Annotated in this window: 45 protein-coding genes; 18 read left to right on the top strand and 27 right to left on the bottom strand. The window is 71.4% G+C overall.

Going from position 1 to position 56,134, the window contains the following annotated elements:
- On the bottom strand, positions 1-1,803 hold a 1,803-nt coding region (locus JGS39_RS03060), incomplete at its 3' end, for a nitrate- and nitrite sensing domain-containing protein (RefSeq protein ID WP_219567103.1).
- A 364-nt stretch (positions 1,804-2,167) separates the two neighbouring features.
- Between JGS39_RS03060 and JGS39_RS03055 the strand changes: the two genes are divergently transcribed.
- On the top strand, positions 2,168-2,953 hold the full coding sequence (locus JGS39_RS03055) for a protein phosphatase 2C domain-containing protein (RefSeq protein ID WP_219567102.1): 786 nt from the start codon (positions 2,168-2,170) through the stop codon (positions 2,951-2,953).
- A 207-nt stretch (positions 2,954-3,160) separates the two neighbouring features.
- Here JGS39_RS03055 and JGS39_RS03050 read toward each other — a convergent pair whose 3' ends face one another.
- Complete coding sequence (locus JGS39_RS03050; RefSeq protein ID WP_236063326.1) at positions 3,161-3,658, bottom strand: MarR family winged helix-turn-helix transcriptional regulator; 498 nt, start codon at positions 3,656-3,658, stop codon at positions 3,161-3,163.
- Between the two features lie 224 nt (positions 3,659-3,882).
- Between JGS39_RS03050 and JGS39_RS03045 the strand changes: the two genes are divergently transcribed.
- A complete protein-coding gene (locus JGS39_RS03045; protein ID WP_219567101.1) occupies positions 3,883-4,728 on the top strand; it encodes a lysozyme in 846 nt (281 codons plus the stop codon).
- 279 nt (positions 4,729-5,007) lie between these two features.
- Entirely contained in the window at positions 5,008-5,688 is a 681-nt protein-coding gene (locus JGS39_RS03040; protein ID WP_219567109.1) for a polysaccharide deacetylase family protein, read from the top strand.
- 102 nt (positions 5,689-5,790) lie between these two features.
- On the opposite strand, the gene lon is transcribed toward JGS39_RS03040, so the two are convergent.
- Positions 5,791-8,211: an endopeptidase La gene (lon, locus tag JGS39_RS03035; RefSeq protein WP_219567100.1), complete on the bottom strand. Its 2,421-nt coding sequence runs from the start codon at positions 8,209-8,211 to the stop codon at positions 5,791-5,793.
- Positions 8,212-8,428: 217 nt separating this feature from the next.
- Here lon and JGS39_RS03030 point away from each other — a divergent pair, with 217 nt between their 5' ends.
- From JGS39_RS03030 to JGS39_RS03005, 6 genes are all read left to right on the top strand, one after another.
- Entirely contained in the window at positions 8,429-9,028 is a 600-nt protein-coding gene (locus JGS39_RS03030; protein ID WP_219567099.1) for an isochorismatase family protein, read from the top strand.
- A 95-nt stretch (positions 9,029-9,123) separates the two neighbouring features.
- Entirely contained in the window at positions 9,124-9,942 is an 819-nt protein-coding gene (locus JGS39_RS03025) for a nucleotidyltransferase (protein ID WP_219567108.1), read from the top strand.
- A 158-nt stretch (positions 9,943-10,100) separates the two neighbouring features.
- Positions 10,101-10,793 (top strand): spermidine synthase family protein, encoded by a 693-nt coding sequence (locus JGS39_RS03020; RefSeq protein WP_219567098.1) that lies wholly within the window; start codon positions 10,101-10,103, stop codon positions 10,791-10,793.
- 235 nt (positions 10,794-11,028) lie between these two features.
- Positions 11,029-11,766, top strand: coding sequence for a response regulator transcription factor (locus tag JGS39_RS03015; protein ID WP_148020697.1), 738 nt, complete (start codon positions 11,029-11,031; stop codon positions 11,764-11,766).
- On the top strand, positions 11,763-12,839 hold the full coding sequence (locus JGS39_RS03010; RefSeq protein WP_219567097.1) for a HAMP domain-containing sensor histidine kinase: 1,077 nt from the start codon (positions 11,763-11,765) through the stop codon (positions 12,837-12,839). The genes JGS39_RS03015 and JGS39_RS03010 overlap by 4 nt, the downstream gene beginning before the upstream one ends.
- Before the next feature lie 257 nt (positions 12,840-13,096).
- Complete coding sequence (locus tag JGS39_RS03005; protein WP_219567096.1) at positions 13,097-16,909, top strand: multifunctional oxoglutarate decarboxylase/oxoglutarate dehydrogenase thiamine pyrophosphate-binding subunit/dihydrolipoyllysine-residue succinyltransferase subunit; 3,813 nt, start codon at positions 13,097-13,099, stop codon at positions 16,907-16,909.
- 87 nt (positions 16,910-16,996) lie between these two features.
- Here the strand turns inward: JGS39_RS03005 and fxsT (JGS39_RS03000) are convergent, their stop codons facing one another.
- The 13 genes from fxsT (JGS39_RS03000) to JGS39_RS02940 all read right to left on the bottom strand — a co-directional run bounded on the left by fxsT (JGS39_RS03000) (position 16,997) and on the right by JGS39_RS02940 (position 38,698).
- Complete coding sequence (gene fxsT / locus JGS39_RS03000) at positions 16,997-20,422, bottom strand: FxSxx-COOH system tetratricopeptide repeat protein (RefSeq protein WP_219567095.1); 3,426 nt, start codon at positions 20,420-20,422, stop codon at positions 16,997-16,999.
- Positions 20,419-21,693 (bottom strand): CHAT domain-containing protein, encoded by a 1,275-nt coding sequence (locus JGS39_RS02995; RefSeq protein WP_219567094.1) that lies wholly within the window; start codon positions 21,691-21,693, stop codon positions 20,419-20,421. Before JGS39_RS02995 ends, fxsT (JGS39_RS03000) begins: the two co-directional genes overlap by 4 nt.
- Positions 21,686-23,596, bottom strand: coding sequence for a vWA domain-containing protein (locus JGS39_RS02990; RefSeq protein WP_219567093.1), 1,911 nt, complete (start codon positions 23,594-23,596; stop codon positions 21,686-21,688). Before JGS39_RS02990 ends, JGS39_RS02995 begins: the two co-directional genes overlap by 8 nt.
- Positions 23,597-23,603: 7 nt before the next feature.
- On the bottom strand, positions 23,604-24,521 hold the full coding sequence (locus JGS39_RS02985) for an AAA family ATPase (protein ID WP_219567092.1): 918 nt from the start codon (positions 24,519-24,521) through the stop codon (positions 23,604-23,606).
- Positions 24,522-24,547: 26 nt separating this feature from the next.
- Positions 24,548-24,961: a CU044_2847 family protein gene (locus JGS39_RS02980; protein WP_236063328.1), complete on the bottom strand. Its 414-nt coding sequence runs from the start codon at positions 24,959-24,961 to the stop codon at positions 24,548-24,550.
- Positions 24,962-25,030: 69 nt separating this feature from the next.
- Positions 25,031-28,024 (bottom strand): FxSxx-COOH system tetratricopeptide repeat protein, encoded by a 2,994-nt coding sequence (gene fxsT / locus JGS39_RS02975; RefSeq protein ID WP_219567091.1) that lies wholly within the window; start codon positions 28,022-28,024, stop codon positions 25,031-25,033.
- A gap of 81 nt (positions 28,025-28,105) precedes the next feature.
- Positions 28,106-29,497: an aKG-HExxH-type peptide beta-hydroxylase gene (locus tag JGS39_RS02970; protein ID WP_219567090.1), complete on the bottom strand. Its 1,392-nt coding sequence runs from the start codon at positions 29,495-29,497 to the stop codon at positions 28,106-28,108.
- The gene (locus tag JGS39_RS02965) at positions 29,494-30,651 is read right to left on the bottom strand and encodes an FxsB family cyclophane-forming radical SAM/SPASM peptide maturase (RefSeq protein WP_219567106.1); all 1,158 of its coding nucleotides are present in this window, start codon (positions 30,649-30,651) and stop codon (positions 29,494-29,496) included. The genes JGS39_RS02970 and JGS39_RS02965 overlap by 4 nt, the downstream gene beginning before the upstream one ends.
- A gap of 241 nt (positions 30,652-30,892) precedes the next feature.
- Positions 30,893-31,093 (bottom strand): FxSxx-COOH cyclophane-containing RiPP peptide, encoded by a 201-nt coding sequence (gene fxsA, locus JGS39_RS02960; RefSeq protein WP_219567089.1) that lies wholly within the window; start codon positions 31,091-31,093, stop codon positions 30,893-30,895.
- A gap of 155 nt (positions 31,094-31,248) precedes the next feature.
- Positions 31,249-34,776 carry an SAV_2336 N-terminal domain-related protein gene (locus tag JGS39_RS02955; protein ID WP_236065685.1) on the bottom strand — a complete coding sequence of 1,176 codons (3,528 nt, stop codon included), beginning with the start codon at positions 34,774-34,776 and terminating at the stop codon, positions 31,249-31,251.
- 160 nt (positions 34,777-34,936) lie between these two features.
- On the bottom strand, positions 34,937-35,950 hold the full coding sequence (locus JGS39_RS02950; protein ID WP_219567088.1) for an AAA family ATPase: 1,014 nt from the start codon (positions 35,948-35,950) through the stop codon (positions 34,937-34,939).
- A 127-nt stretch (positions 35,951-36,077) separates the two neighbouring features.
- Positions 36,078-38,162 carry a VMAP-C domain-containing protein gene (locus JGS39_RS02945; RefSeq protein ID WP_219567087.1) on the bottom strand — a complete coding sequence of 695 codons (2,085 nt, stop codon included), beginning with the start codon at positions 38,160-38,162 and terminating at the stop codon, positions 36,078-36,080.
- Positions 38,159-38,698: a CU044_2847 family protein gene (locus JGS39_RS02940; RefSeq protein WP_219567086.1), complete on the bottom strand. Its 540-nt coding sequence runs from the start codon at positions 38,696-38,698 to the stop codon at positions 38,159-38,161. Before JGS39_RS02940 ends, JGS39_RS02945 begins: the two co-directional genes overlap by 4 nt.
- A 1,403-nt stretch (positions 38,699-40,101) precedes the next feature.
- Between JGS39_RS02940 and JGS39_RS02935 the strand changes: the two genes are divergently transcribed.
- Entirely contained in the window at positions 40,102-40,287 is a 186-nt protein-coding gene (locus tag JGS39_RS02935) for a DUF6104 family protein (protein WP_046907272.1), read from the top strand.
- 147 nt (positions 40,288-40,434) lie between these two features.
- Here the strand turns inward: JGS39_RS02935 and JGS39_RS02930 are convergent, their stop codons facing one another.
- Positions 40,435-41,268, bottom strand: a complete 834-nt coding sequence (locus tag JGS39_RS02930; protein ID WP_219567085.1) for a hypothetical protein — start codon at positions 41,266-41,268, stop codon at positions 40,435-40,437.
- Positions 41,269-41,433: 165 nt separating this feature from the next.
- Here JGS39_RS02930 and JGS39_RS02925 point away from each other — a divergent pair, with 165 nt between their 5' ends.
- Together JGS39_RS02925 and JGS39_RS02920 are read left to right on the top strand one after the other, a co-directional pair.
- Positions 41,434-42,291, top strand: a complete 858-nt coding sequence (locus tag JGS39_RS02925; RefSeq protein WP_219567084.1) for a DUF4097 family beta strand repeat-containing protein — start codon at positions 41,434-41,436, stop codon at positions 42,289-42,291.
- Between the two features lies 1 nt (position 42,292).
- A complete protein-coding gene (locus tag JGS39_RS02920; protein WP_219567083.1) occupies positions 42,293-43,291 on the top strand; it encodes a PadR family transcriptional regulator in 999 nt (332 codons plus the stop codon).
- A gap of 117 nt (positions 43,292-43,408) precedes the next feature.
- On the opposite strand, the gene JGS39_RS02915 is transcribed toward JGS39_RS02920, so the two are convergent.
- From JGS39_RS02915 to JGS39_RS02900, 4 genes are all read right to left on the bottom strand, one after another.
- Positions 43,409-43,984 carry a Clp protease N-terminal domain-containing protein gene (locus JGS39_RS02915; protein ID WP_219567082.1) on the bottom strand — a complete coding sequence of 192 codons (576 nt, stop codon included), beginning with the start codon at positions 43,982-43,984 and terminating at the stop codon, positions 43,409-43,411.
- Complete coding sequence (locus JGS39_RS02910; protein WP_219567081.1) at positions 43,984-44,193, bottom strand: sigma factor-like helix-turn-helix DNA-binding protein; 210 nt, start codon at positions 44,191-44,193, stop codon at positions 43,984-43,986. The genes JGS39_RS02915 and JGS39_RS02910 overlap by 1 nt, the downstream gene beginning before the upstream one ends.
- 38 nt (positions 44,194-44,231) lie before the next feature.
- Entirely contained in the window at positions 44,232-45,197 is a 966-nt protein-coding gene (locus JGS39_RS02905; protein WP_219567080.1) for a zinc-binding dehydrogenase, read from the bottom strand.
- A 174-nt stretch (positions 45,198-45,371) separates the two neighbouring features.
- Positions 45,372-46,595, bottom strand: coding sequence for an NAD(P)-dependent malic enzyme (locus tag JGS39_RS02900; RefSeq protein ID WP_219567079.1), 1,224 nt, complete (start codon positions 46,593-46,595; stop codon positions 45,372-45,374).
- A 522-nt stretch (positions 46,596-47,117) separates the two neighbouring features.
- Here JGS39_RS02900 and JGS39_RS02895 point away from each other — a divergent pair.
- The 3 genes from JGS39_RS02895 to JGS39_RS02885 are packed head-to-tail and all read left to right on the top strand — an operon-like array spanning position 47,118 to position 49,826.
- Positions 47,118-48,089 carry an ABC transporter substrate-binding protein gene (locus JGS39_RS02895; protein ID WP_219567078.1) on the top strand — a complete coding sequence of 324 codons (972 nt, stop codon included), beginning with the start codon at positions 47,118-47,120 and terminating at the stop codon, positions 48,087-48,089.
- A gap of 28 nt (positions 48,090-48,117) precedes the next feature.
- Positions 48,118-49,068, top strand: a complete 951-nt coding sequence (locus tag JGS39_RS02890; protein ID WP_219567077.1) for an amino acid ABC transporter permease — start codon at positions 48,118-48,120, stop codon at positions 49,066-49,068.
- Complete coding sequence (locus tag JGS39_RS02885; protein ID WP_306071637.1) at positions 49,065-49,826, top strand: amino acid ABC transporter ATP-binding protein; 762 nt, start codon at positions 49,065-49,067, stop codon at positions 49,824-49,826. Before JGS39_RS02890 ends, JGS39_RS02885 begins: the two co-directional genes overlap by 4 nt.
- 73 nt (positions 49,827-49,899) lie before the next feature.
- On the opposite strand, the gene JGS39_RS02880 is transcribed toward JGS39_RS02885, so the two are convergent.
- The 3 genes from JGS39_RS02880 to JGS39_RS02870 all read right to left on the bottom strand — a co-directional run bounded on the left by JGS39_RS02880 (position 49,900) and on the right by JGS39_RS02870 (position 52,065).
- Positions 49,900-50,655 carry a hypothetical protein gene (locus JGS39_RS02880; protein ID WP_219567076.1) on the bottom strand — a complete coding sequence of 252 codons (756 nt, stop codon included), beginning with the start codon at positions 50,653-50,655 and terminating at the stop codon, positions 49,900-49,902.
- Positions 50,652-51,140: a SigE family RNA polymerase sigma factor gene (locus tag JGS39_RS02875; RefSeq protein ID WP_219567075.1), complete on the bottom strand. Its 489-nt coding sequence runs from the start codon at positions 51,138-51,140 to the stop codon at positions 50,652-50,654. The genes JGS39_RS02880 and JGS39_RS02875 overlap by 4 nt, the downstream gene beginning before the upstream one ends.
- Positions 51,141-51,288: 148 nt before the next feature.
- On the bottom strand, positions 51,289-52,065 hold the full coding sequence (locus JGS39_RS02870; RefSeq protein ID WP_219567074.1) for a class I SAM-dependent methyltransferase: 777 nt from the start codon (positions 52,063-52,065) through the stop codon (positions 51,289-51,291).
- Positions 52,066-52,140: 75 nt separating this feature from the next.
- Here JGS39_RS02870 and JGS39_RS02865 point away from each other — a divergent pair, with 75 nt between their 5' ends.
- Complete coding sequence (locus JGS39_RS02865) at positions 52,141-52,770, top strand: CGNR zinc finger domain-containing protein (protein WP_219567073.1); 630 nt, start codon at positions 52,141-52,143, stop codon at positions 52,768-52,770.
- On the opposite strand, the gene sodX is transcribed toward JGS39_RS02865, so the two are convergent.
- Positions 52,674-53,189 carry a nickel-type superoxide dismutase maturation protease gene (sodX, locus tag JGS39_RS02860; protein ID WP_371930305.1) on the bottom strand — a complete coding sequence of 172 codons (516 nt, stop codon included), beginning with the start codon at positions 53,187-53,189 and terminating at the stop codon, positions 52,674-52,676. The genes JGS39_RS02865 and sodX overlap by 97 nt on opposite strands.
- Positions 53,190-53,312: 123 nt before the next feature.
- On the opposite strand from sodX, the gene sodN reads away from it, so the two are divergent.
- Complete coding sequence (gene sodN / locus JGS39_RS02855; protein WP_219567071.1) at positions 53,313-53,708, top strand: superoxide dismutase, Ni; 396 nt, start codon at positions 53,313-53,315, stop codon at positions 53,706-53,708.
- Between the two features lie 7 nt (positions 53,709-53,715).
- Here sodN and JGS39_RS02850 read toward each other — a convergent pair whose 3' ends face one another.
- Together JGS39_RS02850 and JGS39_RS02845 are read right to left on the bottom strand one after the other, a co-directional pair.
- Positions 53,716-54,870: a tyrosine-type recombinase/integrase gene (locus tag JGS39_RS02850; protein WP_219567070.1), complete on the bottom strand. Its 1,155-nt coding sequence runs from the start codon at positions 54,868-54,870 to the stop codon at positions 53,716-53,718.
- A 24-nt stretch (positions 54,871-54,894) separates the two neighbouring features.
- A complete protein-coding gene (locus JGS39_RS02845; RefSeq protein ID WP_219567069.1) occupies positions 54,895-55,395 on the bottom strand; it encodes a helix-turn-helix transcriptional regulator in 501 nt (166 codons plus the stop codon).
- Between the two features lie 120 nt (positions 55,396-55,515).
- Here JGS39_RS02845 and JGS39_RS02840 point away from each other — a divergent pair, with 120 nt between their 5' ends.
- Entirely contained in the window at positions 55,516-55,710 is a 195-nt protein-coding gene (locus JGS39_RS02840; protein ID WP_030628141.1) for a helix-turn-helix transcriptional regulator, read from the top strand.
- Positions 55,711-56,134: the final 424 nt, after the last annotated feature.

The following is a 56,134-nucleotide window of genomic DNA, read 5'->3' as shown; positions in this document are numbered from 1 at the left end:
GGAGAACGACGTGGCGTTCTCCAGGAGTTCGGCGACCAGGTGGCTGAGGTCGTCGGCGGCGAACCCGGCGATCTGGGCGTGCGGCGGCAGGGACTGGATGGTGACCCGCTCGTACCGCTCGATCTCGCTGACCGCGGCGCGCAGCACGTCGACCAGCGGGATCGGCCCGGGGTGGCCGTGGCCGTGCTCGGCGCCCGCGAGAACCAGCATGTTCTCGCTGTGACGGCGCATGACGGTGGCCATGTGGTCGAGCTTGAACAGCGTGCCGAGCCGCTCCGGGTCCTGTTCGCGCTCCTCCAGGGACTCGATGACTCCGAGCTGGCGCTCGACGAGGCCGAGCGTGCGCAGCGACAGGTTGACGAAGGTGTGGTGGACGGTGTTCTTCAGCTTCTCCAGCTGCGCCGTCAGATCCGCCGTGTGGACCTGGAGTTCGGCGCGCTGGAGGGTGAGTGCCTCACGGCCGGCGATCAGTCCGCCGCGCTCGGCCTCCAGCTTCTCGAACCGTCCGTTGAACTCGTGGAGCAGTCCGTGCAGCCGGCCGTGCAGCGCGTTGATGGAACGGACGACCTGGGCGAACTCGTCGTTGCGGCCGGTGTAGCGGACCGGTTCGGCCGTCTCGGGCTCCGCGGCCAGGCGGCCCGCGCCGATCCGCAGGACGGCGAGCGGCTGGGTGAGGGTGCGGGCCACAGCGGTGGAGACGCCGACGGCGATGAGCAGACAGCCGCCGAGGAGCGCGATCCGCAGTTCGAGCGCCGTGACGTCGTCGTCGCGCAGTTCCCCGAGCCGCTGCACCTGGGCGGTGCCGAGGGCGGACTCGACGCCGCGCATCCGGTCGATCCGGGCGGAAAGGGCAGCCTGAAGCTTCTTGCTGCTGACCTTCTGGTCGGACTCGGAGAGCTCGGGGCGGTCGGTGAGCCCGGCGAGGTACTTCTCCGCGCTGTTGACCTCGGGACCGGTGACCGTGGTGGACAGCTTGTCCCGGGCGGTGGTGCCGGCGGCCTGGTCGAAGTCGGCGAGGGCGGAGAGTTCGCCGACCCTGGACTGCTGGGCGGCGCCGCTCAGCTCGTCGCGGGTGCGGTCCTCCTTGGTCTCGCCCTCGTCCTGGGTCTGGACGGGCAGGCCGGTGAAGGGGTCGATCTGCGGTTCGGCCGGCTCCTTGCGGGGGACGGCGAGCGCGGCGAGCAGCAGCCCGCGGGTGGCGGAGGCCTGTTCGGTGGCCCGGCCGAGCGCGAGGGGGGCGCGGACCGCTTCGGCGGCGCGCGGAGAGGTGCTGTCCGCGAGTTCCTCGGCGAGGTCGTGGAGCTTGGCGATGACCTCGGTGTACGCCCGGTGGGCCTCCAGCGCCGTGCCCTTGCCGCTGATGGCGTCGCGGCGCAGAGAGGGGATGGTGGAGAGGTCGCGGCGCAGGACGGCGGAGGCCGCGTCCCGGATCTCGTCCACCTGCTGGTCGACGCGGGCGCTTCGGCTGCCCGCTGAACCGCTCGTGGCGCCGGGCTTGCCCTCCCGGCCGGCGGCGATGAAGGTGGTGACCTCGTCGCGCTCGTCGGCGAGTGAGTGCGCGAGCGCGATGGCCTGCTGGTTCAGCTCCGCGAGGGTGACCAGGCGCTGTGATTCCGTCAGGTCGGAGGAGGCGCTCAGGGCCGCGGGCGCTCCCGCGGCTATGACGGTGATCCCGACGACGGCGACGCCCGCGACGAGCCGGCTTCGCACGCGCACGGTGCGCCCGCTCTCGGCCGGCGCCGACGACGCCACCTCGGAACCACTGTGCTTGCTGCCCTTGCTCCGAGGCCGCTTCTTCTGCACCGGTGCTCGCAATCTCGACTCGTCCGCCCTTGAAGCAGAGGTGACGCTCGGTCACGTGAACGAGCGCCCCGACCCCTGGTACGGCTTCTGACCATTCCAGTGCTTTTGAGAGGGGGGCGCGCATCAACCGCTCCGCCACTCGAACGAGTGAACCGCACTCCGGAGTTGGCGAACAAGTCTCCCCCCGGGGCCCTCACGGCACACCCGGGCGCCCGGCTGGATCTTCGGGGCAGGCTTTGGCAGGATGCCCGCCCGCACACTTCCCGGAGTGATTCCTTCCGCTCCACCCGCCCTTCTGACCTGCTGGTACGGGCCAATCCCCGGTCGGTGCAGGCCCCGTGAAGGCATCGTGCAGACTGGCCGCATGCGCATCGAACTCGCCACCGCCGCCGGCCTCGCCGGGCGCCCGAACGAGGACTGGGCGGCCACGGTCCTGCCCGCCTCCGGCCAGGGTGGAGGGCTCGTCCTGCTCGACGGGGTGACTCCGCCGCGGGGTGACGACGGTTGTGCGCACTCGGTCCCGTGGTTCACGGCGCGACTCGGTGGCGCTCTGGTCGAACTGTCGGGTTCGCGGCGAGATCTGCCCCTGCGGGAGATCCTCGCGGAGTCCATCCGGCGCACCGCCGACACGCACCGTTCCCTGTGTGACCTTTCTCACGTACGGACGCCACAGGCAACGGTCGTGATGGTGCGTTGGGACGAGGCGGAGATCGAACACCTGGTGCTGTCCGACTCGGTGCTGCTGTTCGAGTCGCCGGGCGGCACCGTCCGCGCCGTGCTGGACGACCGGCTCGACCGGCTGCCGCCGGGGTCCCTGGCCTCCGAGGTCATCGCCGACGCACAGGTACGGAACAAGGAGGGCGGCTTCTTCACCGCCGCGGCCGACCCGGCCGTCGCGGACCGCGCGGTCACCGGCCGTACGCCGCGCGCCGGGGTGCGGGCGGTCGCCGCGATGACGGACGGGGCGAGCCGCTGGACGGAGATGTTCGGCGAGGGCGACTGGGCGGACTGCCTGGGGGTGCTCCACAAGGAGGGCCCCCAGGGGCTGATCGACCGGGTCCGGGCCCTGGAGAAGGCGGACACGGACCGTACGTACCTGCGGCGGAGCAAGCAGCACGACGACGCGACGGCGGTCTACGCGCAACTGTGAACCGCCCTGCGCGCAGGGCGGCAGGTGATGCGTCCCACGCGCGGCGGGTGTCGTACCGCGCGCAGGAGGTGAACCGCCCTGCGCACGGCGGGTGAAGCGTCCCACGCACAGGAGGCGAACCGTCCCACGCACAGGAGGTGAACCGTCCCGCGCACGGCAGGTGCCGTCCTGCGCGCAGGTGAAGCGTCCCGCGCGGGGCGGTCCGGTTCAGCTCTCGGCGCGGGCGTTCAGCTGGTGCAGCAGCCGGGCCAGCTCCGCGACCTCGGTGCGGTCCCAGTCGGCGAGCTTGCGCACATAGCGGTCGCGGCGCGCGTCCCGGACACTGCGGAAGCGGGCGAGGCCCTCGTCCGTGAGGTGGACGAGGAAGGCCCGCCCGTCGGCCGGGTCGGGCTCGCGGGCCACCAGGCCGAGGTCTTCCAGGGCGCGCAGTTGACGGCTCATGGTGGCTTTGCCGACGCCGAAGTAGGAAGCGAGGTCGGTGGCCCGCTGACGGCCGGCCGATTCCAGGCGTACGAAGAGCCCGTAGGCCGCCGCCTCCAGTTCGGGGTGCACCTCGCGCGCCATTTCACCGGAATTGGCCCGGGCGCGGCGCAGGAAGACCGCCAACTCCAGCTCCAGGGCGAGAAATTCGTGGTCCACACCATTTCCTGCGGTTGCGCCGGGTTCACTCCCGCGTTCGCTCCCGTGCACGTCAACACCCCTCATGAGCTTTCCCGCCACTGAAAGTTTCTTTCACCGCTGGTCATCGCCGCAGCTCCACCAGTATTTCGCAGGAGTAGACCAACGGCACCGCCCAGGCCCTCTTCCGCCACCCGGGTCTACGTGCGTAGCGTCATGCATGGCATGTTCACACCATGGCATGCCGCAAGGGGTGCGTCCGTCGTGCCCCGGGTCAGCAGATCCCCCCACTGAGGCCTCGGAGGCACGCAATGCCCGTGCACAGATCCGGCTCCACGACAGTCCGTCGCTCGCGCTTCGCCGCGGCGGGAACTCTGCTCGCAGCTCTCTCCCTCCTCGTCGCCCTGCCCGGCGCCGCCGGTGCGGCTCCCACCGCCGGGGACCCCACCGCACCCGCCCGGGGCACGGCCACGATGGGCATGGGCGTCGTCGCCCACGACGGCCAGGGCGGCCTGCCCACCACCCGCGCGGTCCAGACCGAAGGCGTGGACGTGAGCGGCCACCAGAACGCCGTGGCCTGGTCGACGCTCTGGAACAGCGGGGTCAAGTGGGCCTACGTCAAGGCCTCCGAGGGCACGTACTACACGAACGAGGACTTCGCCCAGCAGTACAACGGCTCGTACAACGTCGGGATGATCCGCGGCTCGTACCACTTCGCCACCCCGGACACGACGAGCGGCGCCACCCAGGCCAACTACTTCGTGGACCACGGCGGCGGCTGGTCCAAGGACGGCAAGACGCTGCCCGGCGTGCTCGACATCGAGTGGAACCCGTACGGCGCGCAGTGCTACGGCAAGACCGCGGCCGGGATGGTCTCCTGGATCCGTGACTTCGTGAACACGTACAAGGCGCGCACCGGACGCGACGCGGTCATCTACACGGCGACCAGCTGGTGGCAGTCCTGCACGGGCAACAACGCGAGCTTCGGCGCCACCAACCCGCTCTGGGTGGCCCGTTACAACACCACGGTCGGCACCCTCCCGGCCGGCTGGGGCTTCTACACGATCTGGCAGTACACGTCGTCCGGCCCGACGGTGGGCGACCACAACCACTTCAACGGCGCCCTCGACCGCGTACAGGCGCTGGCCAACGGCTAGCCGCCCCGCACTTCATCTCCACGGAGCCCGGTGACGCACCCTGTCACCGGGCTCCGCCTCGTTTCATCACTCCGACCAGCGACAATGCGCCTCGAACGGGCCCCGGCACCCCCTATACACAGTATGTATACGCGCTATGTATAGTCCTTGCAGTGCGCACATAAGTGCGACGTATGCATGAGGGAGTGACCTGCCTTGCCCAGTAGGACGAAGTCGATCGGCACGGGGTTGGCCGTCGCTCTTGTGACGGCGCTCACGCTGACGCTGAGCGGCTGTTCGATGGAGACCACGGCCCCCGGATCCGCCCGCGGCGACGCCGGCTCGGACGCGAAGGGCTCGTTCGGCCCGGTCGACTGCCGCAAGGCGAAGTGCATAGCCCTGACCTTCGACGCGGGCCCGGCCGAGGCCACCCCCCACCTGCTGGACATCCTGAAGAAGGAGAAGGTCCACGCGACGTTCTTCCTGCTGGGCAAGAACCATGTGAAGAAGCACCCCGAAATCGTCCGCCGGATCGCGGCCGAGGGCCACGAGGTCGCCAACCACACCTGGTCGCACGAGATCCTGACGGACAAGAAGCCCGCGGAGATACGCGCCGAGCTGAAGAAGACGCAGGACGCGATAGAGGCCATCACCGGCAAGAAGCCCCGGCTGATGCGTCCGCCGCAGGGCCGCACCGACGACACGGTCTCCGGGATCAGCAAGGACCTCGGGCTCTCCCAGATCCTGTGGAACGCCACCGCCAAGGACTACTCGACGACGGACTCCGCGCTCATCAAGAAGCGGATCCTCGACCAGGCGACCAAGGACGGCATCATCCTGCTGCACGACATCTACAAGGGCTCGGTGCCCGCGGTGCCCGGCATCATCGAGGAACTGAAGAAGCGCGGCTACACCTTCGTCACCGTCCCGGAACTGATGGCACCGGCCGAGCCGGTCCCGGGCACCATCTACCGCCCCTGAGCCACCGCCGCTCACGCGGAACGGCCCGCCTCCCCGCGAGGGGGAGAACGGGCCGCCCGTCCCGGCCGTGTCCGTGGTGCCACGTCCGTCACGCCGTGACACTCACGCCGCGGCCGGAATCCTCCGCTCCGCCGGGGCCGAGGCCGGGGCGAGGGCGATCTCCAGGACCTGGCGGACGTCCGTGACCGGGTGGACCTCCAGCTTGTCGAGCACCTCGGCGGGCACGTCGTCCAGGTCGGCCTCGTTGCGCTGCGGGATCACCACCGTGGTGATGCCCGCGCGGTGGGCGGCGAGCAGCTTCTGCTTCAGGCCGCCGATGGGCAGGACGCGTCCGGTCAGCGACACCTCACCGGTCATCGCCACATCCGTACGGACCAGCCGCCCGGAGAGCAGCGAGGCCAGCGCGGTCGTCAGGGTGATGCCCGCGCTCGGGCCGTCCTTGGGGACCGCGCCCGCCGGGAAGTGGATGTGCACGCCCCGGTCCTTGAGGTCGGCGACCGGCAGTTCCAGCTCCGCGCCGTGCGAGCGCAGGAAGCTCAGCGCGATCTGCGCGGACTCCTTCATGACGTCGCCGAGCTGACCGGTGAGGGTCAGGCCGGACGCCCCGGTCTCCGGGTCGGCGAGCGACGCCTCCACGAAGAGCACGTCACCCCCGGCTCCGGTCACCGCGAGCCCGGTGGCCACGCCCGGCACCGCGGTACGGCGCCCGGCCGGGTCCTGGGCGGACTCGGGGACGTGGTGCGGCCGGCCGATGAGCCCGCGCAGGTCCTCGTCGGTCACCGTGAACGGCAGTTCCCGGTCGCCGAGCTCGTGCTGGGCCGCGACCTTGCGCAGCAGCCGGGCGACGGCCCGCTCCAGGTTCCGGACCCCGGCCTCCCTCGTGTACTCGCCGGCCAGCTTCCGCAGCGCCGACTCGTCGAGAGCGACCTCGTCCTCCTCCAGACCGGCCCGCTCCAGCTGGCGCGGGAGCAGGTGGTCGCGGGCGATGACGACCTTCTCGTCCTCCGTGTAGCCGTCGAGCCTGACCAGTTCCATCCGGTCGAGCAGTGCCTCCGGGATGGCTTCGAGCACATTGGCCGTGGCCAGGAAGACGACATCGCTGAGGTCGAGCTCGACCTCCAGGTAGTGGTCGCGGAAGGTGTGGTTCTGGGCCGGGTCGAGCACTTCGAGGAGGGCCGCGGCGGGGTCGCCGCGGAAGTCGGAGCCGACCTTGTCGATCTCGTCGAGGAGGACGACCGGGTTCATCGAGCCGGCCTCCTTGATGGCCCGGACGATGCGGCCGGGCAGCGCGCCGACATACGTACGCCGGTGGCCCCGGATCTCCGCCTCGTCCCGGACACCGCCGAGGGCGACCCGGACGAACTTGCGCCCCATGGCGTGCGCCACGGACTCGCCGAGCGAGGTCTTTCCGACCCCGGGCGGCCCGACCAGGGCCAGCACCGCGCCGCCGCGCCGGCCTCCGACCACACCCAGTCCGCGGTCGGCACGCCGCTTGCGCACCGCGAGGTACTCGGTGATGCGCTCCTTCACGTCCTGGAGGCCCGCGTGTTCGGCGTCGAGGATCTCCCGGGCACCCTTGATGTCGTAGGCGTCCTCGGTCCGCTCGGTCCACGGGAGTTCGAGGACGGTGTCGAGCCAGGTCCTGATCCAGGGGCCCTCGGGGCTCTGGTCGGAGGCGCGTTCCAGCTTGTCGACCTCCTTGAGCGCGGCCTCGCGGACGTGCTCGGGAAGGTCGGCGGCCTCGACGCGTGCCCGGTAGTCGTCGGACTCGTCCTCCGGATCGCCGTTGAGCTCGGAGAGCTCCTTGCGTACGGCGTCGAGCTGGCGCCGCAGCAGGAACTCGCGCTGCTGCTTGTCGACGCCCTCCTGGACGTCCTTGGCGATGGACTCGGCGACGTCCTGCTCGGCGAGGTGTTCGCCGAGCCACTGGATGGCGAGCTTCAGACGGGCGACCGGGTCGGCGGTCTCCAGGAGCTGCACCTTCTGGGCGGTGGTCAGGAAGGGGGAGTAGCCGGAGTTGTCGGCGAGCGCGGAGACGTCCTCGATCTGCTGGACGCGGTCCACGACCTGCCAGGCGCCGCGCGTCTTCAGCCAGCTGGTGGCGAGGGCCTTGTACTCCTTGACCAGTTCGGCGACGGCTCCGGGAAGGGGTTCGGGGACGGTGCCGTCGACCCGGGTCCCCTCCACCCAGAGCGCGGCACCGGGCCCGCTGGTCCCGGCCCCGATCCGTACGCGTCCACGACCGCGGATGAGGGCACCCGGGTCGCCGTCCGAGAGCCGTCCGACCTGCTCGACGGTGCCGATGACACCGATCCCGGTGTAGTTCCCGTCGATGCGCGGAACGAGCAGCACCTCGGGCTTGCCGCCGCCCTCGCGGGCTGCGGCCTGCGCGGCCTCCACCGCGGCCCGGACCTCGCTGTCGGACAGGTCGAGAGGCACCACCATTCCGGGCAGCACGACCTCGTCGTCGAGCGGCAGCACAGGCAGCGTGAGCGGTGTGACCGCATTGGACTCAGTAGCCATGATCTCCCCTTCGGCAGTCAAGTTGAGTTATGCAGACTCAATGCTTCTGAGCCGCTCAATGTTCCCGGGGGTGCGTTCGCTGTGAGCGATCACGTACGACTGCCGCCTCATGCCCTGGTCCAACGCCGGGCCCGGGCGCCTTAGTCCCTCCGCCCGCGGACCCGGGACCGCGCGAAATCCCGTGGAACGCGAAGTCGCCGCCGGACACGATGACCCCATGACCGATATCGCGCCTCCCTGCCAGGCCCTGCTCGTCGTGGACGTCCAGAAAGCCGGAGTGACCGGAGGCCGGGCCGTGCCCGGCGCGGCCGGGCTGCTGGAGCGGACGGCGGACCTGATCGCCCGCGCACGCCGGAGCGGTGCGCTCGTCGTGCACTTGCAGAACGACGGCGCCCCGGGCTCGGGCGACGAGCCGCACACCCCCGGCTGGGCGCTCCACCTGCCGGTCGAGACGGGTCCCACGGAGTTCGTGATCCGCAAGACGCGGGACGACGGCTTCGCGGAGACGTCGCTGGGCTCCGTCCTGAGCGCGGCGGGCGTCGGGGCCGTCACCGTCTGCGGCCTGATGTCGGAGATCTGCGTCCAGGCGACGGCCCGCACGGCGCTGGCCCTGGGCTACCGGGTCGTCCTCCCCCACGACGCGCACGCCACGCAGGACATCCCGGCCGCCCCAGGAATCAGCGAGTCGGTCCCGGCCGCCGTGGTCTCCCGGGTCGCGGCCTGGGCGATCAGCGCGGACGCCGATGTCACGGCGCGGGCCGCGGAGGTGACCTTCGCGGCACCGGGGCCGCTGCCGCGGGGCAGCAAGTCCTCATGAACAGCGATCGACGGCTCAACGAGGACGGCATGAGCGGCGATCGAGGACTCGACGAGGACGGCATGAGCGGCGATCGGGGGCTCTACGTGGAGGGCATGAGCGGTGATCGAGGGCTCAACGAGGACGGCACGATCGCGCGGGAGGGCTCACTGGACCGGGTGCGGCCCGCGTTCGCGCCGGTCGTGTCCGCGGCCCGTTCCCGGATCGCCGAGGTCTTCGGTCCCGCCCGGCTGGACAGCGCCTACATCTACGGCAGCATCCCGCGCGGCACGGCCGCGCCCGGGGTCTCCGACCTGGACCTGCTGCTCGCCCTGCGCGACGAGCCGACCGGGGCGGACCGCGCGGACGCCGATGCCGTCGAGACCGCCCTGGACGCGGCGTTCGACGAGATCGACGGTGTCGGCATCCTGCTCTCCGGCACGGCCACTCTGCTCAGCGCACTCGAACGCCATGACGGGGGCTTCTTCGTCGCCTGCCTGTGCACCCCACTGCTCGGCGACGACCTCGCCGCCCGGCTGCCGCGCTACCGCCCGACCTCGCTGCTCGCCCGCGAGACCAACGGCGACCTGTGCCTGGCGCTCCCCCGCTGGCGCGAGCGGGCCGCCGCGGCGACCACGGACACCGCGCGACGCACCCTGAGCCGGGGGGTCGCACGCCGGATCGTGCGTACGGGCTTCACCCTGGTCATGCCGCAGTGGGGCGGCTGGACCAGTGACCTGGCCGAGTCCGCCGAGCTCTTCGCCCACTACCACCCGCACCTCCCCGAACGGACCGAGCAGATGCGGCTGGCCGCGCGCACCGGCCGCACCCCGAGCGCCGACCCGGCCGTCCTGTCCCTGCTCGTCGACGATCTCGCTCCCTGGCTGGCGGCCGAGCACATCGCGGTGCACGGCGAGAAGGCGCCACGCCCCTGACCGGGTCCGCCAGCGACGCTCACGAGCGGGAGCGATTCCGCGGTGGGCCGCGAACGCGGCTGATCCCGCACCCCGTTCGGGTAAACCGCCGGCCCGGCCGCTGCGGCACGCGACAGGATGGCGGGAACAGCGACCGCCAGCCACCGGAGACCATCGCCATGTCCCTCACCTTCGGCCCCGACGCCCTCGCCCCCGTCACCCTGGACCGCCGCGAGGGACCGTACGGGGAGGTCGTCCTGCGCAGGCGCGGCGACGACTTCGAGATCATCGCCAACGGGTGCTTCCTGATGGACACCTCGGACGGGCGCTCCGAGCGGCTGCTGATCGACGCCGCGCTCGACGCGCTGCCCGCCGGCCGCCCCGGCCCCGCGGTGCTCATCGGCGGGCTCGGCGTCGGGTTCTCGCTCGCCCGGGCCGCCGCCGAGCCGCGGTGGGGGCGGATCGCGGTGGCCGAGCGGGAGCAGGCCATCGTCGACTGGCACCGGGACGGGCCGCTGGCCGGGATCTCGGGGGCGGCGCTGGCCGATCCGCGGACCGTGGTCCTGACCACGGACCTCGTCGCCCACCTCCGTACGACTACGGACCGTTACGACGCACTGTGTCTGGACATCGACAACGGGCCGGACTGGACCGTCACCGACGACAACGGAAATCTGTACTCCCCCGCCGGGCTCGCCGACTGCCACGCGCGGCTCACGCCGGGCGGCGTGCTCGCGGTGTGGTCCGCACAGCCGTCCAAGGAGTTCGAACAAGCCTTGCGGAATGCCGGATTCCGTGGGGTACGGACGGAAGAGGTAGGCGTTGCCCGAGGTGTGCCCGACGTGGTCCATCTCGCAATTCGAGCAGCCTGATAACCCCCCGCCGGGTATGCGGGACCCCGGGACGCCCGGGGGCCAAGCGCCACAAGCGCGACACTCCGCCTCCGCTGCGCCCCCGACCCGCCCCTGCGGGCTTGCACCCTGCGTAGCCGGGAGCCCTCTGCTGCCTTTACGCTGCTGACCGATAGCGGGATCACCCACGAAATTCACGAGCGAAGACCGTACGTCCGGGGGAATGGCCTCCGTGAGAACGGGCAGGGGCGGGGCGATGGAACAGACACACACCACCCACACAGGTGTCGCGGCCACCCCGGGCGCGCAGCGCCGCGTGCTGGTGGTCGAGGACGACGCCACGATCGTCGATGCCATTGCCGCCCGGCTTCGGGCCGAGGGCTTCCTGGTGCAGACCGCACTCGACGGCCCCGCGGCCGTGGACGCGGCCGAGGCCTGGCAGCCGGACCTGATGGTGCTCGACATCATGCTTCCCGGCTTCGACGGCCTGGAGGTCTGCCGGCGTGTGCAGGCCCAGCGCCCGGTGCCGGTACTGATGCTGACCGCCCGCGACGACGAGACCGACATGCTCGTCGGCCTCGGCGTCGGCGCGGACGACTACATGACCAAGCCGTTCTCCATGCGTGAGCTGGCGGCCCGGGTCCACGTCCTGCTGCGCCGGGTGGAGCGGGCCGCACTGGCCGCCGTGACGCCCCGCAGCGGAATACTGCGCCTCGGCGAGCTGGAGATCGACCACGCGCAGCGCCGGGTGCGGGTCCGCGCGGATGACGTGCACCTGACGCCGACCGAGTTCGACCTGCTGGTCTGTCTGGCCAACACCCCGCGCGCGGTGCTCTCCCGGGAGCAGCTGCTGGCGGAGGTCTGGGACTGGGCGGACGCCTCGGGCACCCGTACCGTCGACAGCCACATCAAGGCGCTGCGCCGGAAGATCGGCGCGGAGCGGATCCGGACCGTGCACGGTGTCGGTTACGCGTTGGAGACCCCCGCGCCATGACCGCGCCCGGACCGGGGCTCCGGCCGTTCTCGATCAAGGCCAAGCTGGGCACCCTGGTCGTCGTCTCGGTGTTCATCACGACCGGGCTGGTCATGGTGGCCATGCGCACGCGCACGGAGCTGCGGTTCATCACGGTGTTCTCGGTGATCGCGACGCTCCTGATCACCCAGTTCGTGGCGCACGGCCTGACCGCGCCGCTGGACGAGATGAGGGCCGTCGCCCGGTCGATCTCGCACGGCGACTACACCAGACGGGTGAGCGGCGCCGACCGGCGCGACGAGCTCGGCGACCTGGCGCAGACGATCAACCTGATGGCCGACGACCTGGCGGCCGTGGACCGGCACCGCAAGGAGCTGGTGGCGAATGTCTCACATGAGCTGCGCACACCCATCGCGGCGCTGAGAGCCGTGCTGGAGAACGTCGTGGACGGGGTGTCCGCGGCCGATCCGGAGACGATGCGCACGGCCCTGAAACAGACGGAACGGCTCGGCAGGCTCGTGGAGACGCTGCTGGACCTGTCCCGGCTGGACAACGGCGTGGTCACGCTGAAGGCCGGCCGTTTCGAGGTGTGGCCCTATCTGTCGGGGGTCCTCAAGGAGGCGAACCTCGCCGCCGCACACCGCCGGCTGTCCTCGGGCTCCGGCAACCACTCCCGTACGGACGTGCATCTGCACCTGGACGTGTCGCCACCGGAGCTGACCGCGCACGCGGACGCCGAGCGGCTGCACCAGGTCGTGGCCAACCTGATCGACAACGCCGTGAAGCACAGTCCGCCGCACGGCCGGGTCACCGTGCGCGCCCGGCGCGGCGCACAGCCCGAGTCGCTGCACCTGGAGGTCACGGACGAGGGCCCCGGCATCCCGGAGTCCGAGTGGCACCGGGTCTTCGAGCGGTTCAACCGGGGCGACGTGTCCTCTCCGCACGGTCCGGGAAGCGACGGCGGTACGGGACTGGGCCTGGCGATCGCCCGCTGGGCGGTGGATCTGCACGGCGGCCGGATCGGCGTGGCCGAATCCGCTCGCGGCTGCCGCATACGCGTCACTCTTCCGGGGATCCGTCAGCCGCGAGGTTGACATAGGGTTCGAACCGGAAGGGCACGTTCTACGTGTTCTGTTCAAGGGGTACGGTCCAAGGGGCCGTAACTACGGTCTCGCGTACCCGGAGCTAAGCGGAACCAAGCTTGTTTCCCGCCATTTCCTGCCCCGAAACCCGACTTTCGATGTGACTTGCACGACGAAGACCGGCCCGGCCTGCATGGAACGGCCGGGGAGGCGTAGCCTTGATTTCCGCTGTCCATCACCTTGTGAAGCGGAAGAGGGCGGTTGCCGCCGTGTCGTCTCAGTCCCCCAGTAACTCGAGCATCTCCACCGACCAAGCCAGCCCGGGTACGAACCCGGCTGCCGCTTTTGGCCCCAATGAGTGGCTCGTCGACGAGATCTACCAGCAGTACCTCCAGGATCCCAATTCGGTCGATCGCGCCTGGTGGGACTTCTTCGCCGACTACAAGCCGGGTACGTCCGGCACGGCGGACAAGCCCGTTCCCGGCGCCGCAGCCGCGGGGGCTGCGGTGCCCGCGGCGCCGGCCGCCACCGCACCGGCTCCGGCCGCGCCTGCCGCACCCGCGGCCAAGGCTCCGGCCGCACCCGCTGCTCCGGCGCCCGCTCCGGCCGCATCCGCACCTGCCGCCCCGGCGGCTCCGGTGAAGGCCGCACCGGCGAAGGCCGCACCGGCTCCGGCCGCGAAGGCTCCCGCCGCCCCGGCCACCGAGGCCCCGGCCGGTCCGGAGTACGTGACGCTGCGCGGCCCCTCCGCCGCTGTCGCGAAGAACATGAACGCCTCGCTGGAACTGCCGACGGCCACGTCCGTCCGCGCCGTCCCGGTGAAGCTGCTCTTCGACAACCGCATCGTCATCAACAACCACCTCAAGCGCGCCCGCGGCGGGAAGATCTCCTTCACGCACCTCATCGGGTACGCGATGGTGCAGGCCCTCAAGGCCATGCCGGCGATGAACTACTCCTTCGCCCAGAAGGACGGCAAGCCGACCCTGGTGAAGCCGGAGCACGTCAACCTCGGCCTCGCCATCGACCTGGTGAAGCCGAACGGCGACCGCCAGCTGGTCGTCGCGGCCATCAAGAAGGCCGAGACGCTCAACTTCTTCGAGTTCTGGCAGGCCTACGAGGACATCGTCCGCCGGGCCCGCAACGGCAAGCTCGGCATGGACGACTTCACCGGCGTCACCGCCTCGCTGACCAACCCCGGCGGCATCGGCACCGTTCACTCGGTGCCCCGCCTGATGCCCGGACAGGGCCTCATCATGGGCGTCGGCGCGATGGACTACCCCGCGGAGTTCCAGGGCACGTCGCAGGACACCCTGAACAAGCTGGGCATCTCCAAGGTCATGACGCTGACCTCGACGTACGACCACCGGGTCATCCAGGGCGCCGCCTCCGGCGAGTTCCTGCGGATCCTCTCCCAGCTGCTGCTCGGCGAGAACGAGTTCTACGACGAGATCTTCAAGGCGCTGCGCATCCCCTACGAGCCGGTCCGCTGGCTCAAGGACATCGACGCCTCGCACGACGACGACGTCACCAAGGCCGCACGGGTCTTCGAGCTGATCCACTCCTACCGGGTCCGCGGCCACGTCATGGCCGACACCGACCCGCTGGAGTACCACCAGCGCAAGCACCCCGACCTGGACATCACCGAGCACGGCCTCACCCTGTGGGACCTGGAGCGGGACTTCGCGGTCGGCGGTTTCGCCGGCAAGACGATGATGAAGCTCCGCGACATCCTCGGTGTGCTGCGTGAGTCGTACTGCCGCACCACCGGCATCGAGTTCATGCACATCCAGGACCCGAAGCAGCGCAAGTGGCTCCAGGACCGGGTGGAGCGTCCGCGCCCCAAGCCCGAGCGCGAGGAGCAGCTGCGCATCCTGCGCCGGCTGAACGCCGCGGAGGCGTTCGAGACCTTCCTGCAGACGAAGTACGTCGGCCAGAAGCGGTTCTCGCTGGAGGGCGGCGAGTCCGTCATCCCGCTGCTCGACGCGGTCATCGACTCCGCCGCCGAGGCCCGCCTCGACGAGGTCGTCATCGGCATGGCCCACCGCGGCCGGCTGAACGTGCTGGCGAACATCGTCGGCAAGTCGTACGCGCAGATCTTCCGGGAGTTCGAGGGCAACCTCGACCCGAAGTCGATGCACGGCTCCGGCGACGTCAAGTACCACCTGGGCGCCGAGGGCACCTTCACCGGCCTGGACGGCGAGCAGATCAAGGTCTCGCTGGCCGCCAACCCCTCGCACCTGGAGGCGGTCGACCCGGTCCTGGAGGGCATCGCCCGCGCCAAGCAGGACATCATCAACAAGGGCGGCACTGACTTCACCGTCCTGCCCGTCGCGCTCCACGGCGACGCGGCCTTCGCGGGCCAGGGCGTCGTCGCCGAGACGCTCAACATGTCGCAGCTGCGCGGCTACCGCACCGGCGGCACCGTGCACGTGGTGATCAACAACCAGGTCGGCTTCACCGCCGCCCCGGAGTCCTCGCGCTCCTCGATGTACGCCACCGACGTGGCGCGCATGATCGAGGCGCCGATCATCCACGTCAACGGTGACGACCCCGAGGCCGTCGTCCGTGTCGCACGGCTGGCCTTCGAGTTCCGTCAGGCGTTCAACAAGGACGTCGTGATCGACCTCATCTGCTACCGCCGCCGCGGTCACAACGAGGGCGACAACCCGCAGTTCACCAACCCGCAGATGTACACCCTGATCGACAAGAAGCGCTCGGTGCGCAAGCTGTACACCGAGTCCCTCATCGGTCGTGGCGACATCACGCTGGAAGAGGCGGAGCAGGCGCTCCAGGACTTCCAGGGTCAGCTGGAGAAGGTGTTCGCGGAGGTCCGCGAGGCCACCTCGCACCCGGCGCAGCCGCATGTGTCGGACCCCCAGGCCGAGTTCCCGGTGGCCGTGACCACCGCGATCTCCCAGGAGGTCGTGAAGCGGATCGCCGAGTCGCAGGTCAACATCCCGGACCACATCACCGTCCACCCGCGCCTGATGCCGCAGATGCAGCGTCGTGCGGCCTCGGTGGAGGACGGCACGATCGACTGGGGCATGGGCGAGACCCTGGCCATCGGTTCGCTGCTGATGGAGGGCACCCCGGTCCGGCTCGCCGGCCAGGACACCCGCCGCGGCACGTTCGGCCAGCGCCACGCGGTGCTGGTCGACCAGGTGACCGGCGAGGACTACACCCCGCTGCTCTACCTCACCGACGAGCAGGCCCGTTACAACGTCTACGACTCGCTGCTCAGCGAGTACGCGGCGATGGGCTTCGAGTACGGCTACTCGCTGGCCCGCCCGGAGTCGCTCGTCGTCTGGGAGGCCCAGTTCGGTGACTTCGTCAACGGCGCGCAGACCGTCGTCGACGAGTTCATCTCCTCGGCCGAGCAGAAGTGGGGCCAGACCTCCGGCGTCACGCTGCTGCTGCCGCACGGCTACGAGGGCCAGGGCCCGGACCACTCGTCCGCCCGCCCGGAGCGCTTCCTCCAGATGTGCGCGCAGGACAACATGACGGTCGCGATGCCGACCCTGCCGTCGAACTACTTCCACCTTCTGCGGTGGCAGGTGCACAACCCGCACCACAAGCCGCTGATCGTCTTCACCCCGAAGTCGATGCTCCGCCTCAAGGCGGCGGCGTCGAAGGCGGAGGAGTTCACCGTCGGCGGTTTCCGCCCGGTGATCGGCGACGACTCGGTCGACCCGAGCGCGGTCCGCAAGGTCGTCTTCTGCGCCGGCAAGGTCTACTACGACCTGGACGCCGAGCGCCAGAAGCGCGGCGACACGGAGACCGCGATCATCCGTCTGGAGCGCCTGTACCCGCTGCCGGGCGCGGAGCTCCAGGCCGAGATCGCCAAGTACCCGAACGCGGCGAAGTACCTGTGGGCCCAGGAGGAGCCGGCCAACCAGGGCGCATGGCCGTTCATCGCCCTGAACCTGATCGACCACCTGGACCTGGCCGTCGGCGCCGACGTCCCGCACGGTGAGCGCCTGCGCCGCATCTCGCGGCCGCGCGGCTCTTCCCCGGCGGTCGGCTCGGCCAAGCGCCACCAGACGGAGCAGGCTCAGCTGGTCGCGGAGGTCTTCGAGGCCTGACCGGCGCATGTACGAAACGAGGGCCCGGCTCCGCGAGATGATCGCGGGGGCGGGCCTTCGGCGTGGGTGCGAGGGGCCGTCTTCCCCTCAGATGATGAGCGGTTCGAAGGGCCAGAACACGGGGTCGCCGTCTGCCGGCCTGGTCGCGATCGCGGCGTAGCAGGCCACGGAGAGCGGATGGCGGGACGTCAGCGTGGCATTGGCGCGCTCGCACGTGACCCGGCCCAGCTCGCGCGCGGCGCCGAGCCGTCCTGTGCGGGCCCTCATCACGACCGTGTTCATCGCGCAGCCGATCGTCCAGGGATGCTCCTCGCCGACCGCGCCCGCCATCGCGATACGGGCCCGCTCGACCCGCTGGGAACCGAGATCGCGGTCCCCGAGCGACCAGTGCATCAGCCCCAGGTTGCCCTCGACGCCGATCGTGTACGGATGCCGGTCGCCCAGCATCCGCCGGTAGCCGTTCGCCACGTGTTCGTGCAGTTCCAGGGCCTGTCGGGGTTCGCCGGCCTCCCTCTCCGCCGTGGCGACGGCCGTGGTGATCAGAAGAGTGAGGGGGTCGTCCTCACCGAGGAGCCGCAGGGCGCTCTGCCTGGTCGCGGCGAGCGCCGGAAGCGCGGACACGGCTCCCTCCAGCGCGTACTGGCAGAGCGTCAAGTGGTATTGGGCGCGCAGCGTCTGCGGGTTGTTGCCGCCCATGCCCCGCAGATGGCGCCCCACCGTCTCGCGCAGGGCCAGTTCGGCCTCCCGGTGCCGGCCGAGGAGCCGCAGGTCCATGGCGAGGTTGATCTCCGAGTAGAGGGTCGGCGGCGCGTTCGGCGCCAGGACGGACCGGCGCAGGGCCAGGGTGCGCTCGTCCTGTTGCCTCGCCTCTTCGTACCGGCCGAGCAGCCGCAGCGATACAGCGAGGTTGTTCTCCGCGTTGAGCGTGCGGGAGTCCTCGGGTCCGAGCAGTCTCCGGTCACGCTCCAGGATCGAGGCGGAGAGGTCCAGGGCCTCCTGATAACGTCCGAGGCCTCGCAGATCGGCGGCGAGACCGCCGGCGGCGCGCAGGTGGTCGAGGTCCAGCTCACCGCGCTCGACGGCCAGGAAGTCGGCGGTGGCACGCTCGACGCTCTCGCTGCCGCGGTAGTCGCCGAGGGCCCGCAGCAGGTTGGCGTAGTGGTGGCGCAGCGCCCAGATCCGGGGGTCGGCGGGCCCGAGCAGTGCCTCCCAGGAGTCCATCGCCGGGCGGGCGAACCGGACACCGCTTCCGTACTCCCCCGAAAGGTACATATAGCGAAGGCAGTTGAGGGCCAGCTGGTGCACCGCCGCGTCCGTACCGTCCAGGATCTCCGCCCATTCGAGGTGGGGGGTGAGTGCCGCGTAGACCGGCCAGCGAGTGGTCTCCGACGGGTCACCCGGGTCGGCGGCGGCAAGGGCACGGCGCGCACCCTCGGCGAATACCGGCCGTTCGCGCTCGGGCATGTCCTTGCGGACGATCTGGTGGACCATGCGGTGCAGGTAGATCGACTCGCCCGAGGTCAGATCCCCGGCGACGGATTCGTGGGCCTCCACGCGGACCACGGAGTACTGGCGCAGTTGATGGATCGCCCGGTCCCACCCGAGCCGGTCATTCATCCGGCCCCGGAGCCGTTCGGGCAGTTCGTCCAGCGGAATCGCCTTGAGCAGCCGTACGGGAATGGACCCGGGTGCGAAGAAGCTGCACAGGCGCAGCAGGTCGACGGACTCGGGGACGGTCTCCCTGAGCTTGTTCAGCAGTATCGACCAGGCGGTCTGGAAGGCCAGGGGGAAGTCCGCGGAGACCTTGATGACATCCTGGTCGATGCCGCCGCCGAGGAGTTCGATGTACTCCTCGACCGACATGTCGGAGTCGTTGAGCCAGCCCGCGGTCTGGTCGAGCAGCAGCGGGAGGTCCTCCAACGCGCCGGCGAGCCGGTCCGCCTCGGTGTGGGTGAGGCGGGGGGCGCGGCGGCGGATGAAGGCGACCGACTCGTCACGTTCGTAGACCGGTACCTCGACGAGGTGGCTGTTGTGCTCGCTCCACTCCGGATTGCGGGAGGTGATCAGGACGTGTCCGGGGCCGGTCGGGACCAGGTCCCAGATCTGGTCGGGTTCGTCCGCGCCGTCCAGGACCAGCAGCCAGTGACGATGCGGCTCACCGCGGCGCAACGCGTCACGGACCGCGCGGAGGCGTTCGCCGTACTCGGCGCCGGTGGACAGGCCGAGTTCCGGGGCGAGTTCGGCGAGTCTCTGCCGGTAGAGCGCACGCCGGTCCGCGGGCACCCACCACACCACGTCGTACTCGGAACCGAACCGGTACACGTACTCGGCGGCGAGCTGCGTCTTGCCTACGCCGGACATGCCGTGCAGCGTGACGCTGTCGTGCCGAGGCCCTCCCGCGCGCAGTGTCCCGTACACGGAGGCGAGCAATTCCTCCCGCCCGGTGAAGCGGGTGTTGCGGCGTGGGACCCCACTCCAGACCTCGGGAACGTCGGCCGGGAAGCGAGGTCCCGGCAGCGACGCGTCATGGGCGGGCAGCGGGTCGGTGGGCAGCCCCAGCCCTGCCAGCAGCCGTCGTTCCGCCTCGTCCGCGCCGACGCCGGTGAGGTCCGGCGCGGCGAACACCGATGTGGCGCCGGGCAGGGCCGAGGTCGTGATGGAGACCGCGGCAAACCGGCGGGGGTCGGGGGCGACCACCGCGCGCAGGGCCCGGTTCCACTCCTCGTGGCTGCGCGGGCCGAGCTGGAAGTACCAGTCGCTGAGCAGGATCAGGACCCGGCCCGGGGAGAACGTGAGATCGGTGAGGGCTTCCGTCAGCGGCAGTTCGGCCGGAGGATCCCAGCGCTGGTGGATGAGGGTCACCCCGCGCCGCTCCAGCCGGTCCGCGATCCACGCCGCCCAGGCCCGGTCGAACCCCGCGAAGCTCACGGTGATGCTCGAGTCGAGGCGGCCGGGAGGCGCGGGTCTTCCGGGGCGGGCGTCGCGCCTCCCCGGAGCGGGAGCGGACGTGCCGGGCCACCCGTGCCCCCCGCCGTCGCCGCCCGCTCCGTCGCCGGGGTCGTCCGGACCGGCACCACCGGCGGGGGCGCCCGGAATGCTGCGAGCGGCGGGCAGCCTCCCGCCGGACTCGGCCGGCTCCGTGATGACGCAGGGAAGTTCGGCCTTGCGTACCGTCGCACCCCACTGGTTGAAGATGGTCAGCCGCAGCACGGCGTGGCCGGTGGAGGGTCCCGCGGTGACGAGGAACGTCGCCGGACCGTACGTACCTCCGAAGCGGTGCAGGACGAGCCCCGGGTCGTCGAGCACCTCGCAGACGAAGTAGGGGGAACCGTCCAGCGAGGCGCTGAAGGCCAGCTCCTCCTCGTCGTACGGCCACGCGTCGGCGTCGGTCTCCCCCCGGTCGTCGAGTGGGCCGCGCAGGTCCACGCTGACGCACTGGACGAGGCCGGGTTCCACCTCGGGCAGCCAGCCCACGACGGGCTCGATCAGCAGGGGGCGTTCCTCCTGGGTCACGGCGCGCCCGCCTCCGTCCGGTCCGGGCCGCCCTGGCTGCGCCCGCTGAGGCGCACGGTGCTGAGGGGGTGCCCGTAGTACTGGAACATCAGGCTGTACAGCAGTCGCAGCACGCTCCGCTGCCGGTCCGTGTCGAACGTCCCATCGTCTCTGACCATCATCGGGACGTCGCCTTCGGCGGCGAACGCCGTGTGGACATCGGCTCGGAAGGACCGCAGTGCGCGGGCCACCGGCCGTTCGGGGTCCTCGGTGACGGTGTCGACGATCCGGCGGATCATGACGCGGGCCTCGGCGTCACCGACCTCTCCGGCCGAGACGATGCAACCGCCCGCGCCCTTCTCCAGAAAGACCTGGGTGAAGCCCCGCAGTCCCTGCCTGCCGTCCCTGTCGTAGTCGAGGAGGCGACCGGAGTGGCAGGCGTTGAGGCAGACCAGCGCGTGCTCCCGCCCCAGGACCTGCATGCCGTGCCTCTGGTAGTCCGCCCAGGTCGCACCGGCGAGGGTGAGGTTGGCGAGTACCTCGTGGTCGAACGTGCCGTGGCAGCCCATGTAGACCATGCCGGTCGGCTTCGCCGGGAGGTCGTCGAGGCTCTTGAGGAAGGTCTCGATGCCGAAGTGCGGCCGGTGCTCATAGCTTTGGAAGAAGTTCTGGTCACTCATCATGTCGGAGTGGAAGAAGCCCACGACCGCGCCGCTCGGCGCAGCCACATCGACCGGGAATCCGCCGAGCCAGCGCGCCATGTCGACGAGTGCTCCCAGCGGCCCCTCCGGAAGCCCTGCTGCCGGCACGGCGGGCAGGATGAGTGCCTCCCACGGCAGATCGAAGCCGGTCTCGTCCAGGATGACGAGCTGCAGTGCGTCGCCGTGGGCCTGCCGGCACCGGTTGATCCATTCCGTCAGCGGGTGCTGGTACCCCGACCAGCGCTCGATGGACTTGAACAGTTCGGACGGGGCCGTGCCGCCCCTTCGGGCATGGCCGAGGCTGATGTCGTACGGCCGCAGAAAGTCGTCGCCCGTGGTGTACGGCAGTGTCTCCACACCCTGGCACCAGGCCTCGACCCCGAACGCCTCCCGGCCCCCGTTGCTGTGGCGGTGGACGAGGACGCTCGCGTACGTCGTGTCGGGTGCCCGGCCGGTGCGGGCAGGGGCGGGACCGAGGCGGCGTGGCTCCGCCGTACGCGCCCCTTCCGGTACCGGGGTGCGCTGCCCGGGCAACGCCTGCACGGCCGACGCGACCAGCTTCCCGATCAGGCGCCGGCGGTCCTCACCCACGCTTCGCCCCCTGCGACGCCGTCCACGGACTCCGCCCCGCCGGGGCCGTCCGTCCTGCTACGACCCCGCAGCCCAGGGCTTCGGCCAGCATGGCCGGCAGACGGGTGTACGGGTGGCGGCCCGGGTCGACGACCACACTGTGCAACCGGCTCCGGCCCAGGGCGCGGATGCGATCGGCGACGGCCAACGCGTCGTCCACCCCGGCCCGTTGCACCGGGCCCCGAGAAGGGACGCCGGAGCGGCTCACTGCCAGCGGAACGTTGCCGCGGCCGTCGGTGACCACGACCAGCAACGCCTCGACGGGACCGGCGCGGTGATGCCGGAACGCGCGGCGCAGTGCGTGTCCGGCCCGGTCGAGGCCGTCCGCGAGCGGGGTCGCGCGGCCGGGCCCGCGGGCCAGCGCGGCAGCGATCCTCGGGTCGCGGGTGGAGCGGGCGGTGAACGCCCCGGCCCGGAGCTCGTTCGCCTCGCCCTCCCCACCGACCTCGACGACCTGGACGGACGCCCGGGTGACGTAGGCCCAGTGCAGGAACGGCTCAAGCGTCGCCGACCAGTCCCAGTCCCCGCGACAGGTGTGGTCGAGGAGGAGGGTGAGCACGCGGACAGGTTCGGGCGCCCGCACGTAGCCCCGCAGGTCCTGCGGGTAGATCTGCAGCGGGCCGCTGCCGCCCCGGTGCGCCCGGTACTTCGCGGCCTCCATCGCGGTACGGGACGGAGCCAGGTCCCACAGGTCACGGGCGCGCCGCACCCCCACCACCGGGCCCCGTGCGGCACGGGCGCCCGCAGTGCGCCGGGCGGGGGCCCGGAGGGCGGCCCGGTCCGGGCCGGGGCCCACGTTGTCCTCCGGGTAGGGGTTGCCGGTGGCCGGCCGTCCTTCGGTCACCGGGCCCAGTCCGAGCGGGACTTCGGACTGGGGGTCGTGCACTGGGATGCCCGGTTCCGTACCGCCTCCCGAAGGCCGCACCGACCCAGGGCGGAGAGGGTCCGGGGCTGTGTCGGGGCGCGCACCGGCCTGCGGCTCCGGGCTTCCTTCCGGGGGTGGCTCAGAGCGGTCGACGGTACGGAGGCGAATCAGCCGGGCGGCCCGGCCGACGTGGGCTGCGGTGCCCCGGAGCGGGCCGCCGAGGGGTGCGCCGCCGTCCAGCCGGGCCAGGGCGCGGGCGATCCGGGCCAGGGCGAGCGCACGGCGGTGCCCGTCGCTCTCGTGGTCCTCCAGGTGTTGCAGCACCGCGGGGGCGAACGAGTCGGTGAGCGTGACGCGGGTGCGCGGGGTCGCCGGGTCGAGTGCGGCGGACCATTCCGGGGGCAGGCTGCCGAGGGGGTCGGGGCCCGGCCGCGGTTGCAGCCCCGGGACGGCGAGGCGGACGGGGAAGCGGTCCAGCAGGTGCGGCGGGATGAGCTCGGCGTCCTCGGACCGGCAGCATGCCAGCCATCGGGCGTGCGGCCGCCATCGGTTCCGGATGCCGGAGTGTTCGAGCGTGGCCGTGTCCGCCCCCAGGAGCTGCACGGCGGCCCGCATGCCCGGCACGCTCAGCCGGGCCAGGTCGGGCACGACGACGACCTGCGGCCCCTTCCCCGTCCCGGCCAGCGGCCCGGGCCCGAAGGTGAACTCGATGCCTCCCGGACCGCGGTGCGCGCGGGGCCGTACCCACAGGTCCTCGTCGACCGTGGCCGCGTCGAGCACCGTCTGCGGCACCGTGAGACCCGAGGGGTGTCCCGCGGCCCGGCCCAGCACCTGGGCGAACGCCTCGCGGACGGAGGCGAGGTGCTGGGGCGGGCAGTCGAAGAGGAGGACTCCCGTCAGGGACGGTTCCAGGGCGGAACAGACCAGCGCGGCCAGAAGCCGGAGGGAGTCGTCGTCCCCCTCCCCGGGGTCCTGGGTCTGCACAGGCCGTCCGGACATCCGCGACTCAGCCGAACAGCTCGTCGAGAGCGGCTTCCTCGTCCGGCCCCCAGGCGGGCTCCGAGCCGTGAACGGAGTCGGGCCTCCGGTGGCGCAGGGCGAACGGCAGCACCCGGCGCACCTGCCCGGGCTCCACGCTCTGCGTCCCCTCCCTGGCGGCCAGGGCCCGCGCGGCCTTGGCCATCACCAGGTCTCCGCGCTGCCCGACCGCCTTCGTCCGCGCCGCGGCCTGGGCGCACAGCCTGCTGATGTCCGTGTCCAGCCGGACGGCGGGCAACCGGTTCCGCGCTGCCAGCAGCTCTTCGCGCAGCTGCCGGTTGTCCTCCTCCGCGGACCGGATCCAGTCGGAATCGGGGACCAGCCGTTCCTCCTCGAAGGTGAGCACGGTGGTGATCATCAGGTGCCGTTCCTCGATGCCGAGTTCGGCCGGGGCCACCATCAGCCCGAACCGGTCGAGCAATTGGGCACGCAGGCTGCCCTCCTCGGGGTTCATCGTGCCGACCAGCCCGAAGGAGACATGGGACCTGGTGTCGATGCCTTCGCGTTGGACGGACAGCACGCCCGTCGAGGCCACGTCGAGGATGATGTTGACGATGTGGTCGTCCAGGAGGTTGACCTCGTCCACGTACAACAGCCCCTTCTCGTGGGCTTCTTCGAGCAGTCCCGGCTGCCGCTTCGCATCGCCGCGCATCAGCGCGTCCAGCTGCCAGCCGCCGAGCACCCGGTCGTCGGTCGCGTTGATCGGCAGGGTGACGGGGAGCCGGTCGCCGGTCATCAGCGCGAAGGCCCGCACCACGGTGGACTTGGCCGTGCCGCGTTGCCCCGCGATGAGGACGCCGCCGATGCCCGGAGCGATGAAGTTCAGCTCCAGGGCCAGCTTCAGATCGTCCTGCCCGACGACACGGCTGTACGGGAGGATCGCCATCGGCGACCCCTCCCCGGCCGCCCCGCTCACGACGGGGCCACCACCGCGGTCGCCTGCTCCTCGCGCCCCGGCTGCCAGCGGAAGGTGACCTGGATCTGCGCCTCCGCGCCGGCCTTCACCACGGCGGCCATGCCCGCCTCGAAGGTGATGCCGACCTGGAGTTCGACCTCGTCGGGCCGCAGACCGTCCCCGAGGTCGCCCAGCCTGCGCATGGCCTGCGAGGCGCAGCGCCGGGCGAGGTCGAGGCCGTCCCCGTACAGATCGCCGGCCGCTCCCAGCGCGCGCCGGGCGGCACCGGCGCCGTCCCGGGTGTCCACGCTCCCGTACAACGAGTCGGCGTCAGTGACGGGCGCCTGGGGCGTGGTGTACGCCTCGGCGTCCACCACGACCGGTATCGGACCGTCCTCGCCGGGTACCACCGTACCCACCACGACTGTCATGCGCCCCCCTGGATGCTCAACCCCCTTATAAAACAAGGGTACTGACGTTGCATCAATGAATCTACGAGATCAGATCATCTGTGGCTCGAAGTCCCAGTAGGGCCGGATGCGGGACCGTGCCGACACGGTGTGGACGTGTTGCGCACCCAAGGTCTTCCCCAGGTCGTCCAGCGCCTCCGACTCGATCTTGTCCGCGTGCCGCAGGTCACGGAGGCCCCGCAGATCCGCCGCGTGTGCGATGCGGGCGGAGAGCGTCAGTGGGTGGGTCCGGCCGAGCACCTCGATGGCCCGAGTGCTGATCGCGTCCGTCAGCGCGGCGGCGGACTCCGGGTCACCCACGAGATTCCGCAGGGCCGAGGCGTTGATCGCGCAGCCCAGGGTCCAGGGGTGGTTCTCGCCCACGGCCCGGCCCATATCGGTGAGCGCTTCCTCCAGTAGATGGTGCGCGTGGTCCCGCTCGCCGACGTTACGCAGGATCAGCGCATGGTTGGCCCGGGTGCCCGCGACATACGGATGCTCCTCACCGAGCATGTCGACATAGCCACTCACGACCTTCTCACTTATGGCCCGAGCCTGGTCGATGTCGGCGTGTTCGCGAGCGAAGAAGCTCTGACTGGCCGCGAACATCATGGTCAGCGGGTCCTCCTCACCCAGAACCCGCTCGCCCCGTTCCAGCACCCGGGTGAACAGCTCCGCGGCCTCGGCCCGCTTGCCGGTGCGGTACAGGCAGAGGGCGAGGTTGTGCTCGGCCCGCAGGGTCTGCGGGTTGTCCTGGCCCATCACGATGCTGTGCACCCGGGCGCTCTGGGTCTGGAGTGATTCGGCCTCGTCGTACCGGCCGAGCAGACGCAGGTCGGTGGCGTAGTTGACCTCCGAGTAGAGCGTCCAGCTGTGGCGGTGGCGGAGCAATTGCCGACGTGCTTCCAGCGTGCGCCTGTTGAGCTCCAGCGCTTCCTTGTACCGGCCCAGGAGACGCAGGGACGTACCCAGGTTGTTCTGCGCGTTCAGCGTGCGCGAGTCCTGCTCCCCCAGCAGCTCCCGGTAGGCACCCAGGATCCACTCGGACATCTCAAGGGCCTCTTCGTACCGCCCCAGCCCCCGCAGATCGGCCGCCAGACCGCCGGCCGCGCGCAGATGCTCCAGGTCCTGCGCGCCCCGCTCCGCCCGCAGATGGTCGACGGCGGCCCGCTCGATGGCCTCCGTTCCGGCGTAGTCACCGACCGCCCGCAGCAGGTTCGCGTAGTGGTAGCTGAGGTCCCACACCCGCGGGTGGTTCTCGCCCAGCAGTTCCCGCCAGGCGTCCATGGCACGCGCGCCCAGCTTGATCCCGGCCCGGTACTCGCCCGAGAGGTACATGTAGCGGAGGCAGTTGAGCACCAGGCTCTGCACCGCGGGGTCCGTGCTGCGCAGGACGTCGGCCCACTTCAGATGCGGGGTGATCTCCGCGTACGTGGGCCACAGCCGGGTGTCCGTGGGGCGGCCGGGGTCGGCGGCCGCCAGGGCTCGGCGTACGACATCGATGAACTCCCGGCGGTCCTGGTCCGGCATGTCCTTGCGGACGATCTGGTGGACCATGCGGTGCAGGTAGATCGACTCGCCCGAGGACGCGTCGTCGATGATCGAGTCGTGGGACTCCAGGCGGACCACGGAGTACTGGCGCAGCTGACCGATCGCCTTGTTCCACAGCAGCGGGTCGTTCATCAGGCCCGAGAGCTGTTCGGGCAGCTCCCCGGACGGCATTTCCTTCAGCAGCCGTACGGGAATGGATCCGGGCGCGAAGAAGCTGCACAGGCGCAGCAGGTCGACGGACTCGGGGACGGTGTCGCGGAGTTTGTTGAGCAGTATCGACCAGGCGGTCTGGAAGGCGAGAGGGAAGTCGGCGGAGACCTTGACGACGTCCTGGTCGATGCCGCCGCCGAGGAGTTCGATGTACTCCTCGACCGACATGTCGGAGTCGTTCAGCCAGCCCGCGGTCTGGTCGAGCAGCAGCGGGAGGTCCTCCAGCGCCTCGGCGAGCCGGTCCGCCTCGGTGTGGGTGAGGCGGGGGGCGCGGCGGCGGATGAAGGCGACCGACTCGTCGCGTTCGTAGACCGGTACTTCGACGAGGTTGCTGTTGTGCTCGCTCCACTCCGGGTTGCGGGAGGTGATCAGGACGTGCCCGGGGCCGGTCGGGACGAGGTCCCAGATCTGGTCGGGTTCGTCCGCGCCGTCCAGGATCAGCAGCCAGTGGCCGTGCGGGTCGCCGCGGCGCAGTGAGTCGCGGACGGCGCGCAGGCGTTCGCCGTACTCGGCGCCGGTGGACAGGCCGAGTTCCGGGGCGAGTTCGGCGAGCTTCTGCCGGTAGAGCGCACGCCGGTCCGCGGGCACCCACCACACCACGTCGTACTCGGAGCCGAACCGGTACACGTACTCGGCGGCGAGCTGCGTCTTGCCGACGCCGGACATGCCGTGCAGCGTGACCACACCGGCGCCCGCCCCGGCGTCCTGGAGCGCCTGGTAGGCCTTGCTGAGCAGTTCCTCGCGGCCGGTGAAGCGGGTGTTGCGCCGCGGGACGCCTCCCCACACCTCGGGGGTGTCGAACGGGAAGCGGGGACCGGTCCTGGCCTCGGTGCCCTCGGGCAGTGCGGTCGTGGGCAGGCCAAGGCGTACGAGCAGTCGCCGTTCGGCCTCGACCGCGCCGACGTTGGTGAGGTCGGCGGCACCGAACACCGATGTGGCGCCGGGCAGGGCCGAGGTCGTGATGGAGACCGCGGCGAACCGGTCGGGGTCGGGGGCGACGACCTCGCGCAGGGCCCGGTTCCACTCCTCGTGGCTGCGCGGGCCGAGCTGGAAGTACCAGTCGCTGAGCAGGACCAGGACCCGGCCGCGGGAAAGCGTCAGATCCTGCAACGCGTCCTCCAGCGGGAGCTCCACCTGGGGGTCCCAGCGCTGCTGGACGACCGTCACTCCGCGGCGCTCCAGACGGTCCGCGATCCACGCCGCCCAGGCCCGGTTGAACCCGGCGAAACTGAGGGTGACGGTCTGCGCCCCGATTGCTCCAACTTGCTTACGCGTACCGGGCATTCAACCGTCTCCCTGACATCGTTGCGAGCCTTTTCAAGATACACCGGGGCTTGCTCGCTCCGGCCGGAATCACCTGGCTGCTCAGGTCCTGGGTGATCCGTTCCTCTGCTGCCATATCACCCTCGTGGTGTTCACGTACGCGTCCGCGCGCGCGAGGTGACCCGTGGGTGGCGGCGAATCCTCCAGACGGTGGTAGAGCGTGATCATCTCGTTGACGAGCACGCGTCCCTCGGTGGTCAGCTGTGCCGACCCGGCCAGTACGGGCAGTACGGCCCCGACCTGCTGGCGGCAGCGGGCGTGTTCGGCCCAGGCCAGGTCGCGATGGGTCACGCGTCGGGCGCCGAGCGCGAATCGCTGCCAGTAGTCGGCGAGCGCGAGGTGCGAGTAGGCGCCCTGGAACAGCCCGTCGAAGGGCCTGGGATCGGTGCGCCAGGGGGCGAAGTGGCGTGGCGTGGCGTCCTCGTGGTGCAGCGGGACGAGGGCGCCGAGCGCGGCGAGCTTGGTGTGCTGGAGCTCGTGGACGAGCGTCGAGGCGAAGTAGGCGGGGGTGGCGGGCTTGCTGCTGAGGACCGCGCCGAAGGCCTCGCGCCGGGTGCCGCTGCAGTGGGCCGCCGCCTCGCCGGTGGGTCCCGAGCCGGGTGGCGGGCCGAGCGGGACGAGGCAGCGCAGCAGCACGGCCGCTTCGGTGAGCCGGTGCTCGCCGCCGAGCCGGAGCAGCGGTTCGACTCCGGCCCAGGACGCGATCCAGGCCTTGCGTTCCTGGTCTTCGACATGAGTGGCCGCGCTCAGTCCGTGCCGTTCGAGGCCCGTTCCGCGGGTGCGGTACGGGTCGACGTCGTCCAGGGGCACGGGGCCGGTGCCGGGCAGTGCGGGGTGCAGCATGAGCACGGGGAGCCAGCGGGGGTCGGCGGAGGTCAGGGTGCCGTCCGGCTGGGCACGTACCGTCAGCGCTGGCCCGCCGACCGGATGGGCGGTCATCTCGCCTTCCTCGAAGGCGACGTCGGCCGGTCCGTCCTCGGCGCGTACCGCCCCGAGTGTGGGCAGGGAGAGCTGTCCGCCGCGGGCCGTGAGCCGGACGGTGACGGGCATCCCGGCGCGGATCGCGGCCGCTGCGGCGAGGGCGGTCAGATGGGCCAGGCCGGCGAGGAGGTCGGGGCCCGCCGCGGTCCGCGTGGTGAGACCGGCCAGGAGGCCCTCCGCCCAGGGGCCCGTCATGGGGTGGAACAGCACGGTGCGCACCGCGGCCCGATCGGTGCGCTCGGCGGCTTCGAGCAGCGCCCAGTCCGTGTGCAGCCGGTCGAGCAGTGGGGGTGGGCACAGGGTCACGGGCGCTGCGGCTGCCGCGTCGAGCAGGGCACGGAGGAGGACGAGGCGGCGGGTGTCCTGGTCGCGTACGAGCAGGCCGAGGGTGTCTGCGGTGCCTTCGGTGCGGCCGAGTTCGCGCAGGGCGCGGTCGGGGACGGCGGAGCTCATGGGGGGTCTCCTGCGGTTGCGTCGGCGAGCCGGTCCGCCACGTGGCGGACCAGCCGGTCGAGGTCGGCGCAGTAGACGGACGGATTGACGAAGCCGTTCTCTGCGCGGTACCGGTGGGCGTAGTGGCCGCCGCCGCAGACGTTCAGCAGCGGGCAGGCGCGACAGACGGCGGCGAGTGCACCGGCCCCTGCCTGACGTGCGACGACGCCGGGGTGGCGCAGTGCGTCGTCGAAGGTGTGGCGGAAGACGTCGAGTCCGGTGGCGGCCGCGGTGTCGTAGGCGGACTTGAGGGAGTCGACCTGTTCGATCGATCCGTCCGTCTCGACCACGACCGCGTTGACCGGGTCGAGCCCGAGGGACTCGGTGGCAGCCGGCAGTCCGAGGAGCAGGGCGATGCACTCCTCGAAGAGCCTGATCCGGGTCTCCCGCCGGGGGGCCGGCCACCAGCGGTCGAAGACGGCACACAGCCAGTCGCCGTACGGGGTGGCGCTGCCCGGCCGCGGCCCGGTGGGCGGACCGGCCCGGTCCGCCAGGCCCGGCGGCGGGCTGGTCCAGTTGCCGTGCGGCAGCAGGAGGTCCAGGGCCGGGGGGCGCAGGGCGAGCAGTGACTCGTACATCTCCAGCGGGTCGGTGCGCGGGTCGACGACGGTGAGGATGCCCGCGTACGCCTCCGGGTGGCGGTCGGCGAGCAGCCGGGCGCCGCGCGAGGCGGCGGGCCAGGAGGGGCGGCCCGCGTGGTCGGTGCGCAGGGTGTTGTGTGCGGCCAGGCCGCCGTCCAGGCTGATGCCGATGCGGATGCCGTGCCGGGCGAGGGTGGCGGCCTTCGCGTCGGTGAGCAGGGTGGCGTTGGTCTGCACGGTGGCGTGGACGGTGCAGTGGCCGGGTACCCGCTCCCGTACCCGGTCGGCGAATGCGGCGAGCCGGTCGGGTCCGGCGAGGAGGGGTTCGCCCCCGTGCAGGACGAGGGCGGCATGGCGCAGCCGGTGGGTGGCCGCGTGTTCGGCGATCCGCTCGGCGGTGTGGTCGAGGACTGCGGGCGAGGCGGCGGCGGGCCTGGTCCGCCAGGTCGTGTCGGGGCCCTCGTAGAGGTAGCAGTAGCGGCACGCCAGGTTGCAGCGGCCGTGCACCTTCACGATGAACTGCCCGAAGGGCACGGGGGTCGCCGCGGCGGAGGACGGCGCCGGTTCCGGGCGCGGCGCCTCCTCCGCGCGCCGCGGCGTCGTTGGTCGGGCCACTCGGGCACCCCCGTGCTGTACGTCTGCCGGGACGGAGCCCGGAACCGGCTGCCCCGGGCCACAGGGCCCCGCGTCGCACGGCGGGGGCCGGCCGGTCCCGGGCGGTGAGGTCGTGGTCGTCGGCGCACCGGACCGCGTGGCCGCGGGGCGGCGCCCCGCCTCAGAAGGCGTTGTTGAATCCCCAGAGCATCTCCCGCGGCTGTTCGACGCGGCCACGCAGATCCGCGACCACCTCGGACAGCACGGGATGGTCCATGGTCCGCAGGGACTCCAGATCGAGGCCCAGCAGATCCGGCAGCCCGCCGGCGGCACCGGACGAATCCGCCGCTCCCGCTCCGTCCTCACGTGTCGACTCGCTCATCACGCCTCCCCGTAGTGCAGCACCGGGACCGCCGTGCCGCGCTCGCCGTTGAGCGCACACCGCCGGTCCCGCGTCCCTGACCCGCCTCGGGCCCTTCGTGTGGATCACACCGGGCGTCACCGGTCGCGCAACGCCCTGTGCTCGTCGTTGAGCACTCAGCGCTCCAGTTCGGCCAGCCGCCCGGCGGTCGACTCCCCCGCCGCGCCGCCACCGTCCGGCAGTTTCCGCCACTCCTGACGGGCCGCCCGGTACGCGTCCCGCGCGGCCCGGGGGCGCCCCGCACTCTCATAGGTCTTACCCCGCCAGTGGTTGGCTGTAGCACCCAACTCCACTGACTCTTGAAGCTGTTGTGGACTCGTCTGCTCCGCTTCTGCCTCCGCGGCGGACTCGGCAGCCGAGCGGAAGGCCTCGGCGGCGTCGTCCCGCCGGGCCGGACGGTCCAGTACGTCGGCGGCTTCCAGGCAGGCCCGGCCCAGCTCCAGCCAGCAACGGGCCGCGGTCAGCGGGGCCGTCGCCTCCTGCGCCGCCAGCCTCAGGAGATGCTCGGCCTCCCGCAGGTCGACCCGGTCCGCGGCGGCCCGGTGCCGCAGCATCAGGGCCCGGCCGAGCATGAGCAGCCGCTCGGACTGGTACGCACCGCCCGCGGGCGTCTCGGACCGGCAGTCGCGCAGCACCCGCACGGCCGCGCCGACGTACGCACCGCCGTCCGGCAGTTCGGCGCGGCGCAGCAGCGTGGCGCCCCACTCGGCGAGCAGGTCGGTGTGGGCCCGTGAGTCGCGCGGGGTGCCGCGGGCGGCGCGGGCGAACCACTCGGCGGCGGACACGAGTTCGGCCGGGTCGCCGGTGTGCTCGTAGCGGGCCGCCCGGACCCGTCCGGCTCTGGTCTGCAACTGCGCGCGCTGCCGCCCCTCGCGTACGGTCTCCAGCGCCTGGCCGGTCAGGACCGCTGCCTCGTCCGGCTCCTCGCCCGAGGCGAGCAGGGCGTCCACCAGATCCAGCACGATGCGGTTCTCGGTGCCCGTGGTGTGTCCGCCGCCCTGGGTGAACGCGGTGCGCAGGGAGCGGGCGGACTGCCGTGCGTACTCCTGGGACTGCTCCGGGTCCTCGGTGGCGCGGGCCAGTTTCAGCAGCGTCCGGCCGTGCTGCAGCGGCAGGGCGGCCGGGCGGTTCTCCTGGTCTGGCCAGGAGTCGGCGAAGGCCTCCAGCATTCCGCAGGCGCCCTGGAGCAGAGCGCTGTCGCCGTCCAGCCGCCACTGCGCCTCCAGGGCCCGCACCCGCTCCAGGGTGAGCCGGAGGGCTTCGGCGGGCTCCATTCCGGGGGCCGCGCAGGCGAGGATGTACTCGCGCTCGGCGCGCCGCAGGAGGTCCAGGGCGCCGCGCCGGTCCCCGCGCCGCCGCCCGTCGTCGGCCGCCGCGTGCAGCACCTGGGCCAGCACCGCGCGTTCGCGTACGGCACCGGGGTGGGCCGCGGCCCGTTCGGCGGCCCTCCTGGCCTCGTCGAGGAGTTCGTCGCCGCCCCGCACCTCCCAGAGCCTCAGCGCGCACCGCGCGTACTCGGCCCAGAGCTCCGGGCCCGCGGCGGACCGCGGGGCGTTCCCGGCGGCTCCTCTCAGCAGCTGGACGGCGTCGATCAGGCGCTGCACCATCTTGTCCGCCTCGAACTGCCGCACGAGCTCGCGGGCCTGTTCCACCGCGGGGCTCGTAGCGGCTTCCGGGAGGCCCGACCCGTCGGTGGGCTCCTGGCTCACGAACCCGGGGGGCACGGGCATGAAACGCTCCAGCACGCGGGCCGCGACCTCGGCGAACGCGTGGGGAACGCCCCGGCCGTCGCCGGGCTCGTCCTCCTCGCCCTCGATCCCGTCCGGCTCACCGCCACCGTTCTTCTCGCCCTGGCCGGCGTCCCACGCCCCGTCACCGGGCCGGGTCCGGGTGGTGGCCTCGGGCCGTGCACCGCGCAGCGTGCCGTCCCCGAGCTGGGCGAAGGCCAGGGCAGGGAAATTGGGGCCGCCCTTGCCGAACCGCTGCTCGATGTACTGCGAACAGTGCTTCAGCACGAGCAGGGCCTCGTCACGGCCGAGCGGTCCGAGGAGTGCGTCCTGGACGCCGGGCTCGAACGCGTACCACTGCCCGCGCCCGCCACCGCCGTCGGCACGGGTGAGTAGTCCGCTGAGCAGCACCTCGGCCAGTTCGGAGGGTCCCGAGTGGGGCAGCATCGTGCGCTGCACGAGCTGCATCACCGGGAGATAGAGGGGGGCGGCCGCCAGATGGACGGCCAGCTGCCCGGCGGCCGGTGAGGCCACCGAGCGGAAGCGGCTGACGAGCTGGAGCGAGGAGAGCGATCCGCCGGACCGCTGGGCCGCTGCCGCGGGCTGGTCGGCCCGCACCCAGCCGACCGCTCCGTCGATCCTGGCCGCACCGGTGCCGGAGAGCAGCCGGGCCCAGGCCCCGAGCGCGTCCGCCGTCGGCGGGAGGACCGGGACGGCCAGGGCTCCGGGGTGCACGGCGGGGCCGGTTCCGGCGTCCTCGGCGACCTTCAGCTGCGCCGCTCCGGCCGGGCCGTCGCCCCGCGAGAGGGAGCCGAAGGTGACGGGCAGCCTGGTCCGGCTCCACATGCGCTGCGGCAGCGGTTGCAGGACGGCGACCGGGGACTGGCAGGCCAGCTGGTGCAGCAGCCGGTGGGCGCGTCCGCTGTGCCAGAGCGGTCCGGCGCAGTCGCTGATCACGACGGTGACCCGGCGCCCGGTCGGATCGCTGAGGCGGTCCGCGGAGTGCAGGGGGCCCGCGGCCGGGTCGGAGCTGCGGCTGACCGCGCATCCGCCGTCGGGCCCCTGATGCAGATAGCGCACCTGGACATCACGGAAGGCACCCAACTGGGCGAATATGCGTTGGAGTTCGTGAAACATCCGGTCCCACACCAGCATGGAGGAGGAGGCGTCCATGACGCACTGGAGGATGGCGTCGCCCCGGCGGATGCCACGGAACACCGGCATGATCATGCCGCCCGCCCGAGCGCTGCGTTCCGCGGTCGCCGTCTCGTCCAGGGCGCGTCGCAGCGGTGCGGAGGCCGGGTGGTAGCGCTGTAACGGGCGCAGGGCGCGGGTGAGTTCGAGAGGGGCGGGCAGCACGGGGGTGGCGGGCACACCGAAGGTGAGCGCGGTGTCGGGGGCGCCTGCCGGGGGCCGCCGGCTGGATCCGCGGTCGCCGTCGCGGGACGCGGGCGCCCGGCCCGGGAGGGGGTAGAGGGAGATCTTCCCGTCGCCGCTCGGCCCACGCGGCACCTCGGGTGCGGCCTCCTCGTCCACGTCACGGTCATCGCTCTCCGGCGTGGCCCCCGTTCCGGTACGGGTGGGGGGCACGGGCTCCGCGGGGAGCGGTGCCGTCGAGGGCTCGCCCTGCCCCTCGGTCCCGGCCCGGTCCGTTGCGGGCTCGTCGGCGCTGCGGGTCCACCGGGCCAGCCAGAGCGCGTCGCACAGCTGCTCCACGTCGGGGTCGAGCCCGGCTCCGCGCAGGCGGGCAACCAGGGTCGCCAGCTGCCCCTCACCGGGCGCCGCGCCGTCCGGACCCGCGCCGGGGGGCACGCCGCCCGGACCCGCGCCGTCCGGGCCCGCGCCGGGCGCCACGCCGCCCGGACCCGCACCGGATACCGAGCCGCCCTCCCTCGCGCCGGATACCGAGCCGCTCATGCCCTCACCGGGCGCCACGCCGTCCGGGCCCGCGCCGGGAGCCGTGCCGCCCAGGCCGGGCGCCCCACCCGGCCCCGGGTCCCCTGGGGCCCCAGGTGCTCCACCCGACTCCCGGCCCCCTGGGGCCCCAGGCGTCCCGTCCGCCGCACGCATCAGCGCGTCACCTCGGCCGGTCGAGTCGCTGGATGAGCAGGTCGGCGAGCCGGTCGCGGCCGGTCGGCGCCGCTGCCTGGGTGAGGTAGATCGCGTTCAGCAACTGGTCGGTGGCCAGGAGTTCGCTGCGTGAGCGCTCCAGGAAGAGCGTGATGAGGTCCTCGCTGGACCGGGCCGCCTCCTCGCCCAGGTGCGCCTTGACGAACGCGGCCAGCCGCTTGTGATCGGGGCGCCCCAGCTCCAGGTGAATGCAGCGGCGCATCAGCGGGGCGGGGAAGTCCCGCTCACCGTTACTGGTGAGCACCACGAACGGGAAGGCCCGGCACTGCACCCGGCCGCCCTTGATCCGCACCTTGTTGCCGTCGTGGTCGAGCACGTCCGCCTCGCCGTCGGGCAGCCGGTCCGCGATCCGTTCCAGCTCGGGGATGGCGAACTCGCCCTCCTCCAGCACGTTGAGCAGGTCGTTCGGCAGGTCGATGTCGCTCTTGTCCAGCTCGTCGATGAGCAGCACCCGCGGCCGGTCCGACGGCAGCAGCGCGGTGCCCAGCGGACCCAGGCGGATGTAACTGCCCACGCTCTGGGCCGAGTCCGCGCCGGCCCCACCGCCGCCGGCGGCGGCGTGCGAGGCGATCTGCACGTCCTGCAGCCGGGCGATGGCGTCGTAGTGGTAGAGGCCGTCCAGCAGCGTGGTGCGGCTGACGACGGGCCAGCGCAGCACCTTGCCGAACTCCAGCTCCCGCGCGACGGAGTGGGCCAGGGTGCTCTTCCCCGCGCCCGGGTCGCCGGTGACCAGCAGTGGACGCCGCAAGTACAGTGCGGCGTTGATCATTTCGAGTTCCTCGGCCCCGGGCCGGTGCTCATCGGCGATGCGTCCGGGAATGCCGAGGCGGCGGTCGGCCGACTCGGCCCCGCCCGACGCACCGGCGAAATCGCGCCAGGGCGGAGGCGGCGGCAGCTGCGCCACCTCGTCGTGCGGTTCGCCGATGCCTCGGTAGATAAGCCACTCGCTGGGTTCACTCATAGCGTGTTCCTCGTTGTCACTCGCCTGCGGGCGGCCGCCGTCGAACCTGCCTTACCGTATCGATCCGGAGTAACCCCCGTAAGGGGCAGGCCTCTTGGGCTCCGGGTGCTCGGTGGGAAACTTCGCGTCACGGCGCCTCCAGGAACCCGTCGGAATCCGGCAGTGCATGGTTCGGGTCTTCGCAGTACAGGGCGACTCCGTCGGACCAGAACATCTCCGTACGTCCCGCCCCCACTCCTCTTCTCAACTCATGGATCTTCCACGGCAGCCGGTCCCGGGCGCCGGCGTCCGACACCGCCTCGGCCACGCGTCGGTGGAATTCCCTGCAGACCGTGTCGGCCTCCGCGGCCCTTCGCTGCAGCAGGACGGCCCCGAAACCGGCGTCGATCAGCCGCACCACACCGGCGGTGGTGTCGGGGTCCGGCCGGCTGCCGTAGCGGCAGAGGACCGGCACGGTGTCGTGCGCCAGGGTCCGCAGCCGGGTCACATCCGGTACACGTACCCTCAAATCGTCCTCGCAGTCGACCGCTTCGGCACGGAGCCCGGGCGCCGGCCCGGGCTCCCAGCGCGCCCGTCGCTCGTCGGCCGGCCCCTGGTACGAACTGCGCAGGACCACCGGACGTACGGCTCCGAGCGGCAGCCCGTTCGACGGGAGCACCCAGTCGTCGACCGCGAGTCCGAAGAGCGCGGGCGCCACGACGACCTGGAGCATCGCCGGACTGCCCGGCTCGTCGCACCGCCGGAAGGCCTCGGCGAGCGCGGCGGCGAGCCGGTCGGGAACGGTGCCGAGCGGGGCGCCGCGGCTGTCCTCGTCGATGGGCTCCGCCCCCGAAGCCTGCCGGTCGACGGCTACCCGCCAGTCGTACTGGTCGCGGGCCCAGCCCTGGAGGTCCACGTTCAGCACGACTCCGTCGCGGTCCCCGTACAGGACGGGTTCGCTCACGGACGGGCGCACGGCCTGCTGACGGTTCTGCTCCAGGCGCAGCCGGATGGCCGCCCACTCCATGTCGAGCTGCCCGCGCAGGTCCCGGGACAATTCGACGTCGGCGATCCGTTTCACCCACCCCCACAGCGCCTTGGCGTTGGTGACGGAGAGCTGTCCGCAGGGCCGGTCCGCCGTGAGGACGCCCATGCAGTAGCGCACGATCAGTTCGAAGCGGGCCTGCCGGTCGCGGACGCGGGTCTCGTACAGCACCCCCAGACCGTCCCGCCAGCCGCGCGGGGCCGGCCGGTGGTCACGGGAGTAGACGCCGGGCAGGCGGTCGAGGAGGGCGAGCAGACTGCGGGTGCTGGCCGGTGGCGGGAGCTCGGCGAGCCGCCCGAGCAGATCCGCGCGCAGCCGCGGGCCGAGGATGCCGGCGGGGGGTCCCGGCAGTTCGCTCTGCACGTCGGTCCAGGTCCGCTCGGTGCCGACCGCGACGTTGTGCCGGTCCGCGTGGTAGCGGTCGTGGGCGTGGAACACGGCCTGATAGGTGTCGTCGGTCTCGGTCTCGATCGGCGTGGACGGCACCTCCAGCGTGCGCAGCCGCTCGATCCCGACGGCCGTGCCGCCCTGCTGCCTGTCCAGCCGCGACTTGACCACCCCGACCACCTCGCCCCGGGCGAAGTCGATCACGGGCCCGCCGGACATGCCCGGCTCCAGCCAGCCCTCGTCGAGGAGGACGACCTGCTCCACATCGTCGGCGGCACCGTAGGAACCGTTCACCCGGTAGGTGCCGTTGCGCAGCTTCAGGCCGCCGCCGGGCGAGTTGACCCACCCCACGCAGCGGATGTCGCCGCCGCGGAGCAGGGCACCGGAGCGCTCGGCGACGTACACACAGGCGTGCTCGACGGGCCGTCGGAGCTGGATGAGCGCGAGGTCGGGGGCCGGCCAGCCGGACGTCCCCGGCGGCCGGGCGCCGGGCATCGCGACGACGACCTTGCCGGGGACCTCGGCGAGCTCGCCGGTGTACCGGTCCCCCTTGAACACGACGTTCACCATGCCCCCCTCCCCCCGCATGGCCACATGGGCGCACGTCAGGATCCAGCTCGGAGCGATGAAGAACCCGCTCCCCAGGAACTCCCCTCCCGGGGCCTGACCGCCCGGTCCGTCAGGGTCATACCCGGACGCCGGTGCATGGATACGTACGGTCGCGTCCTCCACGAGGCCCAGAAGAGCAGCGTCCGACTGTCCCTGGCCGCCCTCTGCGCCCCCGTCGGGGTCCGAGGTCATACCCCGCCGCCGTCGGTGTCGTCCGCGCCGTCGGGGTGTGCCGGTGCGCCGGGGGCTGCCCCGGCGTGCGGCGACGGGGGCACGGGCGCCGGTGGTGCCGGGGGCGCGAACGGAACCGGAGGCGCAGGTGCCTGAACGGGCACGGGTACGGGTGCCGGTGGGGGCGGATCGACCGGTGGCCCGCCGCCGTTCCAGGTGAGCGTGACCTTGATCGCGCCCTTGGCCTCGCCGTCCGCGAGCAGTCCGACGACCTTGCCGGACTTGGCGGTGAGCTCGATCCCGAACTCGACGCTGACCTCGTCCGGCCGCACCGCACGCAGCGGCACGGCGAGCGAGCGCGCGACGCTGGTCACCACGGAGTGCAGGCTCTCCACCCGGGCCTGCACCTGGTCGGTGAGATTCCCGAATCCGGTGTCCGTGAAAGTCAGTCCACCGGGCTCCGGACGGTCCAGTTCCTCGGCTCCGGAGATCCGTGCCCAGACCGGTGTGCCGTCCGGCATCTCGATGCGCGTAATACGGGTCCCGCTGTCGTCCATGAAGCCCCCCGTTCCCCAACTACCCGCAGGCTAACGGCCGTAGGCGGCCGATGCGAGGTACATGGACCAGGACGCAGACACGCGCCGGCCCGGTTCTCGTCCGGCGCCCCCGTTGCCGGACCCTCCCGGGTGGGCCGCGGGGCACGGAGCCACCTCGGATCCGTGAGGACCCGCACCCGGTCAACAGCGTGCGGCCTGCTGACAGCCGTAGCGTGGAGCCCTGCCGACAGCCGTAGCGTGCGGGAGTCGTCGCCGGCACCGGGTGGCCGGTCGGTCCGCATGACCGGAAGGGGAGGGGGCCCGCCGCTCAAGGAAGCGGCGGGCCCGGCACATCACCTCTGGTTCCACCGGACGAAGCCGGTCACGACAGCCCCGCGGCTGCTGACGCCAGGCCATGGACCAGTCCATGGCTGCCGGTGCGGGCCAGGGATCGCAGTACACGGTGCCGCCTCACTGGGACGTCCTCGCCGGCGAAGGACCCCGCAGGGAGGGCACCGGACTGCTCCGGGCGCCGCACAGGGACGGTCGACGTGTGTTCCGGGTCGCCCGTAGGCTCGGGTGTGCAACCCATGGTTCTCTCCTTCAGTCGGTGGAGCTACTGGGCAAGGCACGCGGTCTCCTGTTCGCAGCAGGGGACCGCAGCGGTTTTCGCACGCCTCCTTTCGTCATCGCTCTTCCGTCATGGACCCGATCCGTCGAACCTGCGTGACCGTATCGGCGTCCGCAACGGGCCGTAGGCGCCGGTGGCGGTGGCGGAGCATCGCAGAAGAAGAGGGCAGCGACGCTTGGGCCCGCGCCCCGACGGCGCATCTCAACCCGCCGGTGGAACTCCGTGCAGAGGGCGTCGTGTGTTCCGGCCGGAATGTCGCCGACGTGGAAACTCCCGCCATACGCGAGACGCGAGACGCCGTGCGAGCAGAGCGGATCGTTCGAAGCGGTGGCCGCCGTACCGGCAGAGCACCGGCACCGTTCTCGCCTCAGCCCGCGCGGTGGCACGGCACACCGTCCGCCGGAGGTACTCCGGGAGAGCGCCACCGCCTCGTCAGCGGCGCCTGACGTGCCGGAGCCCCGCTCGACCTCGCAGACCACGGCAGCCTCGCCCCCTCTCCGCTCCGCGACACCTGCACCACAGGTGAGAACCCGGTTCGGAGCCGTGAAGAAGCCGCTCCCCCAGAAACCTGCCGGGTTCATCGAGGGCTTACCCGACCCCATGAACATGGATGCGTACGGTGGCGGCCATGACGCGTTCCCTGAGCGCACGGTGGCGGCCATGACGCGTTCGCCGAGCGCACGGTGACGGCCATGACCCGTTCGACGGCCGCACGGTACGCGTTCACAGAGCCGCCCCGTGCGCCTGGACGACCTGGGGCATCCGAAGCAAAGCCCTTCACTAGACTTGCCCCATGTACTTCACCGACCGCGGTATCGAGGAGCTGGAGAAGCGGCGAGGCGAGGAAGAGGTCACTTTCGAGTGGCTCGCCGAGCAGCTGCGCACCTTCGTCGATCTCAATCCCGACTTCGAGGTGCCGGTCGAGCGCCTCGCCACCTGGCTGGCCCGGCTGGACGACGAGGACGACGACGAGGACTGATCGCCCCCGGGCGCTCAGAGCCCGCCCGGCTCCTCGGGCCTTCCGTTCGGACGAGGCCGGCCCCCGCGAGCCAGGCCTGAACCGGACGAGGCTCCAGCCCCCGATCCGGCCGTAGGCGCTCCAGCCCCCGATCCGGCCGTAGGCGCTCTAGTCCCTGATCCGGTCGTAGGCGAGGCCGAGCGCCCCGTGCACCATCAGCAAGGCCCCCGCGAAGACCCATCCGCCCCTGCGCCGGCCCGCTCCCCAGAGAGCCATCGGGAGTCCCGCCGCCAGCTGGGCGCCCGCCAGGGCGCGAGCCCGGGGGCCACGCATCCAGGGTCCCAGGCGGCTGCTCTCGACGGCGTCGAGTTCGACCCTGACCGCGTCCCGCCAGCCGGTCCACGTGATCCTCTCGGTCTCCGGCCGCAGCCCGGCCCCCGCGGCCAGCCGGTCCGAGGGTTCACCGGGGTCCAGGCCCGCCGGGAGTTCCAGACCGATGCGGGTGAGGACGGCGAGCAGTCCGCGGAGCCGGGCCCGGGCGTCCGTCTCCGGATCGGGGCGGGTCAGGGCTTCGAGGGCCTGGACGTCCAGCACGGGATCGAGGCCGAGCCGTTCGGCGAAGGTACGCATCGCCTCGTCCTCACCGGCGGGGGTCCCGTCGGCGAGCCAGACGTAGCCGACCGGACGGCGGAATCCCGCGGCGAGCGTGTATCCGGCCCGGTCGCCGTCCCACCACAGTGCCAGGACCGGCCAGGTGGAGCCGACCGCGAGCGCGGTGGCCCAGCCCCCGAGCACCCGGTCGACGGGTTCGGCGGTCTCTCCCTCCGCCGGCGGCCCGGCGTTCCCGCCCATCCAGGGTGTTCCCTCCGGCACGAGGACGCTCCAGTCCTCCCCGGCGGGCGCGAGCAGCATCCGCTCGCGCAGCAGATGGGCGACCGGCCGCACGGTGTCCGGTTCGGCCCGGCACAGCAGCACGGCTCCCACGGGTGATGTCGCGTCCATGCCCCACACCGTAGGGCAGATTGCCCGGTTTTGATGCATTTTGCCCCAACCGTCATCCCGCCCGCTTCCCCAGCTCCGGCCTTGACTTCCCCTATCCGCGATATATCGTGTTCTGGAAGAGACGCGATATGTTGCGTCATCCGCGCTCCCCAGGAGGTCAGATCCATGCCTGTGTCGACGTGGGCCATCGCCGAGCCTCGCAAGCTCACCTTCGACGAACCCGTGACCGCGCTGAGCGTGCGCATCGTCAACGGAACGGTCAACGTCGTCGGCACCGACGAGCCGACCGCCAGGCTGGAGGTCTCCGACATCGAGGGACCACCGCTGATCGTCACGCAGCAGGACGGCGTCCTGACCGTCTCGTACGAGGACCTGGCCTGGCAGAGCATGCTCAAGTGGCTCGACCGCAAGGGCTGGCACCGCCGTGCGGTGGTCTCCCTCGCGGTCCCGGCCGGGTCGGCGGTGGAGGTCGGCGTGGTCGCCGCGGGCGCGTTCGTCTCCGGAGTCCGCGGCCGTACGGACGTACGCGGCGTCACCGGCGACACCACGCTCGTCGGGCTCGCCGGGCCGGTCGGCGCGGAGACCGTGTCCGGCAACGTGGAGGCCCAGGCCGTCACCGGCGATCTGCGCTTCCACTCGGTCTCCGGCGACCTGACCGTCGTCGAGGGCGCAGGCGCCTCCGTGAAGGCGGAGTCCGTCAGCGGCAGCATGGTGCTCGACCTCGACCCGACCGGGAGGCCCACCGACGTCCGGCTGGCCACGGTCTCGGGCGAGCTCGCCATCCGGCTGCCGCACCCGGCCGACGCGAAGGTCGAGGCGAACACCGCGAGCGGCTCCGTCTCCAACGGCTTCGAGGACCTCCGGGTCAGCGGCCAGTGGGGTGCGAAGAAGATCACCGGCACGCTTGGCTCCGGAACGGGGACACTGAGGGCGACGACGATCTCGGGATCGATCGCCCTGCTTCGCCGCCCACCGGCCGAGGACGAACCGCACGACGCCGAGCCGACCGGAAAGGTGCTCTGACATGCCCCCCGTTTTCGCCCACGGCCGCCTGCGCCTCTACCTGCTGAAGCTGCTCGACGAGGCCCCCCGCCACGGCTACGAGGTGATCAGGCTTCTGGAGGAACGCTTCCAGGGTCTGTACGCCCCTTCCGCGGGCACCGTCTACCCGCGCCTGGCCAAGCTGGAGGCGGAGGGTCTGGTCACGCACGCCACCGAGGGCGGCCGCAAGGTCTACTCGATCACCGACGCCGGGCGCGCCGAACTGGCGGGCCGCACCGGCGAGCTCGCCGATCTGGAGCTGGAGATCAGGGAGTCGGTCTCCGAGCTGGCCGCCGAGATCCGCGACGACGTCCGGGGCGCGGCGGGCAAGCTGCGCAGCGAGATGCGCGCCGCGGCCGACGAGTCGCGGCACACGGGCCCTTCCCGGCCGGGCGGCAGGACCACCAAGGAGCCCCCCTTCGGCGGCTTCGGGGACTTGGGGGACTTCGGCGACAAGGAGGCCTGGCGCACCGCCAAGGAGGAACTGCGCAAGGCGAAGCAGGAGTGGAAGGAGCAGGCCCGCCGGGCGAAGGACGAGTCCCGCCGCGCCCGCGAGGAGGCCCAGCAGGCCCGCCGCCAGGCCAAGGAGGCCCAGGACAGGGCGCGTGAGCAGATGCAGAACGCCGCCCGCCAGGTCCAGGACCACTTCGCCAGGGGCGACTGGCCGGCAGGCGTACGGGAAGGGCTGGCCGAGATCACCGGCCAGCTGGGCGGCTTCGCCCGTACCGGCAACTGGCCGCCCTACGTGAAGCCGGACGCCGCCGGAACCGACCCCGAGTGGGGCAAGGACGCGGGCAGCACCGGCGACCCTGCCCGCGACCTGGACCGCCTGCTCGACCGGTTCCGCGACGACATCCGCGACGCGGCAAGGGACCGGGGGGTGACGGAGGAGCAGCTCACGGAGGCCCGCCGCCATCTGTCGACGGCGGCGGCCCACATCGGGGCGCTGCTGCGGAAGGACTCCGACGGCACCGCGAAGTAGGACGGAACGCGAAGCAGGACAGAAGCAGAGCCGAAGCATGACCGCTGCGGGGCCGCAGCAGGCCAGGACCGGCCGGGCGACCCGGGGAGCGGCGACACTCCCCGGGCCGCCCGTCGTTCAGCCCGCCTCGCGGTCCTGGCCCGCTCCCCCGTCCCCGTACAGCGCGCGGCTGACCGTCTCGTACGTCGCACCGTGCTCGGCGAGCACGTCGGCGACGACTCCGGGGGACGCGGTGAGAGCCAGCAGGAGGTGCTCCTCACCGATGAAGCGGTCGCCGCGGCCGACCGCGATCCGGAGCGACCGCTCCAGGATCTTCTTGGCCCCCGGGGTGAACGGGCGATGCCCCGTCCACCGACGACGACCGCCACGGTCGCCCCCAAGAGCCCCCTCGCCGTGCGTCTCCTCGACACGGGACACGATCGCGCCGAGATCGATGCCGATGTCCGCGAGGGCGTCGGCGTCGGCCCTCGTCATACCGCCCCGCCTGCGCGCCTCGGCCAGGGCCGCCTCGACGGACACCCTGCGGTCGGTGAGGCCCAGCGCGGCCAGGGCGAACGGCGCCCGGCCGCCCTCCTGGTCCAGCAGCGCGAGCAGCAGATACTCCTCGGAGACCGTACCGGCGTCCGTCCGTTCGGCATGGGCCACGGCGCCGCCCACGGTGGCGCGTGCGCCCTTGGTGAATCGCTCGAACATCAACGCCTCCCGTACTTCTTGTGCACGGCCTGCCGGCTGACGCCCAGTTCGGCCGCGATCTCCTGCCACGACCAGCCCTGCACGCGGGCACTTCTGACTTGTACGGCTTCGAGCTGCTCCAGCAGCCGCCGCAGCGCGGCTACCGACCGCAGCCCCACGCGGGGGTCGCGGTCGCCGGCGCGCTCGGCGAGATCCGTTGCTTCGGTCATGGCGTCAACTTACATTGACACCATGACGCACGTCAACTCTAGTTGACAGTCAGCACGATCTTTCCGAACTGGTCACCCGAGGAGAGCCGCTCGAACCCCTCGCGGGCTCGCTCCAACGGCAGCACCTCGTCGATGACGGGCCGCACCCCCGTGGTCGCGCAGAAGGCGAGGAGGTCCTCCAGCTCGTCCTTGGACCCCATGGTCGAGCCGACGACCTTCAGCTCCAGGAAGAAGATCCGGGTCAGTTCGGCGTGCGAGGGGCGGTCACCGCTGGTGGCCCCGGAGATGACCAGCGTGCCGCCGGGGCGCAGGGACTTGACGGAGTGCGACCAGGTGGCGGCGCCGACCGTCTCGATGACGGCGTCGACCCGGTGGGGCAGCCGGACGCCGGGCTCGTACGCCTCGATCGCGCCGAGTTCGACGGCCCGCCTGCGCTTGGCCTCGTCGCGGCTGGTGGCGTAGATCCGCAGCCCGGCGGCCCGGCCGAGGACGATCGCGGCGGTCGCGACACCGCCACCGGCGCCCTGGACGAGGACGGAGTCACCGGGCCGCACACCGGCGTTGGTGAAGAGCATGCGGTACGCGGTCAGCCAGGCGGTGGGCAGACAGGCGGCCTGCTCGAAGGTGAGCTCCTTCGGCTTGGGCAGCACGTTCCAGCTGGGGACCGTCACCTGCTCGGCGAACGTGCCCTGGTAGCGCTCGGTGAGGATGGAGCGGGGCTCGTCGGGGCCGACCCCGTGCCCGGTCTGGCCGATGACGGAGTGCAGGACGACCTCGTTGCCGTCCTGGTCGGTGCCCGCGGCGTCGCAGCCGAGGATCATCGGCAGCTTGTCCTCGGTGATGCCGACACCGCGCAGGGACCAGAGGTCGTGGTGATTGAGGGAGGCGGCCCGGACGTTGACGGTGGTCCACCCGGGACGCGCCTCGGGAGCCGGGCGTTCGCCCAGCTCAAGGCCGTTGAGGGGGTGGTCGCGGTCGAGGCGGGATGCGTAGGCGGCGAACATGGGCCCGACGATAGGCGGGGCCCCGGCCGGGCGTAACCGGCTGCGGGTGTGACACGCGCCGCGCGTGTTCAGGCTCTTGGGGCGGGAATCCCGCCCCCTCCGGCCATGGAGGAGCGGGGCTCCGGGGCAGCGCCGCCGAAAGGCGCCGCGCCCGGACCCCCGCGCTCATTCACCTCAACGCCGGGCGACGCCCTCCGCCCGCGCCGCGGCGGCCACCGCGGCCGTCACCGCCGGGGCGACCCGCTCGTCGAACGGCGACGGGATCACGTAGTCGGCGGCCAGCTCGTCGCCCACCACGTCGGCCAGCGCGTTCGCCGCGGCGATCTTCATGCCCTCGGTGATCCGCGACGCCCGCACCTGGAGCGCGCCGGCGAAGATCCCGGGGAACGCCAGCACGTTGTTGATCTGGTTCGGGTAGTCCGACCGCCCGGTCGCCACGACCGACGCGTACTTGTGCGCGACGTCGGGGTGCACCTCGGGGTTCGGGTTCGCCATGGCGAAGACGAAGGCGCCGGGCGCCATCGAGGCAACGGCCGGCTCCGGGACCGTACCGCCGGAGACACCGATGAAGATGTCCGCACCGGCCAGCGCGTCCGCCAGGGAACCCGAGATCCCGGCCTTGTTGGTGAGCTCGGCCAGCTCCCGCTTGACGTCGGTCAGGTCCTCGCGGTCCCGGCTGACGATGCCCTTGCGGTCGGCGACTGCGACATCGCCGAGCCCCGCCTCCAGCAGGAACTTGGCGATGGCGACCCCGGCCGCACCCGCGCCCGAGATGACACCGCGCAGCTCGCCCAGGCCGCGCCCGGACAGCTTCGCCGCGTTGCGCAGGGCTGCGAGCGTGACCACGGCCGTGCCGTGCTGGTCGTCGTGGAAGACGGGAATGTCGAGCCGCTCCTGGAGCTTGCGCTCGATCTCGAAGCAGCGCGGCGCCGAGATGTCCTCCAGGTTCACACCGCCGAAGGACGGGGCGAGCCTGACGACGGTCTCGACGATCTCGTCCGCGTCGGTGGTCGCGAGCGCGATCGGCACCGCGTCCACGCCGCCGAACTGCTTGAACAGGATCGCCTTGCCCTCCATCACGGGGAGGGAGGCCTCGGGGCCGATGTCGCCGAGACCGAGCACCGCGGTGCCGTCCGTCACGACGGCGACGACCTGCGACTTCCAGGTGTAGTCGTGGACGAGCTCCGGATTCTCGGCGATCGCGCTGCACACCTTCGCCACGCCGGGCGTGTACGCGAGGGACAGGTCGTCCTTGTCCCGGATCGGGACGGTGGCCTGCACGGCCATCTTCCCGCCCCGGTGGAGCGCGAAGGCCGGATCGAACGGCTCGTCGGTGGTGCCGGCTGTCGTGCTGTCCGTATTGCTGTCGCTGCGAGGATTGACGATCTCCGCTGCCATGGTGTTGACCCCTTAAGTCTTCATCGTTCGAGGGTGGCCACTCCTGGTTGAGGAGGGGTGGGTGGGCACCGCGTACGTTCCCCGCACTGGGCGATTGGTCCGCCCGGCGGGGAGGGATTCATACGCGCGGGCGCGCCGCACACGCGCCCTGAGCCCCGGATGAGGGGTGTAAACGTCCTTCTTACCGGACAGGCCGCACCGCGGACGAGTCGGTATCCCCACGGTGACGCGTCTCATAGTGGGACATACACACAAGTCGGCCAGGCGACACGAAATCCGCCCAGAGCAGGTCCAGGGCGGTGGATCTTCCGGCAGGAAGAAGCGATTCCAGGGAAAGGTCCGGCCTTGATGTGCCGGCCCACTGGGTTCGGGGGTGTCCCGTTACCCGATTTTGACATGCGGTGCCCCCTGATTGGGCTAGTCCGAATGGCAAGATGCCGTAATCACACAAGGCGGCGACACCCGACGCCGTGTGCCATACCGCCTGGCAACACCACCTTCACCTGCCGGAGGAACCCCGACATGACCGCACGTACCACGCGTCGCACGACCGCGAAGTCCCGGATTGCCGCGGTCGGCGCCATCGCGGTCGCCGGCACCATGCTGCTGACCGCCTGTGGCGACCAGACGAAGAGCAACTCCAGCGACTCGGCCTCGGCCAAGACCAGCGACGGCGCGTCCGCCGCGGCCTCCCCCGCCGACCTCCTCCCCGCGGACATCAAGTCCAAGGGCGTCATCAAGGTCGGTTCGGACATCGCGTACCCGCCGGTCGAGTTCAAGGACGGCTCCGGCAAGACGGTCGGCATCGACCCGGACCTGGCCGCCGCACTCGGCAAGGAGCTGGGCGTGGAGTTCCAGTTCGAGAACGGCACCTTCGACACCCTGGTCACCGGTCTGCGCGCCAAGCGCTACGACGTGGCGATGTCGGCGATGACGGACACCAAGGACCGCCAGGAGGGCATCGACCCCGAGACGAAGAAGAAGGTCGGCGAGGGCGTCGACTTCGTCGACTACTTCACCGCCGGCGTCTCGATCTACACCAAGAAGGGCGACGACCAGGGGATCAAGACCTGGGCCGACCTCTGCGGCAAGAAGATCGCCGTCCAGCGCAACACCGTCTCCAACGACCTGGCCAAGGCCGAGTCCAAGAAGTGCACCGGTGGCAAGAAGATCGCCATCGAGTCGTACGACAACGACCTCCAGGCCCAGACCCGGCTGCGCTCCGGCGGGGCCGACGCCGGCTCCTCCGACTTCCCGGTCGCCGCGTACGCGGTGAAGACCTCGGGCGGCGGCAAGGACTTCCAGATCGTCGGCGAGCAGGTCGAGGCGGCCCCGTACGGCATCGCCGTCGCCAAGGGCAACGACCAGCTCACCAAGGCCATCCAGGCGGCCCTGGAGGCGATCATCAAGAACGGCGAGTACGAGAAGATCATCGCCAAGTGGGGTGTGGAGGCCGGCGCGGTCACCGAGGCCAAGCTGAACGGCGGATCCTGACCGGATCCGGCGCTGAAAGGCATCAGCCGTGACTGACATCGAGAAGACGGGCCCGGCCGAACGGTCGCCCGCACCCCCCACACCGCCGGCCGGCCCGGAGGCGATCAAGGCCATTCCGGTCCGGCACTACGGCCGGTACGTCTCGGCGGTCATCGCCATCGCCGCGCTCTTCGCCATCATCTACGCCTTCAGCCAGGGCAAGATCAACTGGGGCGCGGTCCCGGACTACTTCTTCGACGACCGGATCATCAAGGGCGTCGGCCAGACGCTGCTGCTGACCGTCCTGTCGATGGTGATCGGCGTGGTCGGCGGCATCCTGCTCGCCGTGATGCGCCTGTCGAAGAACCCGGTGACCTCGTCGATCGCGTGGTCCTACATCTGGTTCTTCCGCGGTACGCCGGTCCTGGTCCAGCTCTTCGTCTGGTTCAACCTCGGTCTGGTCTTCGAGTACATCAACCTCGGGCCGATCTACAAGGACTACTGGTCGAGCTTCATGACGCCGCTGCTCACGGCGCTGCTCGGCCTGGGCCTCAACGAGGCCGCGTACATGGCGGAGATCTGCCGTGCCGGTCTACTCTCGGTCGACGAGGGCCAGACGGAGGCCTCGCACGCGCTCGGCATGAGCCACAGCAAGACGCTGCGCCGGGTCGTGATCCCCCAGGCGATGCGGGTGATCGTGCCTCCCACGGGCAACGAGGTCATCAACATGCTGAAGACCACGTCGCTGGTGGCCGCCGTCCAGTTCTACGAACTGTTCAAGTACGCCCAGGACATCGGGCAGGCCTCCGGGGCCCCGGTGGAGATGTACTTCCTCGCCGCGGCCTGGTACCTGGTCATGACCTCGGTGCTGAGCGTCGGGCAGTACTACCTGGAGCGGTACTACGCCCGCGGCTCCAGCCGCAGCCTGCCGCCCACACCGATGCAGAAGATCAGGACCAATCTGCTGTCGCTGGGCCGCCCGAAGGGAGGCATGGCATGACCGCCATGGTGAAGGCCGAGGGCGTCCACAAGTCCTTCGGCGCCGCGCACATCCTCAAGGGCATCGACCTGGAGGTCGCCCCGCGCGAGGTCTTCTGTCTGATCGGCCCGTCCGGTTCCGGCAAGTCGACCTTCCTGCGGTGCATCAACCACCTGGAGCAGATCAGCGCAGGCCGGCTGTCCGTCGACGGTGAGCTGGTGGGCTACCGCCAGAAGGGCGACAAGCTCTACGAGCTCAAGGACAGCGAAGTCGCCCTGAAGCGCCGTGACATCGGCATGGTCTTCCAGCGCTTCAACCTGTTCCCCCACATGACGGCGATCGAGAACGTCATGGAGGCCCCCGTCCAGGTCAAGGGCGAGTCCCGGGCGGTCGCCCGGGCCCGCGCCGAACGCCTCCTGGACCGCGTCGGCCTGTCCGACAAGGCGAAGAACTACCCCTCGCAGCTCTCCGGCGGACAGCAGCAGCGGGTGGCCATCGCCCGGGCACTGGCCATGGAGCCGAAGCTGATGCTCTTCGACGAGCCCACCTCGGCACTCGACCCGGAGCTGGTGGGCGACGTCCTCGACGTCATGCGCGGTCTCGCCGAGGACGGCATGACGATGATCGTCGTGACCCACGAGATGGGCTTCGCCCGTGAGGTCGGCGACGCGCTGGTCTTCATGGACGACGGCGTGGTGGTCGAGTCGGGCCACCCACGCGACGTGCTGACCAACCCGCAGCACGACCGGACGAAGTCGTTCCTGTCCAAGGTGCTGTAGCCGCGAGCACGAGCACACGAGGGCGGTACGGGCCGACGGGGCCCGTACCGCCCTCGCGTGCGTACGGACTACTTCACTTCAGCGGCAGCAGCTCCGGGCTGAGCATCAGCGTCCGCAGCTGCGCCCGTGTGAGCGGCGGGGTCTTGAGCAGAGGCCCCAGCGCGGCATCGCCCTCGTAACCGGTACTGTTCCGCACGGTCAGCTGCTCACCGTCCTTGAGCGTGAGCTGGGCCCCCATCTCCGGGCCCCACTGTGCGACGCTGCTGCGGATGACGGTCATCGGGTCGTTCCAGATGGTCAGCACCCGCCCGTCCGGCAGCTCTTCCCGGACGCAGTCCGTAATCCGCAGCACCCCTGCCCTTGCGCACACGTCCTTGCTCAGGAGGCCGCCCGCAGGTGCCATCACCCCTATTTCGAGGAAGCCGACGCCGCCGTCCCTGCGGACCGTGTAGAGCCCGCCGAGCGGCCCACCCGGAACCTCCACGATGTGCTCAGCCTCCGCGCCATCCTCCACTCTGCCGGCCCTCGGCCTCTCCTCGACCGAGCCGACCCCCTCGGGCAGCAGCTTGATCAGCGCGCGCGCCCGCTCGGTGTTGCCGGCGAGCTTGCCGGGCGCCGCGACCGAGGACGCCCGCGGCGCCTCTCCTCCTGCCGAGATCCCCGGCACCACGAACGCACCCGCCGCCACCGCGCACACCGCCGCCGCCGACACCGCCACCCGGCGGCGCCTGCGTACCCGCGCCGCCCGCGCGTAGACCTCCTCGGTGCTGAGGACCGGACGCCCCGCGGCCTCGGCGGCCCGCCCCAGCAGCTCCCGCACGTCGTTCATACCAACTCCCCCGCCATCTCGGCGCGCAGCGCCGCAAGCCCCCGAGCCGCGTGGCTCTTGACCGTGTTCTCCCGCATCCCGAGCAGTCCGGCCGTGGCCTCGACACTCAGGTCCTCCCAGAAACGCAGCACCAGTACGGCCCGCTGCCTGGGCGTGAGCCGGGCGAGTGCCGCCCGTAGCGCGAGGCCGGTGTCCGTGTCGGGTGCGTGGACCGCCCGTTCGGGCAGTTCGCCGTAGGACTGCTCGCGCCGCCAGAACCGGCGGCGGGCCGCGATGAAGGTGTTGACCAGCGTCTTGCGCGCGTACGCCTCGATGTTCTCCAGCCGCCCGTGCCGCCGTCCGCCGAGCACCACCTTGACCAACGTCGCCTGGACCAGGTCCTCGGCCTCGTGCCGGTCGCCGCAGAGCAGATACGCGCTGCGGAAGAGTGCGGTGCGTCTGCTCTCGACGAAGGCGTGCAGCGCGTCGTCGTCATCGCTCCGCATCGTTACCGTCCCTCCCCCGGCCCGCGGGCGCGGACCGTCTCACCCTTCCAGTGCGGTGGGACGCAGGGCGGGTTGCGGTAACGGACCGGAAAAAGTTGGCGGGGCGGTCCGGACCGTCGTCCGTACCGCCCCGCCACGCATGGTGCCTCTACTTCACCGCGAGCACCAGACTGTCCGAGGGGGAGGACCAGACGGGCCGTGCCTCGGCGAACCCGGCGGCGCGCAGGGTGTCCGCATGCCATGCGGCGGACGGCATGTCGCCGTCGGCGTGCTCGCCGTAGATCCCGAACCGCTCGGCGGTGGGCCCGGCGAGCACCGGGTCCTTCGCGGCCAGCGCCCACCACTGCGCCCAGTCCAGGACCCCGGCGGCCTTGGCCCGGTCCATACCTGCGTGCCGGTGGGCGCGTTCGGCGGCGTTGATCCGGGGAGTACCCGTCTCGATCATGCGGTCGGCGTTCATGAACACGCCGCCGTCCCGGACGAGGCCGCCGATCTGCCCGTACAGCGCGGCAAGCGGCTCACTGTGCAGCCAGTGCAGAGCCGTCGCGGTGAGGACGGCGTCGTACGAGTCGTGGGGCAGCCGCTCCGTCCACCGCGGGTCCTTGAGGTCGGCGGTCACGAAGCTGACGCGCTCGTCGCCGGCGAAGGTGCCGCGGGCGATGGCGAGCAGCGCGGGGTCGAGGTCGACGCCGGTGCTGGTGGCGTTCGGGAACCGCCGCAGCAGCCTGTCCGTAATACTTCCCGTACCGCACGCGAGGTCGAGCACCCGCGGTTCCGGGCCGGTGAAGGCCTCGACCATGTCGAGCATGACCCGGAAGCGTTCCTCGCGGTCGGGCAGGTACCACTCCTGCTGCCGGTCCCAGCTTTCCTGCCAGGCCTGCCAGTCGGTGCCCGTAGCTGTATCCGTCACCTGAAACCCTCCCATGTAATACCCTGGACCCGTAGAAGCCCATTACTTCATCGCTGCACCGACCCTAGACCGACGCCGTAAGGACTGCAAGTGGAACTGGCCTATTACTCGGACTACGCCGTGCGTCTGGTCAACACCGAGGAGCCGGCCCGCAACAAGGACGCCCTGACCTCGGTCGACGCGGTGCGCGAGCTCTTCGGCGCCAACGGACAGGCCGCGCGGCGGGCGACCGACGCGGACGTGACCCGCTTCCGGTCCGTACGGGCCCGGCTGCGCGCGGTCTTCGAGGCGGCCGACGGCGGCGACGAGACACTCGCCGTCGACCTGCTCAACTCACTGCTGCTGGAGTTCCCCGTCAGCCCGCAGATCTCCGGGCACGACATCCGGGACGCGGACGGCAAGCCGGACTGGCACATGCATCTGACCGACCACCCGTCCAACGCCACGGCGGGCTACGCCGCGATCGCGGCGATGGGCCTCGCCTTCCACCTGACGTCGTACGGCGTGGACCGGCTCGGCCTGTGCGAGGCGGCACCGTGCCGCAACGCCTACCTCGACACCTCGACCAACCGCTCCCGCCGCTACTGCTCGGACCGCTGCGCGACGCGCGCCAACGTGGCCGCCTACCGGGCCCGGAAGCGCCTGGAGACGGAACGGGCCGCGGAGACCGGCCGCAGCGCGGACACGGCCCAGCCCGCCACCCCGAGCACCGAGCGCTGATCCTTCGCCAGCGGCCGGTACCGGGCCCGGACCCTGGCCAGTACGAGCTCCTCGGGCACGGTCCCGTAGTCCGTGCTGTCCCCGCCCGCGAACCGGTTGTCACCCAGCACCCACCAGCCACCGGCCCGCCGCTCCACGGCCCGCTTGACCACCAGCAGGTCCTGCTGGAACGGATGACGCAGAATCACCACGTCACCGGGGCGCACCTGCGCCCCGTACTGCACGAGCAGCCAGTCCCCGTGGTGGAGCGTGGGCACCATCGAAGGCCCCGTCACCTCCACCACCTGGAACGGCACTCTCGCCGCCGGCCCCCGTCGGGGCTGGTCATCGGTCAGTTCCGGCACCTCCGGTACCTCCCGCATCTCTCCGGCACCTCCCCGGTCCGTCCAGTACACCGTCCCGCACGGGCTTCCGTACATTCGGCCACTGGTCTCATCCTCACCCTGGACTTTTGGCCTAAGCCCATGGGGGCACCCGCAAAAACACGCTTCTCACGGAGTAATGTCCCACCTGAGAAGACGATCACGAGGAAGGACAGCTCAATGCTTTCCCGCCTGTTTGCCCCCAAGGTGAAGGTCAGCGCCCACTGCGACCTCCCCTGCGGCGTGTACGACCCGGCCCAGGCCCGCATCGAGGCGGAGTCCGTCAAGGCCGTCCAGGAGAAGTACCAGGCCAACGAGGACCCGCACTTCCGGGCCCGCGCGGTGGTCATCAAGGAGCAGCGCGCCGAGCTCGCCAAGCACCACGTCTCGGTGCTGTGGAGCGACTACTTCAAGCCCCCGCACTTCGAGAAGTACCCGGAGCTGCACCAGCTGGTCAACGACGCCCTCAAGGCGCTGTCGGCCGCGAAGGGCTCCACGGACCCGGCCACGGGCCAGAAGGCGCTCGACCTGATCGCCGAGATCGACAAGATCTTCTGGGAGACCAAGAAGGCTTGATCTCTGGTTAGGCCGCCTGACCTGCGGTTTCGCTGGTCATGTCGCCTACCGGTCCGCACCCGGTCCGCAGGCCGCCAAGAACGGCGTCCATCACGGACCGGGTGCGGTCTTCTTCGCCCGGCCACAGGTGCGCGTAGATCCGCAGCGTGATGACGGCGGACGCGTGGCCGAGGACCATCTGGACCTGCTTGACGCTCGCCCCGCCCGCGATGAGCGCGGAGGCGTAGAAGTGCCGCAGGTCGTGGGTCACCATGTGCGGCAGCTCGACGGGTTTGCGGCCCTCACGCTTGGCTGCATCGCTCTCCGCCGCCTGGAGCGCCCTACGTGCGCAATTCCACTCGGTTTTCCAGCGGCGGTAGTTGAGCGGTTCCCCCTCCTCCATCGTGAACAGCCACTCCGTGGAGGGGCGCGCGGCGAGGTGCCCGAGGAGCGCGTCGGTGACGACCTCCCCGACCGGAACCGTACGCCGGGACTTCGCGGTCTTCGGCGGGCCGATCTTCCCCGACTGGAGCCGCTGCCGCTCCACGCGAATGCTGCCGGCCTTGAAGTCGACGTCCGACACCTTCAGGCCCAGCAACTCACCTATGCGCAAGCCTGACCCTGCGAGCACGACGACGGCTGCCCGGATGTACGGCGGCATCACGCGTGCCATGTCCTCCACCTGGGCGACGGTGGGCGGAGTGACCTCCTCGTCCGGCATGACCGGAAGGGTGATCCGGCGGCACGGAGTGGATGCGATGACCTTGTCGTCCACGGCCGCGGTCATGACGCGCACGAGGACGTCGTGGACGTTCCGGACGCTGCCGGGGCCGAGCTGGTCGGACAGGTGCTTGAAGAGCACCTGTATGTCATTACGGCGTATCGCCGCCAGTGAGCGGGCGCCCAACGCCGGTACGAGGTGGAGCCGGAGCGCGTTGTCGGTGATGCGCTCACCCGCCTCGCTCGCGATGAGCGAGCCCTGCCACCTCTCGGCGTACTTCTGGAACGTGATGCGACCGGCGCGCGGGTCGACGTACTGACCGGTGACCACGCTGGTCGTGACCTCGTCGAGCCAGCGCTGGGCGTCGAGCTTCCGGTCGAAGTGGCGAGCGTGTTCCTTGCCGTCGAGGTCGCGGTATCGGGCACGCCATTTGCCGTTGGTGCGCTTCTGGATGTTCGCCAAGTGGCCTCTCCTTGATGTGAGTTGTCAGTAGTGCCCCCCGTCCTCGATGTCGCCGCTGAGGACGCGGGCGTCCCGCTCGTCGCCCATGAGGCGGAGGCACTGCTGGTGGATCGCCCGCGAGCTGTCGGGGTGGGCCTTGATGTGACCGGCGACGGCGACCACGGCGCGGTGCAGGCGATCGCGGGCGTCGCGGGTCTCGTAGAACGCCTCGACGGCTTCCTGGACGAGCCGTCGGCTGTCGATGTCGAGCCCTTCGAGGGGCGGGGACATCAGCTCTTCGAGGGGGAGCTCGAAGACGCGGGAGAAGGCGAGCGCCTCATCGAGGTTGATCCGCCGGCGGGGTGAGCCGTTCTCGATGCGCCACACGGCCGTCTGGTTCATCTTCACGCCCGCTCTGGTCACCCGCTCGGCCAGCTCGGTCGTGCTCCACCCTCTGACCTCGCGCTCCAGGGCCACGCGGCCCGCCACGTTGCCTTCGCTGTAGAGCAGCGGCACCTCGCCACCCTCGGCCTTCTCGCCTGCCATCGAACCTCCATCGCGACCATCGCTATCCAAATTGAAACATGAGCTTCCCGGTTTGGCTAACCGCCGATCATGAGGTACTGATTATGCAGATCGAATCGCTATCTAGCCGAATGGGAACGCATGCGATACCTGACCACCGCCGAGGTAGCCGAGCGCTACCGCACCGCCGAGAGCACCGTCCGCTACTGGCGCCAGCTCAAGAAGGGGCCGCGCGGCATCAAGGTCGGCAAGCGAGTGCTCTACCCCGAGGCCGAACTGCTGCGCTACGAGCGCGCGCTGATCGACGGCGGAGACGAGTGGGGCCTGGCCTCATGAGCCGCCGGACCGCCCGGACACAGCAAAGGCCCTCGGCGCGCCTACGCCGAGGGCCGGAGAACCCCTTGCACCTCGCCCATCCCTGAACGAACTGGTCGGGGGCGAGACCTTGCCCGTCTCGCCCCCACCCGAGAGGAACATCTATGAAGGACCCTACGTCCCCCGCCACCTCGAAGGCATCCGGTGTTGCCTGGCCACCGATCGCGATCCCGGGCCAGGGGCTGCCCCGCGACCGAGAAGCACGCCCCGCCATCGGAGGCCCGCCCGCCGATGCTCCGAGCCGGAGCTCACGCGACTCGCGACCTGCCGAAACTACTGCCCCGACAACAGCGTCGGACAGCGCAGGCGTTCCTGCTCCAGGCGGACCAGAGTCCCAAGATAGCGGCGGGCCGGCAGGCGAAGGCAGCGCGCTGCTGGACGATCT

It is taken from the genome of Streptomyces poriferorum, from assembly GCF_019399235.1.
Taxonomy (GTDB): domain Bacteria; phylum Actinomycetota; class Actinomycetes; order Streptomycetales; family Streptomycetaceae; genus Streptomyces; species Streptomyces poriferorum.
Note: the sequence above shows the minus strand (reverse complement) of the source record. Positions and strands in the feature narration are given on the sequence as shown.

Excerpts from the sequence above, each read along its gene's own strand:
- JGS39_RS02935 (WP_046907272.1), top strand. The coding sequence starts at position 40,102 with ATGTACTTCACCGACCGCGGTATCGAGGAGCTGGAGAAGCGGCGAGGC.
- JGS39_RS02940 (WP_219567086.1), bottom strand. The coding sequence starts at position 38,698 with ATGGACGACAGCGGGACCCGTATTACGCGCATCGAGATGCCGGACGGC.
- JGS39_RS02955 (WP_236065685.1), bottom strand. The coding sequence starts at position 34,776 with ATGAGCGGCTCGGTATCCGGCGCGAGGGAGGGCGGCTCGGTATCCGGT.
- JGS39_RS02875 (WP_219567075.1), bottom strand. The coding sequence starts at position 51,140 with ATGCGGAGCGATGACGACGACGCGCTGCACGCCTTCGTCGAGAGCAGA.
- JGS39_RS03055 (WP_219567102.1), top strand. The coding sequence starts at position 2,168 with ATGCGCATCGAACTCGCCACCGCCGCCGGCCTCGCCGGGCGCCCGAAC.
- JGS39_RS02845 (WP_219567069.1), bottom strand. The coding sequence starts at position 55,395 with ATGGCAGGCGAGAAGGCCGAGGGTGGCGAGGTGCCGCTGCTCTACAGC.
- JGS39_RS02910 (WP_219567081.1), bottom strand. The coding sequence starts at position 44,193 with ATGACCGAAGCAACGGATCTCGCCGAGCGCGCCGGCGACCGCGACCCC.
- JGS39_RS02880 (WP_219567076.1), bottom strand. The coding sequence starts at position 50,655 with ATGAACGACGTGCGGGAGCTGCTGGGGCGGGCCGCCGAGGCCGCGGGG.
- JGS39_RS02950 (WP_219567088.1), bottom strand. The coding sequence starts at position 35,950 with ATGAGTGAACCCAGCGAGTGGCTTATCTACCGAGGCATCGGCGAACCG.
- JGS39_RS02915 (WP_219567082.1), bottom strand. The coding sequence starts at position 43,984 with ATGTTCGAGCGATTCACCAAGGGCGCACGCGCCACCGTGGGCGGCGCC.
- lon (WP_219567100.1), bottom strand. The coding sequence starts at position 8,211 with ATGGCTACTGAGTCCAATGCGGTCACACCGCTCACGCTGCCTGTGCTG.
- sodN (WP_219567071.1), top strand. The coding sequence starts at position 53,313 with ATGCTTTCCCGCCTGTTTGCCCCCAAGGTGAAGGTCAGCGCCCACTGC.
- JGS39_RS02970 (WP_219567090.1), bottom strand. The coding sequence starts at position 29,497 with ATGAGCTCCGCCGTCCCCGACCGCGCCCTGCGCGAACTCGGCCGCACC.
- JGS39_RS03015 (WP_148020697.1), top strand. The coding sequence starts at position 11,029 with ATGGAACAGACACACACCACCCACACAGGTGTCGCGGCCACCCCGGGC.
- JGS39_RS03030 (WP_219567099.1), top strand. The coding sequence starts at position 8,429 with ATGACCGATATCGCGCCTCCCTGCCAGGCCCTGCTCGTCGTGGACGTC.
- JGS39_RS03025 (WP_219567108.1), top strand. The coding sequence starts at position 9,124 with ATGAGCGGTGATCGAGGGCTCAACGAGGACGGCACGATCGCGCGGGAG.
- JGS39_RS03040 (WP_219567109.1), top strand. The coding sequence starts at position 5,008 with ATGGAGACCACGGCCCCCGGATCCGCCCGCGGCGACGCCGGCTCGGAC.
- JGS39_RS03050 (WP_236063326.1), bottom strand. The coding sequence starts at position 3,658 with ATGAGGGGTGTTGACGTGCACGGGAGCGAACGCGGGAGTGAACCCGGC.
- JGS39_RS02980 (WP_236063328.1), bottom strand. The coding sequence starts at position 24,961 with ATGACAGTCGTGGTGGGTACGGTGGTACCCGGCGAGGACGGTCCGATA.
- JGS39_RS02885 (WP_306071637.1), top strand. The coding sequence starts at position 49,065 with ATGACCGCCATGGTGAAGGCCGAGGGCGTCCACAAGTCCTTCGGCGCC.
- JGS39_RS02930 (WP_219567085.1), bottom strand. The coding sequence starts at position 41,268 with ATGGACGCGACATCACCCGTGGGAGCCGTGCTGCTGTGCCGGGCCGAA.
- JGS39_RS02920 (WP_219567083.1), top strand. The coding sequence starts at position 42,293 with ATGCCCCCCGTTTTCGCCCACGGCCGCCTGCGCCTCTACCTGCTGAAG.
- JGS39_RS03045 (WP_219567101.1), top strand. The coding sequence starts at position 3,883 with ATGCCCGTGCACAGATCCGGCTCCACGACAGTCCGTCGCTCGCGCTTC.
- sodX (WP_371930305.1), bottom strand. The coding sequence starts at position 53,189 with ATGTACGGAAGCCCGTGCGGGACGGTGTACTGGACGGACCGGGGAGGT.
- fxsT (WP_219567091.1), bottom strand. The coding sequence starts at position 28,024 with ATGCCCGGTACGCGTAAGCAAGTTGGAGCAATCGGGGCGCAGACCGTC.
- fxsA (WP_219567089.1), bottom strand. The coding sequence starts at position 31,093 with ATGAGCGAGTCGACACGTGAGGACGGAGCGGGAGCGGCGGATTCGTCC.
- JGS39_RS02985 (WP_219567092.1), bottom strand. The coding sequence starts at position 24,521 with ATGGCGATCCTCCCGTACAGCCGTGTCGTCGGGCAGGACGATCTGAAG.
- JGS39_RS02925 (WP_219567084.1), top strand. The coding sequence starts at position 41,434 with ATGCCTGTGTCGACGTGGGCCATCGCCGAGCCTCGCAAGCTCACCTTC.
- JGS39_RS03020 (WP_219567098.1), top strand. The coding sequence starts at position 10,101 with ATGTCCCTCACCTTCGGCCCCGACGCCCTCGCCCCCGTCACCCTGGAC.
- JGS39_RS02840 (WP_030628141.1), top strand. The coding sequence starts at position 55,516 with ATGCGATACCTGACCACCGCCGAGGTAGCCGAGCGCTACCGCACCGCC.
- JGS39_RS02870 (WP_219567074.1), bottom strand. The coding sequence starts at position 52,065 with ATGGGAGGGTTTCAGGTGACGGATACAGCTACGGGCACCGACTGGCAG.
- JGS39_RS02900 (WP_219567079.1), bottom strand. The coding sequence starts at position 46,595 with ATGGCAGCGGAGATCGTCAATCCTCGCAGCGACAGCAATACGGACAGC.
- JGS39_RS02905 (WP_219567080.1), bottom strand. The coding sequence starts at position 45,197 with ATGTTCGCCGCCTACGCATCCCGCCTCGACCGCGACCACCCCCTCAAC.
- JGS39_RS02945 (WP_219567087.1), bottom strand. The coding sequence starts at position 38,162 with ATGACCTCGGACCCCGACGGGGGCGCAGAGGGCGGCCAGGGACAGTCG.
- JGS39_RS02990 (WP_219567093.1), bottom strand. The coding sequence starts at position 23,596 with ATGTCCGGACGGCCTGTGCAGACCCAGGACCCCGGGGAGGGGGACGAC.
- JGS39_RS03010 (WP_219567097.1), top strand. The coding sequence starts at position 11,763 with ATGACCGCGCCCGGACCGGGGCTCCGGCCGTTCTCGATCAAGGCCAAG.
- JGS39_RS02895 (WP_219567078.1), top strand. The coding sequence starts at position 47,118 with ATGACCGCACGTACCACGCGTCGCACGACCGCGAAGTCCCGGATTGCC.